Source organism: Pigmentiphaga sp. NML080357 (assembly GCF_002188465.1).
In the GTDB taxonomy this organism is placed as follows: Bacteria; Pseudomonadota; Gammaproteobacteria; order Burkholderiales; family Burkholderiaceae_B; genus Pigmentiphaga.
In genome coordinates this window covers 55,440-112,967 of record NZ_NINW01000029.1, presented here as the reverse complement: position 1 = coordinate 112,967, position 57,528 = coordinate 55,440, and the positions used below count along the sequence as shown (strand labels likewise).

Below are 57,528 nucleotides of genomic sequence, written 5' to 3'. Positions count from 1 at the left end.
AGGCGGATGTGCAGCTCGCGCAGCTGCTTCTCGTCCACCTCCGACGGCGCCCCCGTCAGCAGGCACTGCGCGCGCTGCGTCTTGGGGAAGGCAATCACGTCGCGGATCGATTCCGCCCCGGCCATCATCGTCACGATCCGATCCAGGCCGAAGGCGATCCCGCCATGCGGCGGCGCGCCGTATTGCAGCGCGTCCAGCAGGAAGCCGAACTTGGCCTGCGCCTCCTCGGCACCGATCTTCAGCGCCCGGAACACCTTGCTCTGTACTTCCTCGCGATGGATACGAACCGAGCCGCCGCCGATCTCCCAGCCATTCAGCACCATGTCATAGGCCTTAGCGAGGCAGGCGCCGGGATCCGACTCCAGCAGGTCCTCGTGGCCATCCTTGGGCGAAGTGAACGGATGGTGGGCCGCGGTGTAGCGCTGCTCCTCCTCGTCGTACTCGAACATCGGGAAGTCCACCACCCACAGCGGCTTCCAATCCCCCTCGACCAGGCCCTGCTTGCGGCCGAACTCGCTATGGCCGATCTTCACCCGCAGCGCGCCGATCGAATCGTTGACGATGCGCGCCTTGTCCGCGCCGAAGAACAGGATGTCGCCGTCCTGCGCACCGCTGCGGCGCAGCAGCTCCTGCAATGCGGCATCGTGGATGTTCTTGACGATGGGCGATTGCAACCCGTCGCGTCCCTTGGCCAGCTCGTTGACCTTGATCCACGCCAGGCCCCGCGCGCCATAGATGCCGACGAACTGGGTGAAGGCGTCGATCTCGCTGCGGCTGAGCTCGGCGCCGCCGGGCACGCGCAGCGCCACCACACGGCCGCCCGCGCTGTTGGCCGCGCTCGCGAACACCTTGAAGTCCACGTCTTTCATGACGTCGGTCAGCTCGGTGAACTCGAGCTTGACACGCAGGTCCGGCTTGTCGGAGCCGAAGCGGCCCATGGCCTCGCTCCACGGCATCACGGGGAACGGGTCGGCCAGTTCCACTCCCTTCACCGCCTTGAAGACGTGGCGGATCATGTTCTCGAAGATATCGCGGATCTCGTGCTCATTCAGGAACGAAGTCTCGCAATCGATCTGCGTGAATTCGGGCTGGCGATCGGCGCGCAGGTCTTCGTCGCGGAAGCACTTGACGATCTGGTAGTAGCGGTCGAAACCCGAGACCATCAGCAGCTGCTTGAACAGCTGCGGCGACTGCGGCAGCGCGAAGAAGTGCCCCGGGTTGACGCGCGAAGGCACGAGATAGTCGCGCGCGCCTTCCGGCGTGCTCTTGGTGAGCATGGGAGTCTCGATATCGATGAAGCCGAGCTCGTCGAGATACTTGCGCGCCTCGATGGCCACGCGGTAGCGCAGCATCAGGTTCTGCTGCATCTGCGGACGGCGCAGGTCCAGCACCCGGTGCGTGAGCCGCGTGGTTTCCGACAGGTTCTCGTCGTCGAGCTGGAACGGCGGCGTGACGGAAGCATTCAGGATCTCGATCTCGTGCGCCAGCACTTCGATCTCGCCCGACTTCAGCGCCGGGTTGGTGGTGCCTTCGGGACGCTTGCGCACCAGGCCCGTCACGCGCACGCAGAACTCGTTGCGCAGGCGCTCGGCAATCTGGAAAGTATCCGCGCGGTCGGGATCGCAGACGACCTGCGCCAGGCCCTCGCGGTCGCGCAGGTCGATGAATATGACGCCGCCGTGGTCGCGGCGACGGTGCACCCAGCCAAACAGGGTCACGATTTGTCCCAGGTACTCGGTCGAGACCTGGCCGGTATAGCAGGTACGCATGGAATCTCCGTCTAAATTGGTGTGTATCGATGCGAGGCCGGGCCGCGCACGCGCGCGCCGGACGTCGTCGGCGACGTCAATTGCCCCGCGCCGGGGAACCCGGCGCCACCACCCCCATCGACACGATGTACTTCAAGGCCGCGTCCACAGTCATGCCGAGCTCGACGATATCGGCGCGCGGCACCATCAAAAAGAAACCCGACGTCGGATTCGGCGTCGTCGGCACGTATACGCTTACGCAATCGGCCGGCAGATGCGCGGCCACTTCGCCGCTCGGCGTGCCAGTCAGGAACGCCAGCGTCCAGGCACCCTGGCGGGGGTACTGGACCAGCACCGCCTTGCGGAAGGCCTGGCCGTTGGGCGCCAGCACAGTGTCGCTGACCTGCTTGACCGAGTTGTAGATGGACCGCACCAGCGGAATGCGCTGGAGCAGTCCCTCCCAAATTTCGAGCAGCTTGCGGCCCAGCAGGTTGGCGGCGCCCATGCCTGTGAGCAGCACCACCACGATCACCACCGCCAGGCCGAATCCGGGAATGTGCCTGCCGAACAACGACTCGGAGGTCAATACCGACGGCACGACCGCTTCGAGCGTGGAAACGACCAGGCTCAGGACCCACACGGTGATGACCAGCGGGACCCAGATCAGCAATCCGGTGACGAAGTAGCGTTTGAACACGAAGGTTCCAGTCAAAAACCGGCGGCGCCACATGGGCGCCGCGCGAAGATCAGGCCGCGGCCGTCGCGCCCGGTGAGGACGAGGCGGCGGTCGACGAGGACGTCGACGACGCGGCGTCGGATCCGGAGCTCGACGATCCGGCGCCCTCGGACGAGCCGGACGACGACGCCGGTGCCCCGGCGGACCTGGATCCGCCGTTGTTGCGGAAGTCCGTTACATACCAACCCGATCCCTTCAACTGGAATCCGGCGGCGGTCAGCTGCTTGGAAAAAGCCGCCTGCCCGCATTGGGGACAGTCGGTCAGGGGGGCATCGGACAGCTTTTGCAACACGTCCTGCTCGTGTCCGCAGGCACTGCATTTATAGGCGTAGATAGGCATCGCCAAGACTCCTCAGGCATACCTCGGCACAAAAATCCTTCCGCACGCCGCGCAAGGCGCCTGGCGGCCGGACTTCTGGAAATTGATCAAAGCCTTGAATTTTAGCGACTTTTTGGGTATTTAGCGCGTTTACCCAGAAAAACCGCTGCGGCCGGCAGGACCGCGCGTGGCCGCCCCGGCGCGGGGCGCGGGCGGCCCCCCCTAGGCCGGCAACAGGAAAAAGACCGCCGCCACGGCGGTCGGCAGCGCCGCGCCCAGCAGCAGGGCCAGCGGCGTGATGGTTCCGCCCGGGAAAGTACCTTTCAGCACGGCGAAGCCGGCGGGATTGGGCGCATTGGCGATCACCGTCAGCCCGCCGCCGGTCACGGCCCCCGCCACGAGCATATAGCGCCAGGTCTCGGACGTTCCGTCCACCAGCGATCCGAGATAGGTCAGCGCGGCATTGTCGGTGACCGCCGTCAGCGCGGTCGCGCCCCAATACAGCACCAGCGGGGACATGTCGGCCAACAGGTCCTGCAGCCACCATTTCTGCAATCCGCCCAGGACCACCAGCCCGGCCAGGAAGAATCCCACCATCAGGCCCTCCTTGATCATGAGCGGCCGCTGGTACTTCTTGTAGGCCTCGGTATAGCCGATGAACAGCAGGAACAAGCCCATGAACACGGCGGGATGGTGGGCGAAGAGCACGACGGCCGCCAGGAACGCCACGTGCACCGCGGTAACGCTGACGGGCACCTCGCGCCTCGTGCCCTCCATGCCCGCAACCGGCCCCGGCCCGGCCAGCAGCCGGCGGAAGCACAGAGTCGCGATCAAGGCGTTCAAGGCCACGGCGCCGGCCGCGCGCCAGCCGAAGTGGGCCAGCATGTAAGAGGTATCCCAGCCGAAGGTGGAAGCCACCATCAGCACCGGAGGCGCCGCGTACGAGGTCAGCACGCCGCCGATCGAGACGTTGACGAACAGCACGCCCAGAGTGAAGTACTTGAAACGGGTGTCCTCGATGCGGTGGAAGCAGGTATCGCGCAGCATGACCGCCGCCAGCGTCATCGCTGCCGGCTCGGTAATGAGCGATCCGAGCAACGGCACCAGCGACAAGGTCAGGAAATAGACCGCGACCTGCCGGTTGACCGGCACCACGGCGGCGATCACGGCCACGAGATGGGTGACGAGATTCAGGATGGGCCGGCTTGCGGCGATCACCATGATGGCGAACACGAACAGCGGCTCGGTGAAGTTGCGCGTGTCCATGTACTCGACGGCCGCTCCGGCGCCGGCCAGGGCGGCCATGGCCAGCAGCAGCACGAAGGCCCAGAACCCGAATACGGCCTCGACCTCCGATAGCATGTGCCACAACCCCGCATGCCTGCCCCCCTTGTGCGCCAGCCTGGCGAACACCGGGACGGAAAAAGTGTGGAGGATGGCGATCGCGAACAGGAGGGTGGCGATCAGTTCGATCGCGCTGACGGAGAAGGCGGTCATCGTGGGCGGGAATCCTGGCGGTGGCAAGGAGGCGGGAGCAGTTTACCCGCCCACGGGCGCCGTGGCAGCCCTGGCGCCGGAGATCGGCCGCCCGGCGCGCCCTGCGGCGGCGCGCCGGCTCCCATGCAATCAGGTGCGCAAGGTCCGGATGGTTTCGTCCAGCACCTGGGCCTGGTTCTGCAGGGATTCGGCCGAAGCGACCGATTGCTGCACCGCCGCCGCGGACTCTTCGGAGTACTGGGCGATCTGCTCGACGCGGCTGGCGATCTGCTCGGACGCCGACTTCTGCTCCATCGCGGCGTTCGAGATATCGGCAATGACCTCGGCCGTGCGGCCGGCGGCTTCGCGGATGCGGACCAGCACTTCGCCGGCCTGGCGCGCCCCCTCGGCCGAACGCTGCATGTCGGCGTTGACCTGGCGCATGGCGTCGGCCGCCAGCGCGGTCTGTTTCTGCACCGCGGCGATGACCTCGGCGATCTGCGAGGTGGACGACTTGGTGCGTTCGGCCAGGCCCCGCACTTCGTCGGCCACCACGGAAAAACCGCGGCCCTCCTCGCCGGCACGGGCCGCCTCGATGGCGGCGTTGAGGGCGAGCAGGTTGGTCTGCTCGGCGATCTCCTGGATGGTCTTGACCACCGCCGAGATCTGGCGCGAGGACGCTTCGAGCTCCTGGACGACCTCGGCCGAGCTGGCGACCTGGGTGGCCATCTTCTCGATTTCAGAGACCGTCTGGGTCACGACCACCGAGCCTTCTTCGGCCGCCGAGCTCGAGGTCCTGGAGAAATTATTGGCTTCGCGCGTATTGTCGGCGATCTGCGAGATGGAGACCGTCAGCTGTTCCACCGCCGCCGCCACGCCGCTGGCGGCCTCGGACTGCACTTCGGTGCCCTTGCCGATCTGGTTCAGGGCCTGGAGCGTCTGCGTGGTGGCCGCGGCGACCTGGGAACCGGTGGAATTCATCTGTTGGGCAAGGTGGGCGATGCGCGCACGCGTGGCGTTGATGCGATCGGCCATGATGTGGATCTCGTTGCGCGAGCCACGGGGGCCGGCGGGGACGTCGCGCGTCAGGTCGCCGTCGCCCAGCCGCGCAATGCCCTCGACCACGTCGCGCACCGGCCGCAGCGCGTTGGACATCTGGTAGTAGGTAAGCAGGCCGGTCAGCACGCCGCCGGCGACCAGCAGGGCCACCATCAGCAGGATCTGCCGGTACTGCGCCGCCATGAACTGGGACTTCGGTCCCGTGGCCACCAGCGTCCACCCCCAGTTCGGCACGGTCTGGAAAGCGACCAGCATCGTCGAATCGTCGGTGGAACGCGTGGCCTCGGCAAAGCCATGGTCCTCGTCGACCAGCTTGTAGTAGAAGGAACGGTCCGCCTCGGGCGTGTCCTCCACCGTCTTGCCCTTGTAGAGCGGATGCACCAGGAACTCGGACGAGCCGTTCACGCGCGGCGTCATCGCGAACATGTTGCCGTAGCCGGCCACCTTGGTCTTCTCGATGAAGTCGAGGACGCCGCCCACGTCGTCGGACAGGTCGACCTGCAGGGTAAGGCCGCCGAATATCTTGCCGTTGTCGTCCTTGAGGGGACGGACGTGGATCGCGTACCAGCGGCTATTGCGGTAGACGATGTCGGTGGCCGCCTGCTGCGTGTCCATGGTGGTGGCGACGAAATCCCCGGCCGGGATGGGCTGGCCGGTGAGCGGCGAGCCGTCCGAACCGCGCAGCAGCGTCGCGGCGCGTATCCAGCGGTCGTTGTGGCGCACGACCAGCTCCGGCTCGGCGCCGGTGTAGCTGCGCATGCGCTGCAGGATCGCGGTGTTGCCGTTCAGGATGGTCTCGCCGGCGCGCACGGTCATGATTTCTCCGGCGACGCCGGTTTCGGTGACGGTGCCGTCGGGCGAAGGCAGCTCGCCCAGCATGCGCTGGAACACAAGCAGCTGGCGCTCGACCCGCCCGCGCGAGGACTCGAACGTGGAGACCAGGCTGGCGTTGATCGACCCGAGCGCGTCCATCATTTCGCGCTCGACCGCGTCCTGGCCGGCGCGCAAGCCCTGCCAGGCCACGACGACGGCGGTCACCAGCGACACGACGGCGCTGACGGAGAGCGCCAGCACCAAGACCTGCTTGGCCAGAGATCGCTGGCCCAAGCCGAGAGACACACCCATTTCTTACCCCAAACCGTTATTGCCGGCTCGTGCCGGTCGTTTCGAGCGCACACATCCCTTCACAGGCAGGCGTGTATGTGTTTACGGCAAGGGTGAACAGGAGTTGAGCGGTTTTTGGAGCGGGTATTTCCGGGGGCAAGGCCCGCCGGCACTAGGGAAATCCCGGTGGCGGGACGCCCTTCGCCGGCGCGGGCATGCTTCCTGCGGCACCGACGCCTCGTTCGTCAAGGAGATCTCCATGTTCGCGCACAACAAACGACTGCAATACACGGTCAGGGTATCGGAATGCAATCCCGGCCTGGCCAACCTGATGCTGGAACAGTTCGGCGGGCCCCAGGGGGAACTGGCGGCCGCTTGTCGCTACTTCACCCAGGGCCTGGCCGAGGACGATCCGGGCCGCAAGGACATGCTGATGGACATCGCCACGGAAGAGCTGAGCCATCTCGAGGTGATCGGTACCATCGTCGCGATGCTCAACAAAGGCGCCAAAGGCAAGCTGGCCGAAGCCACCGAGGAAACGGCGGAGCTCTACCGTTCGATCACCGGCGCCGGCAACGATTCCCACTTGACGCAGGTGCTCTACGGCGGCGGTCCGGCGCTGGTCAATTCGGGCGGCGCGCCGTGGCACGCCGGCTACATCGACTCCATCGGCGACCCGTCGGCGGACCTGCGCTCGAACATTGCCGCCGAGGCCCGGGCCAAGATCATCTATGAACGACTGATCAACCTGACGGACGACCCGGGCGTCAAGAGCGCGCTGCAATTCCTGATGACCAGGGAGGTCGCGCATCAGCAATCGTTCGAGAAGGCGCTATACGCAATGACGCCCAACTTCCCCCCCGGCAAGCTCCCGGGCGACCCCCACTTCACCAATGTGTACTTCAACATGTCGCAGGGCCCCGGGGACATGCGCGGCTCATGGAACAGCGATGCCCATTTCACCTACGTCTCGGACCGCGAAGAGCAGTGCGCGGTGGATGGTGGCGACGGCCTGCCCCAGGTCACCCTGAATCCCGAGGAACAGACCGCGGTGGAAGATCTCTCGATCCGCACCATGTCGGACCCCGAGGTCGACCCCACCACGGGGGCCGAGCTGGGCGCGGGCGAGACGCGCTGAGCCTGTCCCGGCGGCTACCGGACCGCCGCCGGGACGGCCGCCGGACGGCGCACCGAGGAAGACCCGGTGCGCCCGACGCCTTCGTAGCGCAATCCGCATGCCTCCACGTATCCGGGATCGTAGATATTGCGCGCGTCGAACACGGCGCGCGCCCGCAGGGCCTGCGCCAGGCCGCGGAAATCCGGCGACTTGAATTCCCGCCACTCGGTCATGACGACCAGCGCGTCGGCGCCTTCGCAGGCGGAATAGGCATCATCCGCGATCGAAAAGCCATCGTGGCGCAGCGCGCGCAGCGCATTGGCGGCGGCCACGGGATCGTAGCCCCGCACGAGCGCCCCGGCCCGAAGCAGGCGGCCGATCAAGTCGATGGCGGGCGCCTCTCGTATGTCGTCGGTGGCGGGCTTGAAGGCCAGCCCCCAGACCGCGATGGTGCGCCCCGCCAGCCGCCCGTGGAAAAAACGCTCGAGCTTCTCGTAGAGCACGGCCCGCTGCCTCATGTTGACCGCCTGCACGCTGTTCAGTATGTCGGCCGGCGCGCCGTACTCCTCGGCCAGCCGGACCAGTGCGCGCACGTCCTTGGGCAGGCACGAGCCGCCATAGCCCGCGCCGGCGTACAGGAAGTCGTAGCCGATGCGGGGATCCGCGCCCGTTCCGCGCCGCACCGCCTCGATGTCGGCGTCGACACGTTCGGCCAGGCCCGCCAGTTCGTTCATGAGCGATATCCGGGCGGCCAGCATCGCATTGGACGCATATTTGGTGAACTCCGCCGAGCGAACGTCCATGCAGATGAGCCGGTCGCGATTGCGGTTGTAGGGAGCGTACAGCGCGCGCAGCAGCGCGCAGGCGTGTTCGTCTGAGGTGCCGATGACGATGCGGTCCGGCCGCTGGAAGTCGTCGATGGCGTGTCCTTCCTTCAGGAACTCGGGATTGGAGGCGACCAGCAGTTCGTAGGGCGCCCCACGGCGAGCCAGCTCGGCGTCCATCACCTCGCGGACGCGATCGCAGGTGCCCACCGGCACGGTGGACTTGATTACCACCAGCATGTCGCGCGCAGCGACGCGGGCCACCTCCAGGGCCGCCTGCAGCACATGGCCCAAGTCCGCGGCGCCGTCTTCGCGCGGCGGCGTGCCGACCGCGACGAAGGCCGCGTCGGCGTCGGCCACGGCAAGCGCCAGGTCGTCGGTGAACACGAGGCGGCCGGCCGACGTGTTGCGCGCGACCAGCGTGTCGAGACCCGGCTCATAGATAGGCAGGTGGCCGCCGCGCAGCAGGTGCAGCTTGGCAGGGTCGCTGTCTACGCAATACACCTTGTTGCCCACGTCGGCCAGGCAGGCCGCGGTGACCAGGCCTACATAGCCCGCGCCGATGACGGCTAGATTCATGGTCTTGCTCCCGAGAGAAACGCCATGCGCACAGCAAGATCCATTCCCCGGTCGCCGCGCAACATCGTTACACCTGTGCCAGGCGAACAGTGGCAAGGTAAGGGCCCATCGTCCCCATGACCATGTCCGATGAAATCGCTCGATGCCGTAGACCTGCTGACCGTCGTGTCGCCTCACCTGGACGATGGCGTCTTCAGCTGCGGCGCCCTGCTCGACCTTGCGGACCGCGGCCAGGTGGTCACGCTGTTCGCCGGCTGCCCCGACGACATCCCGCTCACCGACTGGGACCGGCGCTGCGGTTTCCTGAGCGCCGACGAAGCCGTGCGCACGCGGCGGGAAGAGGATGCCCGCGCACTGGCCGAACTGGGCGCGGAGCCGATATGGCTGGATCTGATGGATGCCCAGTACGGCGGCAACTACCTGCCGGAAGACGTGGCCGCTCATCTGGCTCCGGTCTTCGGCCGGCTGCGGGGAGGCACGGTCGCGGTCCCACTGGGGTTGTTCCACTCCGACCATCTCCTCGCCCACGCGGCCTGCATGCAGCTGTATCGGGATCATGGCTCGCTCGCCTGGCTGTTCTACGAAGACGCGCTGTACCGGCGCCACGCGGGACTCGTGCAGAAGCGGCTGGCCGCGCTGTTGCAGGCGGGCTTGCTGTTGACTCCGGTCGCCGGGCCGGCCTCGCGCTCGCCGGCCAAGGAACGCGCCGTCCGCTGGTACGCGAGCCAATTGCGTGCCTTCGGCGAGGGAGGCTACGAGGATACCGGGCTGCCCGAGCGATACTGGAAGCTGGAAGCGTATGAACCCCGCTGACGCACGCGTCACCATCGTGGTCCTGACTCACCACAGGTGCGAGGAAGTCCTGCGCACGGTGCGGCAGCTGCGCGAACTGCCCGATCGAGTCCGGCTTTGCGTCGTGGACAACGGCAGTGCGGACGGCACGCCGCATGCCCTGCGCACAGCGTGGCCGGACATTCACGTGATCGCCGCGGGCCGCAACCTCGGCGCCGCCGGCCGCAACCTGGGCGTGAGGTGGGCGCGCACGCCCTACGTCGCGTTCTGCGACGACGATACCTGCTGGCAGCCCCATGCGCTGGATCGCGCGGCCGACATCCTGGACCGCCATCCCGATCTGGCCGCCATTTGCGCGCAGGTCCGGGTGGGCGAGGAAGCGCGGCGCGATCCTGCGTGCGAACGCATGGCCAGCAGCCCTCTTCCCTCGCAGGGCTTGCCGGGCAAGGTGCTGCTCGGATTCCTCGCCGGCGCCACGATCATGCGCGTCTGCGCCTTCCTGGAGACGGGCGGCTATCACCCGGCGTTCTTCATCGGCGCCGAAGAAGCCTTGATGGCGCTGGACCTGGTGACGGCGGGATGGCGCATCGCCTACTGTCCGGAAATCGTGACGCGGCACTATCCGTCGCCCCGGCGCGATGCGCCGGGGCGACGGAGGCTGCTGGCCCGCAACGAGATCTGGACCGCCTGGCTGCGCCTGCCGCTGGCCGAGGCCTGCCGCGAGACCGCGCGCGTCATGCGCGAGGTTCGCGGCAAGGAAAACCCGGGCGCACTGGCGCTCGCGGTACTGCGCGGCCTGCCCTGGATCCTGCTCCAGCGGCGAGTGGTTCCGCCCGACGTGGCGGCCATGCGCCGAATGCTGCGAGAAGGCGCTGCGCCGGGGGCCGGGCCGGCCCCGCTGCCGCGTCACCGGTCCGCGCCCTCCTCGCCCGAACGCTAGGCTCTCGGGACCGGCAACGATCGCCTCCCGGGTACGCATATTGCTGTGGGCCGCGCACCGGCGCCTTCCCCGCGCGCCGAGGAGCTTGCGGCCTATGGCCAGAGACCAGGGCGCCATGCCCATCAGCCGACAACTCGCACGCACGCTGGGCCCGCCCATATGGGAGGCCCGTCGGCGCGTGTTCACGGCCCTGGGGCTGCTCATTCTCGCCAAGCTGGTCATGGTGGCCGTGCCGATGGTGCTGAAGGTCATCGTGGACGAACTGGGCGAGCCAACGAGCGCGCTGGTGGTCCCCGTGTTCCTGCTCCTCGCCTACGCCTTGCTGCGCTTTCTCGGGACGCTGTTCAACGAGCTGCGCGACGTGGTGTTCTCCCCGGTCCTGCACAAGGTCGTGGCGGACTTCAACGAGCGGACGTTCGCGCACCTGCATAAGCTCGGTCCACGCTTCCACGTCACGCGGCAGACCGGTTCGCTGGCGCGCGACGTGGAACGCGGCGCCGCTGGCTTGACTTTCCTGCTCGGCACCACGCTGTTCACCGTGGTTCCCACGATATTCGAGATCGCGGTCGTGGCCGGCGTGCTGGCGGTCGGCTATGACATCTGGTTCACCGTCATCGTCGTGCTGGCGCTGCTCGGCTATGGCATTTTCACCTTCGCCCTGACGGAGCGGCGGGCGGCGCTGCAGCGAGCGATGAACGCCGCCGACTCGGCCACCAGCGGCCGGCTCGTCGACACCCTGCTCAACTACGAAACCGTGAAGTTCTACACCAACGAGCACTACGAGCTGGTGCGGTTCCGCAAGCTGCTGCAGCGATGGCGCGAGGCCGGCGTGGCCAACCAGCAGGCGTTGTCCGTCCTGCACGTGGGGCAAAGCGCCATCATCGCCATGGGCGTCGCGGCGGTCATGCTGCTGGCGGGACGCGAAGTGGTGCTGGGCCAGATGACGGTGGGCAGCCTGGTTCTGGTCAATGCCTACATCATCCAGATCAGCCTGCCGCTCAACACGCTGGGGATGATCTTCCGCCAGTCCAAGGACGCGGTCATCAACGCCGAACGGCTGTTCTCGCTGCTCGACACGCCGCCGGAGATAGACGAAAGGCACACGATGGCGCCGCTGGACCTGTCGCGCGGCGAGGTCCGGTTCGAATCGGTCGATTTCAGCTACGAGCCGGGCCGGCAGATCCTGTGGGACGTGGATTTCCGCATCGCTCCGGGCGCGACGGTCGCCGTCGTCGGCGGCAGCGGCTCGGGCAAATCCACGCTGGCTCGCCTGCTGTTCCGCTTCTACGACCCCGACGACGGCCGCATCACCATCGACGGACAGGCCCTGAGCGCCGTCGACCAGAAAAGCCTGCGGGCGAACATCGGCATGGTGCCCCAGGACACCGCGCTGTTCAACGAAACCGTCGCCTACAACATCGCCTACGGCCGTCCGGGCGCCCCGATGGCGGAGATCATCGAGGCGGCCCGCGCCGCGCGCATCCATGAGTTCATCAACGCCTTGCCCGCCCAATACGAGACGATGGTGGGCGAGCGCGGAGTCAAGCTCTCGGGAGGCGAACGCCAGCGCATCGCCATCGCGCGGGCGATCCTGAAGAACCCGCCCATTCTCATCTTCGACGAAGCCACCTCCGCACTCGACACGCTGGCCGAACGCGCGATCCAGGCCGAGCTGGCGCAACTGTCGCGCGACCGGACCACCCTCATCATTGCGCACCGGCTTTCCACCGTCGTGGACGCCGACGAGATCCTGGTGCTTGACCAGGGCCGCATCGTCGAACGCGGCACCCACGAATCGCTGCTTGCCAGCCAGGGCATGTACGCCCAGATGTGGAACCTGCAGCTCAAGCAGAGCGAGCTGGAGCGCACCAGCCGCAAGCTCAGCAAGCAACCGGTCAACATGGTGGCGCTGGTAGCCGGCGTGCTCGATGGCCTGCGGCCGCTCATCGAAGAGCGCTCCATCGAGCTCTACACCTTCATGGGCTCGCAGGCATACCGGGTCACCGGCGATCCCAGTACCCTGCAACAGGTGGTATCCGAGCTCTGCATGAACGCCATCGCGGTCAGCCCGCCAGGCGGGCGCATGGAACTCCGGCTGGACGCGGTCGAGGGCAACGCGCTGCTGTCCATTACCGACGGACGCGACGACGAAGCCATTGTGGCGATGGAGTACGGCGCCACGCCGGCTCCTCTCTTGGGCGACGGCTCGACGGTCTTCGATCCCATGCACATCAGGGCGCTGGTCGAAGGACAGGGCGGCAAGCTGCTCACCCGCGTGCCGTCCACGGGCAGGGGCGAAACCCGCGTCCTGAGCCTGCCGCTGCGCGCCGTCGCCTCGGAAGTCCCGGCGGGACATGACCGCGCGGGCGGTTCCGCGGTGTCGCTGGCCGGCATACGGGTCATGGTGATCGACGACCAGGCCGATGTTCTGGAGCAGATCGGCGCGGTACTGGAGACCTACCAGGCGCAAGTGCTGCCGATGAACTCGGGCAAGGCCGCCCTCGAATACCTGGACCGCACCCCTTCGGAGCAATGGCCCGACGTGCTGCTGTGCGACCTTTCGCTGGGCGAGGAGGACGGCCACCAGGTGCTGCAGGAAATACGCAGCATGGAATCGCGCCGGTCGACGGCGCTTCCGGATCTCATGCCGGCCGTGGCCCTGACCGGACGGACCCAGCCCATGGACCGCATGCGCGCGCTGCTGGCCGGCTTCCAGGTCCACCTTGGCAAGCCGGTGGAACCCGCCGAGCTGGCCGCCACCGTGGCGACGCTGGCCCGCGATGCCCGCCGGCCCCGGTCCTCCGACCAGCCGCCTACCGCCGGTCCGGCCGCATGATCCCGCGTCATCGATTTTCGAACAGGAGCGCCTATGAACACCAATCCCTTCCTCGCCTCGTCACCGACGATATCCGCGCCGAGCTTCTATGCCGACAGGCAGGCCGCCGCCCAGGCTGTCCGCATGGCCTTGCCACTGATCGAAGCCGCGATGCAGGACAAGGAGCGGGTGGGCGAAAGCGGGTTTCTCTACCTCGTGATCATGGATCCCGCCAGTTCTCCCGCCCGCGACCAGTTCGAAGAAGCCATCCTCTACGAGTACGCCGTGGGCGACCCGCAGCACTGGGATGCCGACTATGCGGCGTTCGCGCGCGGCAAGGCCTACTTGAGCTGGCGCACGGGCCTGGACAGCCACCTCGTCCAGACCGCATACCCGCAACTTCTGCAGAAAAACGACTCGACCCTATGGGGGACGGCGTGCCTCGACGGTTACGTCGTGGCGTCCAGCGGCGCACATCCTTGGTACGACGAGGCTTTCGCGATGACCGTGGCGGCCTGCCTCAAGGCCATCGTCAAAGGACGAGCCCAAACCGAGACCCGCGGCCTGACGCTGTAATGGGGTGGCAAGAAGTTCACGGTTGTGTAAGCGTTACTGGCCAATAGGATGCGCTGCACAACCGAGAAACGGTTCTCGAACCGGGAACAGAAGATGCGGATCGGATCCCAGTTGTTGTGCTGATCAACAAAAGGGATCTCACCATGCGCACCATCGCCCTCGTCAGTGAACACGCGTCTCCGCTCGCCCCGCCTGGCAGCGTGGACAGCGGAGGACAGAACATCTACGTCGCCAACCTGGCGCGGGAACTCGCCGCCCAGGGCCACCGGGTCGACGTCTTCACGCGCCAGGACGACCCTTCGCAACCCAGGACCCTTGCCTGGCAGCCGGGCATACGCGTCATCCACGTGCCGGCCGGTCCCGCACGGCCCATTCCCAAGGAATCGCTGCTGCCCTACATGGGGCAGTTCGGCGAGTTCCTGCTGAACTACTTCCGCAACAACTGGCCGATCTACGACATCGTCCACGCCAATTTCTTCATGTCGGGGCTGGCCTGCCTGCCCGCGACGCGCGAGTTCGGCGTGCCGCTGGTCATGACCTTCCACGCGCTCGACCGCGTGCGGCGCCAGCACCAGGGCAGCGCCGACCGCTTTCCGGCCGAACGCTACGCCATCGAGCTCGAACTGGTGCGCCGTGCCGAGAAACTGATCGCCGAATGCCCCCAGGACCTGGAGGACCTGGTCGAGCACTACGGCGCCGACCCCGCCAAGATCGACATCATTCCGTGCGGCTTCGAAGCGCAGGAATTCACGCCCATGGACAAGACCGCGGCGCGGCTGGCGCTTGGATGGGATCCCGAACGCTTCTCCGTGCTGCAACTGGGCCGCATGGTACCGCGCAAGGGCGTGGACAACGTGATCCAGGCACTCGGCGTCTTGCGCCGCCGCCACGGCGTGGATGCCAAGCTCTACGTCGTGGGCGGCGACGCATCCAAGCCCGACGACCTCTCCACGCCGGAGCTGGGCAGGCTCCGCGATATCGCCGCGCAGGCCGGGGTAGCCGACACGGTCGAATTCTGCGGACGGCGCGACCGCGAGCAGCTCTCGCTGTTCTATGGAGCCTGCGACGTATTCGTGACGACGCCCTGGTACGAGCCGTTCGGCATTACGCCCGTGGAGGCCATGGCCTGCGCGCGTCCCGTCATAGGCGCGGCGGTGGGGGGCATACGCTCGACGGTGGTGGACGGCAAGACCGGCTATCTGGTGCCGCCGCGCGATCCCGAAGCCCTGGCCGACCGCCTGGCCTATCTCGCCACGCACGCACAGACCGCGCAGCGCCTGGGCCGCAATGGCCTGCGCCGCGCGCAGAAGATGTTCACCTGGAGCGGCGTCGCCCGCGACATGTTGCGGGCCTATGCGGGCCTGGCCCAACCGGCGATGGCTTCCCGGCGCAGCCACTACGAGCGCACGGCCGAAGAAGCGCTCGCCGCCAAGTAGCACACAAAGGAGAACCGCATGACATCCAGAGCACCCGCCAGCATGGCAGGCAAGACGATATTGGTTACGGGAGGAGGCCGCGGCCTGGGCGCTGCCATCTGCCAGGAGCTGGCAGCCGATGGCGCGCACGTGCTGGTCGGCGACATCGACGAACAGGCGGCCCATGCCACGGCGCGCCGCATCGGCGCGCACACCGACGCCATAGGCTTTGACGTCGGCAACGAAAGCGACGTGCGGGCCGCGGTGGACCGGGCAATCTCCCGCTTCGGCCATCTCGATGCCGTGGTCAACAACGCGGCCATCGACCTGACCGTCCCCATCGAGGAACTGGGGCTGGCGGACTGGGACCGCATCCTGCGGACCAACCTGACCGGACCGTTCCTGGTCTCCAAGTACGCATGCGCCTACATGAAGGAGCGGGGTCACGGACACATCGTCAACATCGCCTCGACGGCTTCCAAGCGCGCATGGCCCAACGCCGCGGTCTACCACGCCACCAAGTGGGGCCTGCTGGGGCTCTCGCATGCGCTGCATGCCGAACTGAGGCCCCACGGGATCAAGGTCTCCGCGGTCGTCGCAGGCGGCATGCGCACGCCGTTCCTGCTCGATCGCTTCGCCGACATCGACGTAAACACCCTGCAGGACCCCGGCAATGTCGCCCGCACCGTGCGCTTCGTGCTGATGCAGCCCGAAGAGACCGTGATTCCGGAGGTCATGGTGCTGCCGATGCGAGAAACATCATGGCCCTGAAACCTGCCATTTTCCTGGACAAGGACGGCACCCTGCTGGTGAACGAAGCCTATAACGTGGACCCGAAACGCATGCGCTTCGAGGCCGGCGTGGAGGCTGGATTGCGGCGCCTTGCCGGCACCAGGGCGCCGATGTTCGTCATCACCAACCAGCCGGGCGTCGCCCTGGGCCTGTTCGAGGAAGATGCGCTGATCGGCGTGCACCTCCAGCTCGCCCGCATGTTCGAGACAGCCCATGCGCACCTGAACGGCTTCTACTACTGTCCGCACCTGGCCAGGGGCGTACGCCGCGCCTACGCCTTGCCGTGCACCTGCCGCAAGCCGCAGCCGGGACTGTTGCGCCAGGCCGCCCGCGAGCACGACCTGGACCTGGAACGCTCGTGGTTCATCGGCGACATCCTCGACGACGTGGAAGCGGGCAGCCGCGCAGGCTGCCGCACCGTCTTGCTGAACAACGGCCACGAGACCGAATGGGTGCGCGGCCCGCACCGCGAGCCGGACTACATCGTCGACGGCTTCGAGCAGGCCGCCACGCTCGTGGCGGTGGCGCTGCGCGCCAGGGAGGTCGCATGAACGCGCCCGCTCGGCCGCCCGAAGGGCGCGTTCCCTCCCTCGGGGAGAATGCGCAGCGACAGGAGGCAACAGCAGCGAGCGCTCTCGATTGGTCCGGCGCGTCCAATGTTCTTTGCGTGCGGCTGGACAACCTGGGCGACGTGTTGATGACGACTCCCGCCCTGCGTGCGCTGAAGCTGTCGCGGCCAGGGCGGCGCATCACCCTGCTGTGCTCGGGCGCGGGCGCGCTGCTTGCCCCGCATCTGCCCAGCGTGGATGAGGTCATCGCCTACGAGGCGCCCTGGGTGAAGAATCATCGCGGGCCCGACCCGGGTCCCGATCTGGCGATGATCGAACGGCTGCGAGCAGGCCGCTACGACGCGGCAGCCATTTTCACGGTCTACAGCCAGAGCGCGCTGCCCGCCGCCCTGATGTGCATGCTGGCGGGCATCCCGCGCATTCTGGCCCACTCCCGCGAGAACCCCTATCGCCTCCTTACCCACTGGATCAAGGACGACGCGCCCATGGACGGCGGCCGCCACGAGGCCCGGCGCCAGCTGGACCTGGTGGCCTCGGTCGGTGCGCGTGCGCCGACCGAGACGCTGGAGTTCGCGGTGCAGCCGCGGGATCGCCGGGCCGTGCAAGAGAAACTGGCTCGGCGGGGCGTCAGGGACCTCGGTTCCTGCATCGTTGTGCATGCCGGCGCCAGCGCGCCATCCCGGCGCTACCCCCCCGAACTGTTCGCGCAGGTCGTCCGGCAGCTGGCCGCCACCGCCCCCGTCGTGCTTACCGGCGGCAGCGGCGAGCGGGCGCTGGTCGAACATGTGGACACACTGTCGGGACACCGGGCGATCAATACCGCGGGCGAACTCTCGCTGGGCGAGCTGGGCGCACTGCTTGCCGAAGCGGCGGTCCTGGTCTCGAACAACAGCGGACCGGTCCACATCGCCGCCGCGGTCGGCACGCCGGTGGCCGATCTCTATGCGCTGACCAATCCCCAGCACGCGCCCTGGGGGATCGAACACCGCCTGCTCAGCCATGACGTGCCGTGCAAGTACTGCTATCGCAGCGTGTGCCCGGAAGGCCACCATGCCTGCCTGGCCGGAGTCGAGCCGGAAAGGGCCGTGCGGGCCGCACAGGAGCTGCTGGACATGCGCCGCCGCATGCCGCTGCCCGCATCCCCCACGAGCCGGCGGGCCGCCGCCTGAGCCCCACATCGAGGAGCTGTCCATGTACACATTGGGAATCAATGCCGTTTACCACGACTGTTCCGCCACCCTCGTACGCGATGGCGTGGTGCTGGCGGCAGCGGAAGAAGAGCGCTTCACCCACGTCAAGCACGGCAAGCGCCCGCTGCCGTTCACGACCTGGCAGTTGCCGTTCCATGCGATCGACTACTGTCTTGCCCATGCGGGAATCGACATCGGCCAGGTCGATCATTTCGCCTATTCCTACGACCCGAGCCTGCTGTTGCAGGAACAAGCTCCGGAAGGCCACATCGTGCTGCCGCTGGAGCCCTCGCGCAGCAGCAGCCCTACCGCCACGTCCTCGCCCTGGGATCCGCTGTTCCTCTCGTATGTGGTGAACGCGCCGCGGCAACTTGCCGACGGCGCGCCCCACCACCTCCAGGAGCGGCTGCGCGGCGCCACCGCGGCCGACATCATCCGGCGCTGGCACTTCGTCGAGCATCACCTCGCCCACGAGGCCAGCGCCTTCCTGGCAGCGCCGTTCGACGAGGCGGCGGTATTGACCATGGACGGACGCGGCGAGAGCGCCACCACCAGCTACGGCCATTACGCGCAGGGGCGATACCGGCGCATCAAGCAGGTCAACCTGCCGCATTCGCTGGGCCTGCTGTACGAGGAGGTCACGCGTTACCTGGGTTTCCTGCATTCCTCTGACGAATACAAGGTCATGGCGCTGGCGTCGTTCGGCCAACCACGCTACGTCGACTTCTTCGAAGAAATCATGCGCGTGGGCGACGACGGCGACTACACGGTTTCCCCGCTTGCGCTCGCCGAACGGTTCGGTCCGCCACGGCGGCGCGGCGGACCGCTCGAGGAACGCCACTACGACCTCGCCCGTTCGCTGCAATTCGCCCTCGAGCAGACAGTCGAGCGCATGGCGCGCTGGCTGCACCGGGAAACCGGATCGCCCAACCTGTGCATGGCCGGCGGCGTGGCGCTCAATTGCGTCATGAACGCGCGGCTGCGCGAAAACGGGCCGTTCAGCCAGGTGTGGGTGCAACCCGCGGCCGGGGACTCCGGCACCTCGCTGGGCGCCGCGCTCTGGGTGGACAGCCAGCAGCGAGCCGGCGAGGGCCGGCGATGGGCCATGGACCACGCTTTCCTTGGTCCGGAATTCGATGACGAGGAGATCGAGGCTTTCCTGCAACGCTCCAAGCTCTCCTATCGCAAGCCGGACGACATTGCCGAGGCCACCGCGGAATTGCTTGCCCAGGACAAGATCGTCGGATGGTTCCAGGGACGCATGGAATTCGGTCCGCGGGCGCTCGGCGCGCGTTCCATCCTGGCCTCTCCCATCGACCCCGGCATGCAGGCCCGCCTCAACGAAATCAAGGACCGGGAAGATTTCCGCCCGGTCGCACCGGTGGTCATGGAGGAACGCGCGCGCGACTGGTTCGCCACCGGCCGGCCCGGCCCCATCGTCGCGCCGTTCATGCTGTTCGTCTTCGACGTGCTGGAGGACAAGGCCGCGCGCATACCTGCCGTCCGCCATACGGACGGCACCGCCCGCGTGCAGACCGTGCGGCGCGCCCAGCATCCGCTCTACTACGACCTGCTGGCGGCGTTCGAACGTCGCACCGGCGTGCCGGTACTGGTGAACACGTCGTTCAACACGCGCGGCGAACCTGTCGTATGCACGCCTCGCGATGCGATCGAATGCTTCTGGACGTCGCCGCTGGACGCGCTCGCCATCGGCTCGTTCCTGCTGGAGAAGTCGGCGTGAGCGCCGCCGGCCTCCTGCGGGTGTCGGTGGTGGTTCCCACTTACCGCCGGCCACGGATGCTGCAGCGCTGCCTGCAGGCGATCGCCTCGCAGGATCTCGACCCGGCGAGCTTCGAGCTGCTGGTGGTGGACGACGGCCCCGATGCGGATACGCGCCGGGTGGTGGAGGCGCTCGCCAAGGAACAGGAGCGGCGCGGACTGGCGGTGCGCTATCTGGAAGCGGTGGGCACCCAGGGGCCTTCGGGCGCGCGCAACCGCGGATGGGAAAGCGCGCGCGCGCCCGTTATTGCCTTTACCGACGACGATACCGTGCCGACGCCCTCCTGGCTGTCGCGAGGACTGGCCGCCATGGCCGACGACGTTGCCGCCGTCGTCGGCCGGATACGCGTGCCGCTGCCCGACAGGCCGCGTGATCACGAACGGGATACCGGCGGCCTGGAACAAGCCGAATTCGCCACCGCCAACTGCCTGGTCCGCAAGAGCGCGCTTCTTGCCGTCGGCGGTTTCGACGAACGCTTCACGCTGGCGTGGCGAGAAGATTCGGACCTGCAGTTCATGCTTCTGGCGCGGGGCTATCGCATCGCCCGGGCGGAAGACGCGGTCGTCCTGCATCCAGTGCGCCCCGCGCCGCCGGGGATCAGCGTCAGGCAGCAGCGCAAGGTCTTCTTCGACGCATTGCTCTACAAGAAGCATCCTTCGCTGTATCGCCAGCGGATACGGCGCCGGCCGCCATGGAACTACTTCGCCATCGTCGCCGGCGCCGCGGTCGCCGTCGCCGGGGCCGTCGCGGGCGTGCCATGGCTGGCCTGGACGGGGCTTGCCGTCTGGGCGGCGCTGACGCTGCAGTTCTGCGCCGCGCGGTTGCGGGGCGCGTCGCACGCCCCTTCGCATGTCGCCGAAATGCTGGTGACTTCCATCCTGATCCCCCCCTTGTCCCTGTTCTGGCGCCTGCGAGGCGCCTGGCACTTCAAGGCGAGGTTCCTATGACCGCCCCCTCCGCGCTCCACCCGCTCTGGCACCCGGAGCCTGCCCGCATCGCCGTGTTCAGGGCGTTGCAACTAGGCGACCTTCTGTGTTCGGTTCCCGCCCTGCGCGCATTGCGCGCACGCTTCCCGCGCGCCCACATCACCTTGATCGGGCTGCCCGGCGCCGCGTCGTTCCAGCAGCGCTTCAGCCGGTACCTCGACGCACTGGCGCCGTTTCCGGGTACGACAGGCATGCCCGAACAGGCCGCTCGCGAGGAAGCGCTGCCGGCGTTCTACGACTGGGCGCGATCCCAGCGCTTCGACGTCGCGCTGCAACTGCATGGCAGCGGCGCCATCACGAACGACATCGTGCGCAGGCTGGGGGCGGCACGCGTCGCCGGTTTCCAGCCAGGACCGGTCACGGGGGCCGAGGCCGACGCCTGGTGGCTGCCATGGCCGGACCATCTGCCCGAAGTCGAACGCTATCTGGCGCTCATGCGATTCCTGGACGTGCCGTGCGGCGACGCCCGGCTCGAATTTCCGCTCGCCGACGGCGACCGCGAGGCCGCATCCGCCCTCGCACGGGAAGCAGGATTGCGCCCCGGCCGCACGGTCCTCGTGCATCCCGGCGCGCGGCTCGCCTCGCGCCGGTGGCCAGCGGAGCGCTATGCCGCGGTGGCGTCCGTCCTCGTCCACGCCGGCTTCGACGTGGCCTTGACCGGCAGCGACGAAGAACGTCCGCTGACGCGCAAGGTGGCCGACCTGGCAAGCGAGCCGCTGTGCGACCTGGCCGGACGCACCGGCCTGGGCGTCCTGGCCGCGCTGCTCGAGCGCAGCCGCCTGCTGGTCTGCAACGACACCGGCGTCTCGCACGTGGCGGCGGCAATGCGCACTCCCAGCGTGGTGATCGCCAGCGGCAGCGACGTGCATCGATGGGCGCCCGCCGACCGCTCGAAGCACGTGGTCCTCTGGCACGACGTCGCCTGCCGGCCTTGCGCCCACCCGGCGTGCCCGATCGGTCATCCCTGCGCGCTGGGAGTCAAGACCTCGGACGTTATCCGCCAAGCCGAACGCATGCTTTGCAAGGAGCCCAGCTATGCCTGAAACCCCCGGACGCCGGTTGCGCATTCTGACCTGGCACGTACACGGCAACTATCTCTACTACCTGACTCACGTTCCGCATGACTTCTACGTCGTCGTGCGGCCGGGCGGCGGTCCCGGCTATGCGCCCCTGGGTCCCGGCCTGCCCTGGGGGCGCAACGTCCGCGAAATTCCCGCCGATCGCGTGCGCGACCAGCGCTTCGACTGCGTGCTGTACCAGTCCAAGCAGGCCTACCTGGAAGACCGCACCGAGCTGCTGTCGGCGGCGCAACGCCAGTTGCCGCAAATCTATCTCGAACACGATCCTCCGCAGCAGCATCCCACCAACACCGTCCACTGGTTCCAGGAGCCGCGAGGCACCCTGGTCCATGTCACGCCGTTCAATGCCCTCATGTGGGACAGCGGCTGCACGCCCACGCGCGTCGTCGAGCATGGCGTGCGGCTGCCGCCCGACGTGGAGTACCAGGGCACGATTCCGCGCGGCATCGTCGTGGTCAACCACCTGCGGCGACGCGGCCGGCGTCTCGGCGCCGATGTTTTCGACGCCCTGCGCACGCGCGTGCCGCTCGATCTGGCCGGGATGGACGCCGAATCGCTGGGCGGCATCGGCGAGGTACCGAATCTGGAGCTGCCCGCGCTCATGGCGCGCTACCGATTCTTCTTCAATCCCATCCGCTACACCAGCCTTGGGTTGGCCGTGATCGAGGCCATGATGGCCGGCGTGCCGGTGGTGGGCCTCGCGACCACGGAAATGAGCACGGTGATCGAAAGCGGCGCGAACGGCTATGTCGACACGCGGATCGACCATCTGGCCGACGTCATGCACGAGCTGCTGGCCGATCCCGAGCTGGCTCGCGCCTGGGGACAGGAAGCCCGCCTGCGCGCCTTGCAGCGCTTCGGCATCGACCGGTTCGTGCGCGACTGGACCGCCGTCCTGGACGAGGCCGTCGGCGCCGCCAGCCCGGCTGCGGCAGAACCCGCGGAGGTGCAATCATGAGTATCCGTCTGCCACGACGCATCGTCGTCACCGGGGGCGCCGGCTTCCTGGGGTCGCACCTGTGCACCCGCTTGATCGAGGCCGGCCACGAGGTGCTGTGCGTCGACAATTTCTACACGGGAACCAAGGCCAACATCGCGCACCTGATCGGTCATCCGGCCTTCGAACTGCTGCGTCACGACATCACCTTTCCCCTCTACGTGGAAGCCGACGAGATCTACAATCTCGCCTGCCCCGCCTCGCCGGTGCATTACCAGCACGATCCGGTGCAGACCACCAAGACCTGCGTGCACGGGTCGATCAACATGCTGGGCCTGGCCAAGCGGCTGGACGCGCGGATCCTGCAGGCGTCCACGAGCGAGGTATACGGCGATCCCGACATGCATCCCCAGCGCGAGGATTACTGGGGCCACGTCAATCCCAATGGCGTGCGGGCATGCTACGACGAGGGCAAGCGCTGCGCCGAAACCCTGTTCGCGGACTATCACCGGCAATACGGGCTGAAGGTGAAGATCGCGCGGATCTTCAACACCTATGGCCCTCACATGCGGCCCGACGATGGCCGGGTGGTTTCCAATCTCGCCATGCAAGCCCTCGCGGGCGAACCGCTGACGGTGTATGGGGATGGCAGCCAGACACGCTCTTTCTGCTATGTCGACGACCTGGTGGACGGACTGATCCGGCTGATGAACAGCCCCGACGATTTCACGGGACCGGTGAACCTGGGCAATACGCACGAGACCACCATGCTCGAGATCGCCGAGAAGATCCGGAGTCTGGCCGGCACGGCGCCGGAGATCGTTCATCGCCCCCTGCCCCAGGACGATCCGGTGCGCCGGTGCCCGGACATCGGACTGGCGCAGCGCATGTTGGGCTGGCAGCCGGCCACCTCGCTGGAGGAGGGCCTGGCCCGCACACTCGCCTATTTCAGGCAACGCTACTTCGGGCCGGCCGATCGGCCGGCCTCGCATGTTGTAACCGGTCTTTCTCATCCGGTCGCGAGCCAGGCGTAGGGACTACAATGCGGCGGCGGATCGCGCCAGCGCGAACAGCCTGGCGCATCCCGCCGTCCCGCCTCGCCGGCACGGCTCGTGGCCGATGTCCCGCGAAGCGTCCGCATGGCCGCATACGCCGGAGGGGCTATGAGATTGGCCGATTTCATCGACGCGAATCTGGACTTGCTCATGAGCGACTGGACGAACTTCGCCCGCCAGCTCGATCTCCGGCGCACGGCGGTATCCGAGCAGGCACTGCAGACGTCGGCCCGATCGCTGTTGCGGCAATTGGCCGCCGATCTGCGCGCCGAGGTCGACAACCTGGGTGGCCCGGACGCCTGCACTTCCAACGCGACCGGCGGCACCGCGCGCCAGGCGCGGGTCCATGCCCGCAATCGCCTGCGCGCCGGATTCACCCTGACCGAAATGGTTTCCGAATATTGCGCCCTGCGCGCCAACGTGGTGAGCCGGTGGGGGCGCGAAGTGGATGTCATGGAGGGGGACGCCTGCCAGGACCTGGTGCGGTTCAACGAGGCGCTGGACCAGGCGCTGAAGGAATCCATCGCCCGCTATTCGGCCGGCCTGGAGCGGGCGCGCGACCTTTTCGTCGGCATACTGGCCCATGACCTGCGGACCCCGCTGGGAGCCATCGCCATGTCGGCGCAGTTGCTCCTGCATTCCAAGGAACTTCCGGAGAAATGCCTGAAGGCCGCGGCCCGCATCGAGCACAGCGGCGCGCGGATGCAGCGCATGATCGACGACCTGCTGGACTTCGCCCGCACACGGCTCGGAAGCACTCTGCCCCTGACCGTTGCCCGCACCGATCTGGAAGACGTATGCAATCGGGCGGTGGATGAGATCCGGACGGTTAATCCGAACCAGGAATTCGTGCTCGACTGCGCGGGCGACCTGACCGGCCGCTGGGATGCCAACCGCCTCGCGCAATTGCTGGTGAACTTGCTGAGCAACGCCGTCCAGCACGGCTATCCCGACCGGCCCGTCTCGCTCCGTGTGCGCTGCGTCGAGCAGGGAGTAGTGGCCGAGGTCCACAATGACGGCCCGCCCATCCCGGCCCACATGCGGCACCAGATCTTCGATCCTCTCATGCGCGGCCCCCGGTACGGCGCCGAAAAACGCCGCACCGGCCTCGGGCTGGGGCTGTACATCGCCCGCCAGATCGCGGCCGCCCACCGGGGGACGCTCAGCGTCACCTCATCGGAGTCGGGCACGACGTTCAAGCTGTGGCTGCCGACCGATCCGGCGCCGGGCTGATCAACTGCGATTGTCGGTCTTGGGCGCGTCCGGCGTCTGCCTGCCCGGGTCGGCGGCCGTCTCGCGATCCACCCCCACTGGCAGGCCGATCCGGGCCGGCATGCTGTTGGGATCGACCGGATGATTACCGATCGTGCGTTCGCGCTTGGGCGTCTCCGGCTTGCCGGTGGCTGGCTTGTCGCCAGACGAGGGTTTGGGGGAAGTCTGCTCGCGTGTCATGCGGATCTCCAAAAAGCGTACGGATCATGTGTCGCAAGCTTCGTGCCTCCCGGGTCCGGCTCGTCACCTCCGCGGGCGCCCGCCCGGGCGGTCCGCCGGCTGTCCGCCGGGGCCGCTTCCCCGAGGAGTGCTGGCCGGCGGTTCGGGCGACTGCAATTCGGTGAGCTCGCTGCCCGGATCCTCGTTTCCCGTCTGCTCGACCGAGGCTTCGGGAAGCCCGGCCGGCGCGGGACGCTCCGGCGCCGTACCCGGAGCCGGTTCGTTTCGGTCACGTCTGGAATGGGACGGCATGTCTATCTCCTCTGGGCCGGTGAACGACGCCAGCAATCCCCGTGCCTACCGTGCCGCTTGACTATACTGCGCGCTGGCCCCACGGATTCCACGCAGCATGACAGATCGCCCCGCGCCGTCAACGGACACGACAACCACCATCAAGGTGGGCATCTCGTCCACCAAGGCCGAACCTGCGCTGCGGCCCCACAGGGACGGTATCGGGACGTATACGGCGGCGTTGATCGGCGGCCTTCCCCGCTACGGCTGCATGCCGGTGGGATACGCCTGGCCGGATGCCGGGCGCGCGCGGGCGCCGCTGCGGCATGGCCGGTACCTGCCGCATTCCTACGGAATCACGACTGCGGGCCAGATGTTGGGCATACTGGCCCCGCTCTCCATGCCGGTGGACGTTTTCCACTGCACGGATCACATGGCGCTACGCACGAGTTGCCCCAGCGTCATCACGCTGCACGATGCCGCGCCGCTGAGCCATCCGGAGTGGGCCTCCCCGCGCCTGCGCTGGCTGCGCAACCGGCTGCTGCGGCGCGCGGGCGCGCTGGGCGACGCCTATATCGCCATCTCGCATGCCGCAGTTGAGGAGCTGGTGCGCTACTTCGGCGTGGATGAAAGGAAGATCCACGTCGTGCCGAACGGCATCGAGGCGACCTGGTTTGACGAAGGCGACGCCGGGATACGCTTCCGACGCCTGGCTGAGCGGCTGCACTTGCGCGCCGGCTATTTCCTGTTCGTGGGCACGCTGCAGCCGCGCAAGAACGTGGACCGCCTGCTGGATGCCTACCGGCAATTGCCTTCCCCGCTCCGGCGGGAACATCGGTTGTTGATCGTCGGCCGGCCGGGGTGGCGCAGCGCCGGCACGATCGCCCGCATGCGCGCCATGCGCGACGACGGCGTCCTGTGGCTCGATGACATCGACGACGATGGCGACGTGCGTGCTCTTTACCGGCACGCCGCCGCGCTGGTGTTCCCTTCCCTGCACGAGGGTTTCGGCCTGCCTGTGCTGGAGGCCTTCGCGAGCGGCACGCCGGTGGTCACATCGAACCTGGCTTCGCTGCCGGAGGTTGCGGGCGATGCCGCGTTGCTGGTGGATCCGCTGGATGCGGGGGAAATCGCCGCCGCCATGCGAGACCTGGTCCGCTCACCCGATATCCGGCGCCAGTGCATAGCCAGGGGGGTCGCGCAGGCACGCCTGTTCTCTCTCGAACGAACCGCGGCGGCCACGGCGGCGGTGTACCGAAGCCTGCTCTAAGGCGCCTCTCGAGGCGGAGGTCCTATCCGAGGACGTCCCCGTAGCACCTGACGTAGCCGCGCACCATGGCGTCTTCGGTAAAAAGCTCGAGATAGCGGCGGCGGGCATTCGCGCCCCATTGCCTGGCCTGTTCGGGATCGTTCCAGAATCGGTCCAGGGCCAGCCCCAATGCCTGCGGGTCGCGCGGCGGCACGACAAGGCCGGTTTCTTCATGCAGGTTGACGAAACTCGTGCCGGTGCCGATTTCGCACGAGATCATGGGCAAGCCCTGCTGCGCCGCCTCAGCCAGCGCCAATCCGAATGCCTCGGTGCGGACGTGGGAAGGAAAGACGAAACCACTTGCGGCCGCCAGCACGTCGGTCTTCTCCTCGTCGTCGAGCACGCCGAGGAAATGCACGTTCTTCAGCCCGAGCCGGCGCGCCTGCGCCTCCAGCGCGGCCCGCTCCTCGCCGTCGCCGATCAATGCGAGCGGATAGTCGCGCCCGACCTGTGCCTGCAGCAGGAAGTCGAGCCCCTTGTAGTACCTGGGCACGCCGAGAAAGGCAAAGAAACGCTCGCCCAGGCGCTGGCGCCAGCGCCACAGGGACTCCGGGTCCCTTGGCCCCCTGGCCGCAATGCCGCAGGGAATGACATCGACCTTGTCGCGCCAGCGCTGCAGCACCTCGCTGCTTTTCACGTAGTTGGGCGAGGTGGCGACGATCCGTTTCATCCGCGCCAGATGGCGGTCTCGCAAGGGCTTGTAGAGCTTAAGGAGCTGGTCTTGCTTGATGATGTCCGAATGGTAGGTCAGGACCGCCGGCGTGGCCACGCCCGACAGCAAATACGCCAGGTCGCCGAATGGCCACGGAAAATGGAAATGCAGGAGGTCGGCCCACTCGGCCTCCCTCCGGAAATGCGTGAGAAACTGCAACGACATGCCGGTAGAGGCGACATTCAGATTTCTCGGATAGCGGTGGATGGCATAGCCCGTGGCATCCGTGTCGACTCTCCGGCCCCGGGGCGACAGCGTCAGGACGCGGCTTTCGATGCCATGCGCGGCACCGCCGGCGGCGATACTGTGGATGGCCTGTTCGATCCCCCCGTAGGCATCGGGGAAATAGATCTTGAATATGTGAAGGACGCGCATGGAAAAGCGAATGGGCACGAAGCGGTATGGATTCTACCCCCGGCGAGATACGCCGCTGGTCGTAAAAGGAATGGCGATCCCCGCCAAATCCGGTTATTGAACGGCGCCTTCAGGTCTTGCGCCAATACAGCAAGGTCACCAACCCCACGCAGGCGGCCAGCACCGCCGCCATGGTACCGAAGGCGCCGGTCACGGCGAAGGCCTCGGAAAATGACCCCACCAGCAGGTAGCCGAAGGGCATCGTCCCGTTGTAGGCCATGCCATAGAGGCCGACCAGCGCGCCCCGCACGGATTCCGGGCAGCGGCGCTGGATCGTGGCGTTGGTGGAGGTGGCCGCAAAGGTCAGGCTGAAGCCCAGCAGCACGAAGGCAGCCGCGCTCACGATGCCGCTCCAGGTGGTCGACAGCAGGGCCAGGGCGACGCAGGCAGACCACGGCGCCACCCGAAGCAGGTCGGCGGTGCGCGCGGCGATGGAGGAAGACAGCACCACGGCGGCTGTGAGCGACCCCATGCCGGCGCAGGCGAAGAATATGCCCGTGTACTTGGCCGCGTCGTGGTAGACGTGGTCCGCCAGCAGCGGCACCAGAGTCTGGTAGCTGCCGGCCAGCAGCCCCATGCAGGCCAGGATGGAGAGGTACTTCGCGGTAAAGCGGTCGTCCAGCACGTACACCAGGGCATTGCGCAGCCCGGACCGCTCCGGCATGGAGGCCTGGGCCGGGCCGGCGCGCCGCGGCATGGAGCGCACGCACCACGCCATGAAGAGCAGCGCGCCGGCATAGGTCAGGAAGGCCGCGGACTGCCCGAACAGGGGATAGATGATGGCGGCCAGGCTGGGGCCCACCATTCGGCCGACGTTGTAGACCATGGTGTTCATGGCGATGGCGTTGGGCAGCAGGGCCGGATCCTCCAGCCCCGTGAGCAGCAGCACCTGCCGGGCCGGCGACTCGATCGCGTTCAGGATGCCGGCGCACAGCGCCAGCGCAAGAATGATGGGCAGGACGAGAATGTGCAGCAACGACAGCAGCGCGAGCGAACAGGCGACCGCCATCGACGTGTAGAGGACCGCGAGCGTCGCGCGGCGCGCATTGGCCGAGTTGATCCGAGCGCCGGCCAGGGGCGCCACGACCAGTTGCGGGCCATAGAGGAGGAAGTTGAGCAGGGCCAGCACGGCGGCGGACCCCGACAGATGGTAGACGACGAGGTTGAGCGTGATGTTCTGTGTCCAGCTGCCCAGCACCGACACGCCCTGCCCCATGAGGTAGCGCCGCATCGTGGGCTCGGACAAGGCGGGAAAGACGCGCTGGAGCAGGGACATGCTGGAACGGAAAAGAACCGGGGGATGGGAGATCTTAGCTCACCGCCCATTCCACCCGTGGCCGCGGAGCGGTCAGGAGCCAGCCTCAGGCTCCCATACCGGCCAGCCGGCCCCCCCGAAGCAAGGCATCCCGGCACTGCTTCATCAGCGCCTGCAGCGTCTGCGCGAACGGTTCGATCGATTGGGAAAAACCGGCGGCCGGTCCCAGCGAAAGCATGCCTTCCTCGTGCAGGCCGCGGGCATAGGCGTAGTCGCGCGCGCGATGGCCGCGGATGAGCTCGCCAAAGGCCTCGTAGGTGCGCGCGCCTTCGCTTTCCAACTGCGCCACCCGGCGCGCATTCTCGTTGTCGAGCACGCGCCAGGTATCGCCCAGGCTCGACAGCACCGCGCGCGAACAATGCTCGTCCGCCTCGACCACGCGTTGCTTGTAGGCGGGATGCGCCGGGGTCTCGGCAGCGGTGGTGAAGCGGCTTCCCATGACCACGGCGTCTGCACCCATCGCCAATGCCGCCGCGATCTGCCGGCCATGGCCGATGCCGCCGCCCAGCGCCAGCGGAATGGAGAGCCTGTCGAGCGCGAACGCGCCGTTGACGAAAGTCGGCAACTGGTTTGCGCCGGGGTGTCCGCCTTCCTCCATGCCGACCAGCGCGACGGCATCCACGCCCATGCGTTCGGCCGAGACTGCGTGGCGGATGTGGGCGCATTTGTGGATAACGACCGCTCCGGCCTCGCGCAACGCGGGCAACAGCGGAGCAGGCGGCAGACCGGCGGTTTCGAAATGACGGACGCCTTCGTCCAGGGCGACGCGCAGCATGTCGATCACCCCATCGTTGGCGCCCTGGCGGCGCGACAGCGTCAGGTTGACGCCGTAAGGCCTGCCGCCCGTGAGCGCCCGGCATTTCTGCAATTGATCGCGAAATGCCGCGGCATCGGCCGATGAGCGCGCGGTGATGAATCCCATGGCCCCGGCATTGACGGCCGCGGCAACGAGCGAGGCATCGGACAGCCACATCATGCCGCCGAGCAGCACCGGATAGCGGATGCCGAACAGACGCGTGATGGGCGTATCCAGGGCCGGAGCCGGAGAAGCAAACGAGGAATTCATGCGTAGCGCCTGCCAAGCAAGAAGATGGGCTGGAGCTCGGCGGCGAGCTTGACCAGCTCGGGACCGACCTCATCCAGGATGAACTCTACGGGCAAGGCCGACGCCGGGCCTCCGCAACTGATGACGTAGCGGTCGTTGCCCTGCACGACGATGGCCGTGGCGACCGTGTTGACGTGGTGCTGGGGCCGGCAATGGATGACGAAGCCGCGTTCGTCGTAAAGCTCCATCGCGTCGCGAAACGCCTGCAAGGCCTCGGGGCCGGGCGCCCCCGCCTCCTGCTGCGCTTGGTCGCGGTCGCCGGCCGCGGCCGAGGCCAGGTACGCCCAGCCGATGGCGCTGCGATACAGCGGGATGCGCGAGCCTACCCGCAAATTCATCAATAGCGGCGAATCGCCCTGGCAGCGCAGCAAGTAGACGATGCTGTCGCCGTCGCGGCGGCCCAGCGCAACGGCCGAATGATAGCGATCGGCAAGCTCCTGCATGCGCGGCCGGACGAGGTCGAGCGACTCTTGTCCCGCCAGCGCGGCACCGCCCAGGGCCACCGCCGCCGGCCCGAGCCGCAGTTTCTCGGCACCCGGCACCATGACCAGATAGCCCAGCTTCTGCAGCGTGTGGGACAGCCTCCAGACGGTCGGCTGGGGCAGGCCGGTGCGCGCCGCGATCTCGGTCGTGCCGAGCAGGCGGTGCTCCGCATCGAAGCAGCGCAGGATTTCCAGCCCGCGCGCCAACGCCACGACGAACTGGCGATCTTCGGGTTCAGGACGATCGGGGACCTCTGCCATGCGTTCTCCAGGCATTGACGGCGGCCAGTGCTTGCCGCTAAGCTGAATCCGTTTAGCGAATTATTAATTCGCAGTGCAAATTATAAAGGAGACGCACGTTGAGCGCAAGCGCGCCGCCATCACTTTCCCCGGCTGCACACGGATCGACCATCCTGTGGCCCGGCCATTGCGGGCACGGTCCTGGCGTGTGGTCTTTCGTCGCGCACGTGCTGCGCGGGACGCGGCGCGTCGCGGTCGTCGCCGACCCGTGCGTCTGGCCGCTGGCCGCCGCGCAGCTGGAGCAGGCGGCGGCGCGCGCCGGATGCCGGATCGCCGCGGTCCATGACGGCGTGCGTCCCAACCCCGGTCTGGCCGACGTCCGCGCCGCGGCGGGGGCCATTCGGGCCGGCGCATGCGATGCGCTGGTCGCGGTGGGCGGCGGCAGCGCGATCGACACGGCCAAGGTTGCCTACGCCACCGTGTTCGGCGGCCATGGCGATCCTGTCGAACTGCTCGCACCCGACAATGCCTGGATGGCCGGCCTGCCGTGCCCCACGGATCCCCGCTTCCTGGCTATTCCGACGACTGCCGGTACCGGCAGCGAAAGCAGCACCGCGGCCCTCGTCAAGGACGAACAAGGCCGCAAGCTGATGTTCCGCAGCGCGCGCAGCCGCCCGAGTGCGGTGGCGCTGGTGCCCGAACTCACGCTCGGCCTTCCCCGCCACGCCACGGCGGCAGGCGGTTTCGACGCGGTGCTGCACGCCATGGGTGCGCTGGTCAATACCTGCGAGGCCCCCGTGGGCGAGGCGCTGGCCGCGGCCGCGCTCGCACGCGCCCTGCATGCCTATCCGCGAGTGCTGGCGGCGCCGGACGACCTGGAGGCGCGCGCCGCCATGCTGATGGCCAGCTACCTCGCGGGCATCGCCATAGGGATGAAACGGGTGGACGCGGTCCATGGCCTGTGCACGCCGCTGGAGGATCGGGTGGACCTGGCCCACGCCGAAGTGCTGGCCGCCATCCTGGACCCGATCGCCGAATACACGATGGAAACCGCCCAGGGCCACTATGCGCGGGCCGCGCGCCTGGGCGGACTGGCCGGCCCTGCCGATGGCGATGCCGAGGCCGCTCGCCGGTTGCTCGAAGCGGTCCGCGGCATGCGCTCGCTGGGTGGGCTGCCGGAGCGCCTGCCTCCGGTCGCGCTGGAAGACGCCGACGCGCTCGCCCTGGCCGATCGCGCGCTGCAAAGTCCATCGACGCGGCTCAACCCGCGCCCGCTCGACCGCGACGCGACAGCGCGCCTCTACCTGGCAATCGCCGCGCGCAGCCGCGGTCTTCATGCCCCGACACTTCCCTGAGCTCCTGAGTCATTCATGGAATACATCGACGACCAACCCTATCGCATGCTGATCGACGGCCGCTGGCAGACCGGCGGCGAGGGCGCCCTCTTCCCCACCTACGATCCGGCCACCGGCGAAGTGCTCGCGCAGGTCCACGCCGCCACCGTCCACGATGTCGACGCGGCGGTCCGGGCCGCGCGACGCGCCTATGAAGCGCACTGGCGCGACACGACGCCGCGCGAACGGGCGCGTCTGCTCCGGCGGCTGGCGACGCTGTTCGAGCGCGAGGTCGAGAAGCTGGCCTGGATAGAAACGCGCAACGTCGGCAAGCCCATCACGCACTCGCGCGAATCGCTGTCTGCCATGCCGGCGTCGCTCGAATACTTCGCCGGCATCATCCCCGCGGTGCGCGGCGACACCATTCCGCTGCTCAACAGCGCCAGCGTATTGAATTTCACGCTGCGCGAGCCGCTGGGCGTCTGCGCCCTGGTCATGCCGTGGAACTATCCCATGACCCTGACGCTGCACAAGCTGGCGCCCGCGCTGGCCGCCGGCAACACGGTGGTGATCAAGCCGTCCGAAGTCACGCCGCTGTCCACCTTGGCGCTGGCGGCGCTGTTCGCCGAAGCGGGATTCCCCGAAGGCGTGGTCAACGTCGTCAACGGTCCGGGCGCCACCGTGGGCGAGACGCTGGTCCGCCATCCGGGCGTGGCCCGCGTCTCGTTCACGGGCGGCACGGCCACGGGAGCCGCCATCCAGGCGGCCGCGGCGGCCGACGTCAAGCGCGTCACGCTCGAGCTGGGCGGCAAGTCGCCGCTCATCGTGTTCGACGATGCCGCCGTGGACGCGGCCGTCGGCGTGGCGGCCGCCGACATCGTCAAGAATTCGGGCCAGGTCTGCATCGCCTGCACCCGCCTGCTGGTGCAGGACACTCTACGCGACGCGTTCCAGGAGAAACTCGAGGCCCGCCTGGCCGCGATACGCGTAGGCGATCCGGCCAACCCCGAAACCCAGATGGGCCCGCTGGTCAGCCGCGCCCAGGCCGACCGGGTACGCCGTTACCTGGACATCGCGCACAGCGAAGGCGCAACGCCGCGCGCATGCGTCGATCTCTCGTCCCGTCCGGAAACGGCGCGCGGCTTCTATGTGGCGCCCACCCTGCTGGTCACCGCCGACAACGGCATGCAGACCTCGCAGGAAGAGATCTTCGGCCCGGTCCAGTCGCTGATCGGCTTCAAGGACGAGGACGAGGCGCTGCGCATCGCCAACGATACGCGCTACGGGCTGGCCGCCATCGTGTTCACCCGCGACGGCGGGCGGGCGCTGCGCATGGCGAGGCGCCTCGAATCGGGCAGCGTGGCGATCAATACCGGCGTGAGGACCTCGGTCGATGCGCCGTTCGGCGGCTACAAGCATTCCGGCATCGGCAAGGAGCGCGGACTGGAAGCCATCCTCGAGAACACGCAGCTCAAGAACGTCAAGTACGACACCTCGCTCTGACGGCCGCCCTGGGCGGTCTTCAACCCATTCCTATAAGGAGACAGGCATGACACGCTTTCATCGGACCCTCTTGCTCGGCGCCGCCATGGCGGTGGCCGCCCCGGCCGTGGCCGACTATCCGGCCAAGCCCATACGGGTAGTGATCGGCTTCGCGCCGGGCGGAGCGTCCGACATCGCGTTCCGGATGGTCCAGGACGAATTGTCGAAACGGCTGGGCCAGCCCGTGGTGCCCGAATACAAGCCGGGCGCGAACGGCAACATCGCCAACGACACGGTGGCCGCGGCCGCGCCGGACGGCTACACCATACTGTGGGCCAACGTCGGTCCGCTGGCCGTCAATCAATACCTGTATGCGGGCAACAAGCTCGATCCGGCCAAGGCCTTCACTCCCGTCACGCAATTGACTGACTCGCCGCTGGTCGTGGTGGTGCCCAAGGACTCGCCCTACAAGACCATGGGCGACCTGATCGCCGCCGCCAAACGCGGCACGCCGCTGAACTACGGCTCGGCGGGCAACGGCAGCTCCATGCACATTGCCGGAGCCTCGCTGTCCATCGCGCTGGGCGCGTCGATGACGCACGTGCCTTACAAGGGCAGCGGGCCGGCGATCCAGGACCTGCTGGCCGGCAGGCTGGATTTCATGGCCGATAGCCGCTCGACCACCAATCCTCACATCAAGAGCGGCACCTTGCGCGCGCTGGCCCTGACCGGCCCCAAGCGGGTGGAAGACCTGCCCAACGTGCCGACCGTGGCCGAAGCGGGAGTACCCGGCTTCTCGGTCACCACGTGGCAGGCCGTGGTCGCGCCGGCGGGGACGCCGCGCCCCATCATCGACAAGCTGGCCGCCGCCTTCCGCGACACGCTCAAGGACCCGGTCGTGCAGGAGCGCTTCGCCTCCATCAACACGCCGCTGGTCGGCAGCTCGCCCGACGACTTCGCCGTCTTCCTCGAGAAGGAACGCAAGGCCGCCAAGGAATTGATCGAGCGGGCGAAGATCCGCATCGACTGACCATCGCCCCCGCCTGGGACACTCTTCATCTACTCACACCACGAATCATGGATCTCGGAATCAAGGACCGCACTGCCTTCATCACCGGCGGTGCCGGCACGCTGGGGCTGGCCATAGCCCAGCGCCTGGCCCAGGAACAGGCCAACATCGTCATCTGCGACGCCAACGAGGAAGCCATCTCCCAGGCGGTGGCACTGCTCGAGGGAGCGGGCGCCCGCGTGCAGGGCTGCCGCGCCGACGTCACGTCGCGCGAGGAAGTCGGCGCCGCGGTAGGCGAGGCGCAGGCCCGGTTCGGCCGCATCGACATCCTGGTCAACAACGCCGGCTTCGCGCGTGACGCCTACCTGACCAAAATGAAGGAAGAAGACTGGCATGCCGTCCTCGACGTTACGTTGCAGGGTGCGTTCCACTGCTCGCGCGCGGTGCTGCCCGGCATGATGCAAGGCAGATTCGGCCGCATCATCAACATCGCCTCGCGGGCGCATCGCGGCAACCCCGGCCAGACCAACTACTCGGCGGCCAAGGCCGGCCTGATCGGGTTCACCCGGTCGCTGGCGCTGGAATCGGGCAAATTCGGCATTACCGCCAATGCCGTGGCGCCGGGCGTGATCTCGACGCCGCGCATGCGGCAACGCGCCGACTACGACACGCTGACCGAACGCGCCAGACAGAATACGCCGGTGGCCCGCCTGGGCGATCCGGAAGACGTGGCGGCCGCCGTCGCCTTCCTGGCTTCGTCCCTGGCCGGCTTCATCACCGGCGAGACGCTCCACGTCACCGGTGGCCGTTCCTGAGGAACCATCCATGGACATCGAACAATACCTGCAAGCCGCGCTCTATTACGAAGACCTGGAGCCGGGCGCGCAATGGCTCAGCCCGCGCCGTACCGTCACCGAGGCCGACGTGGTCAATTTCGCCGGGCTCTCGGGCGACTACAACGCCCTGCACACCGACGCCGTCCATGCCGCGCAGCATCCTTTCGGCCAACGCGCCGCGCACGGCCTGCTGACGCTGGCCATCGCCTCCGGCCTGACGACGCGCATGCCGGTGTACCGGCTGATGGACAAGTCCCGCCTGGCGCTGACCGAACTGTCGTGCCGCTGGCGCAAGCCGGTGCTGATCGGCGACACCATCCACGTGGCCCTGTCCGTGGGCGACAAACGATTGTCGCGGAGCCGTCCCGGCACCGGAAGGGTGACCCTCGACCGCACGGTGCTGAACCAGCGCGGGGAGACCGTCATGGAAAGCGCCTGGGTCACGCTGATGAAGCTGCGCGAGGGCCAGGCATGACAATGGCCGCCTCCCCTTCCTTCCTCCGATTCGCCGATCTCGACCGCCTGATGGCGCCACGCTCCATCATGATCGTCGGCGCGTCCGCCACGCCGGGCTCCCTGGGTCATACGACCGTGGAGAACGTCCTCGAGCATTCCGATTTCCAAGGCACCGTTTACCTGGTGAATCCGCGCGGCGGGGAGCTCAAGGGCCATCCGCTCTACCTCGACATCGACAGCGTGCCCGCGAACGCCATCGACGTCGCCCTGCTGCTGGTGCCCGCCGATGGCACCATGGAGGCGCTGCAACGCTGCGCGGCGCGCGGCGTCGGCACGGCGGTGGTCTTCACCGGGGGGTTCGCCGAGGCCGGCGAGCAAGGCAAGGCGACGGAGCAGGCGATGCGCGAACTCGCCCGCGCCTCGGGCATGCGCATCTACGGCCCCAACTGCGCGGGGCTGACTTCTCTCGCCCCGCGCCTGGGCCTGACCTTCTCGACGGAGTTCCGCAACGACGGCCGGGGCGGCCCCCTGGCGCTGGTGACGCAAGGCGGCGGCCTGGGCCGCTCGCTCATGCAGGGCAGCGACCGCGGCGTGCATTTCGGCCGATGGTTTTCCACGGGCAACGAGGTCGATCTCGACAGCGCCGACTTCATTGCCTGGCTGGCCGGCCAGGAGGACGTGCGCGCGATCTGCGTGGTCATGGAAGGCATCAAGGACGGCACGCGCTTCATCGCCGCGGTCCAGGCGGCGCACCGGGCCGGCAAGCCGGTGGCGGTGCTCAAGGTCGGCCGCTCCGCCTTCGGCGCGCAAGCGGCGCAATCCCATACGGCATCGCTGGCCGGCGAAGACGCCGTCAACGAGGCCGTCTTCAGGCAATACGGCGTAATCCGCGTCAACGACCTGGATGAAATGCTGGATGTCGCCGGCCTGCTCGCGCGCGCCGGCGGCAAACCGTTCCGGCGCATCTGCGTCTATTCGTCGTCCGGCGGCGCCGGCGTGCTGGCGGCCGACATGATCGGCGCCGCCGGCCTGGAAATGGCCGAGCTGTCCGCCGCCACCATCGAGACCATGGCCCGGCATGCGCCGTCGTACGCGGCACTGACCAACCCCGTGGACCTGACCACCAAGGCCCTGACCGACACCGCGCTGGCGCGCCGCTGCCTGGAACCGCTGTTCGCCGACCCGGGCATCGACGCGGTCGTCTATCCGATCACGTCCAACTACGCGGCCACCACCGAAATCTCGGTCCGCAACCTGATGGATATCGCGCGCCACGCGCCCATTCCGTTCGTGCCGGTCTGGATGAGCAGTCGCCGCGGCCCGGCTCACGATCTGCTGATCGAGCAAGGGTTCCCGCCGATCTACAGCCTGCGCAACGCCATGCAAGCCATGGCCCGCTGCGACGCGTACCTGCGCGCGCCGCACGCGGAACTCGCTCGCCTGCCCGTGGCGGCGCCGTCCGTGCCGCCGGTATCCGGCCCCTGGAACGAGGCACAGGCCAAGGCGCTGTTCGCGCGGCACGGCCTGCGCATCCCGCGGGAGGCCGTCGCAGCCACCGCGCGTGAAGCCGCGATCGCCGCGCGCGAAATAGGCTTTCCGGTCGCGCTGAAGCTGATCGCCGACGGGGTGCAGCACAAGAGCGACGTCGGCGGCGTGGTACTGGACCTTGCCGACGAGACAGCTGTCGAGCGGGCCTTCGAGGCCATCATGACGGCCGCCGTCGCGCACGGCGTCGGCGCCTCCGTGCTGCGCGGCGTGCTCGTCGCCGAGATGGTGCGCGGCGGTATCGAAACCCTGGTGGGCGTGCACCGCGATGCCGTGTTCGGTCCCATGCTGTCCTTCGGCGCGGGGGGCGTGGCGGTAGAGATCATGGCCGACGTCGCGCGATGCCGTCTGCCGGCCGACCGCCGCGCCATCGAGGCCATGGTGGACGAGACCCGGGTAGCCAGGCTGCTCGCCGCGCACCGCGGCCGACCGGCCTTGGACCGGGCGGCACTGATCGATGCGATCGAGAAGACGGCCGCACTATTCCTGTCGCTCGGCGACGGCGCCCAGGCGCTGGAAATCAATCCCTTGCTGGTGCTCGAGCAAGGCCAAGGCGCCGTCGCGCTCGACGGCGTCATCCATTGAGGAAAGAATCCGACATGACACGCAGCGAAATCGGCGGCGGCGACGCCCACCGCATTACCGTCCGGGGCTACGACCTCGTGCACGACCTGTTCGACCAGCGCGACTTCATCGATGTGATGGCGCTGGAGCTGCTGGGCAAATTTCCCGACGCCCGGCTCAAGCGCATGCTCAACCTGTTCCTGGTCAGCGCCACCGACCACGGACTCACGCCCAGTGCGCTGTCCGCACGGCTGACGCTGCACGGCGCGCCAGAGGCCATGCAGGGCGCGCTGGCCGCCGGCCTGCTGGGCGCGGGCAGCCGCTTCCTCGGCGTCATCGAGTACAGCGCGCGCTTTCTGCGCGACGCGCTGCCGGCGCAGGAGCACTGGACCGACGCGCAACTGCGGGAAGCCGCCGAACGCTGCGTGCACGAGACCCGTGCGGCCAAGCGCAAGATTCCCGGCGTCGGCCACCCCGTCCACGTGGACGGCGACCCCCGGTGCGAAAAAATGTTCGAGATCGCGCGCGACTGCGGCTACTACGGCACCTATTGCCGCTTCGCGGTGGAACTGGCGGCCGCGGCCAGCCGTGCCACGGGTCGCAAGATCCCACTCAACGCCACGGGCGCCAAAGGCGCGATCACGCTGGACATGGGCCTGACGCCCGAGCAAGGCAAGGCGCTGACCCTGATCGGCCGCACCGCGGGACTGATGGCGCACATCATCGAGGAACAGCGCCATCCCCTCGGCCAGCAGGTCTGGGACATGGCGGCGGAGAAGCTGCAGGCCTGACCGCCAGGCGCCTGCGCCCGTGACGGCCTCAGGCCACGGCCGGCACGCTATCCGTGGCGGCCCCCCCGGCGGGCAGGCGGCCGCGATGCTCGCGCACCCATGCCTGGAGCTGCTCGATGGGCATGGGCTTGGCATACAGGAAGCCCTGCGCGTAGTGCACGCCCTTGGCGGCAAGATAGTCGAGCTGCTCGCGCGTCTCCACGCCTTCCGCGGTCAGTTCCACGTCCAGCCGCGCAGCCAGCCCGATGATCATTTCGAGGACCGAGGCATTGACCGCGTCCGTGCCGATGGCGGATACGAAGCCGCGGTCTATCTTCAGGTAATCGACGGGAAACTTCTCGAGATAGGCAAGCGAGCTGTGGCCGGTGCCGAAGTCGTCGATCGCCAGCTTGACGCCGCTGGCATTGAGCACGCCCATGTTCTCGTAGACCTGGTCGATGGGAGGCAAGGGCTCCCGCTCGGTAATCTCGAGCACGAAATCGGCGGCGCCCGACCCGACGACCTGCCGCAGGCGGGCCACGTCGTCGACGATGTCGGGACGCGCAAAATGGCCCGCGGTAATGTTCAGGCCCAGGCGGAACTGCGGTCCCATCGGACAATGGCGCAGATCGCGCCCCACCAGCTTGAACAGATGCCGCGTCAAGGGAATGGAAAGCCCGTTGGCCTCGGCCACGGCGAAGAAGATGTCGGGCCGCACTGGCCCCTGGCCCGGCCGGAACCACCGCATCAGCGCCTCGGCGCCCGCGCACGATCCATCGCGCAGGTCGATGACCGGCTGGTAGTGGACCTGGAACTCGCCCCGGCGCATGCCGCGCCGGATACCTGCCGCCAGCGAAAACTGGTACTTCAGGAAATGGCGGCACAGATAACCGAACAAGAGGGCAAGCAGGACGACGAAGGGCGCGTAGCTGCCCGCCAGGCGCTTCCTGTACTCGGCGAGCAAGGCGGCGTCCGCCTGGGACCGCACCCGGAACGGATAGTCGGCCGAAACCACTTCCTGCACGAAGGACGCCCGGGGGACGGGACGCCCGTCTTCCGGCCTGCGAGGCCGTGCCTGCCGTCGATCGACTCGATCCCGATCCGGTAGCGGCCGCTGCCGCCTACCGAATCCAGCAGATCCCTCAGGTAGCGGCCGTCCACGGTGACGATGGCGCCGTTGCCGGCCTCGTCCAGGCGTATCGCCATCACGGCGGGACGCCTGGGCACCATGGGCGTGCCCGCGGCGAAACGAAAGGACCGTCCCGCCGGGACCGGGTCCCCCGGCAGCAATTGTTCGAGCGGCAACGCGAATGCGCCCGTGACGGAGGAACAGTAGAGGACTTTGTCGCGCACCAGCACGACGGCCCGGAAATACGGCTGGAAAGCCGCTTCGTGCAGCACGGCGCCGGCGTCGGCGCAGGACTTGCCGGCCTGGGAGGCCATTTCGGCGGCCAGCCGGTCGGCCTCGGCGAACATGGCATCGGCCTGGCGCATTACTACCTCGGCGGCCCCACGGGCGTCGTGGCGCGCCAGGCTCTTCGCCTGCATATAGACGAAAGGCACCGCCACCAATACCGGCAACGCCGCGGCCGCCAATACCGGCAGCCGCCTCAACCACCGCCTCGTATCGTGACGCCGCCCCCGGTTAGCCACGCGCTGCCTCTCCACCAATGGCCGATGGTGCGCATGCTACCGCGAGGCAGGCGGCAAGGCTACTGGAACGCGGTCTCCAGGAAGCTGCGCAGCTTCCTGGAATGCAGCCGCTCGGGCGGCATCTTGCTGAGTATCTCGAGCGCCCGCAGCCCGATGTCCAGGTGCTGCCCGACCTGCCGGCGATAGAACGCGCTGGCCATGCCGGGCAGTTTCAGCTCGCCGTGCAGCGGTTTGTCGGACACGCACAAGAGGGTCCCGTATGGCACCCGGAACCGGAAACCGTTGGCGGCAATGGTGGCCGATTCCATGTCGAGGGCGATGGCGCGCGACTGCGAGAACCGCTGCACCGGCTCCAGGTGTTCGCGCAGCTCCCAGTTGCGGTTATCGATGGTGGCCACCGTGCCGGTGCGCATGATGCGCTTGAGGTCCCAGCCGGACAGCCCCGCCACTTCCTCGACCGCATGCTCCAGCGCGACCTGCACTTCGGCCAGCGGCGGGATGGGCACCCAGGTCGGCAGGTCGCCGTCGAGCACGTGGTCTTCGCGCACGTAGCCATGCGCCAGCACGTAGTCGCCCAGCCGCTGCGAGGCGCGCAGGCCAGCGCAGTGGCCCAGCATGAGCCAGGCATGCGGGCGCAGCACGGCGATATGGTCGGTAATGGTCTTGGCGTTGGACGGGCCGACGCCGATGTTGACCAGCGTGATGCCCGAATGCCCCTCGCGGATCAGGTGATAGGCGGGCATCTGCGGCAGCCGCGATACCGGCGCGGCGGGCGTCGGCCCGGCTTCCCCGGCCCGCGTCACGCGATTGCCGGGTTCGACCAGCGCGTCGTAGAGGCCTTTGGCCACCAGCGAGCGTGCCCGCAGGCAGAACTCGTCCACGTAGAACTGGTAATTGGTGAAAAGCACGAAATTCTGGAAGTACGCCGGGGCGGTGGCGGTGTAGTGCTGCAGGCGATGGAGCGAATAGTCGATGCGCGGAGCGGTGAAGGGAGCCAGCGGCTGCGGCTCGCCGGGCTGGTGCGGCCGCGTGCCGTTGACGATGGCGTCATCGGTGACCGCCAGGTCCGGCGTGTCGAACAAATCGCGCAATGGCCGTTTCAGCGCTTCGATGTCCTGGCCCTCGACATAGGTGCCATCGGGGAACGCGAAGTGCAGCGCGATGGGCACGTCGGATTCGCCGATCTCGACGGCGACGCCGTGGTTCTTGAGCAGCTGGCCGATCTGTTCGGTCAGGTACGAGCGGAACAGCTCCGGCTGGGTCACGGTGGTCTGATATACGCCCGGCTCGGCCACGTGGCCGTACGACAGGCGGGTATCGACCTCGTCGTAGGTATCCACGCGTATGCGTATGAACGGATAGCAGGCGCGGATGCGGCCCGGAGCCGTGGCCTGCGTCGCGACCACTTCCCGGAAGCTGTCGCAAAGGAAAGCCGTGTTGCGCGCATAGATGTCGACCAGCCGCTGGACGGCGGCCTGCGGGTCGCGAAAGGATTCGGCGGGCCACGGCGGTGGCTGGCGGAGATGGGCGCGGGCGGGGGCGTTCATGTCGGGATGTCGATGAGAGGCGTCGGCAAACGGTAGGAGGAAAGATGCGCTGGCGCGCCGTCGCGCAAGACCGGCGTACGATGCGCGCCAGACATAGCTTAGCGCCGAATGGCGCGCTCCATGGCGGGCTTTGCCTGCGCGATGCCATCGTATAAACTTTTCGCCGGAGATGGCATTCCTCCCCGAACCGCCGCGCTCGCGGCTGATGATGCCTACGGATCCCGGCCGCGGGGGCTGTAGGCACGCGCCCTCCACCTTGCCGACCGGGCCACTTTCCTGAAACAAGACCGCCGCCGTCCGGCAAGGAGTGCCGCATGCTGCTCGTGATCATCGCCATTGCCGTGGGGGCCGCCATCGGCGCGCTCTGCCGCTGGGGCTTGGCGATCGCGTTCAACGCCGTTTTTCCAGCGCTGCCGCCCGGCACCCTCGCCGCGAACCTCATCGGCGCCTACGTGATCGGCCTCGCGCTTGCCTACTTCTCCGGCAATCCCGCCCTCCCGCCGCACTGGCGGCTGCTGATCATCACCGGCTTCTGCGGCGGACTGACCACGTTCTCGACGTTCTCGGCGGAATTGGTCGCCCTGATCCAGCAGCAGCGGCTGGGCTGGCTGGCGGCTTCCATACTCGCCCACGTCGGCGGTTCGGTCGCAATGACGCTGCTCGGCATCGTGACCTACACCGGCCTGCGGCAATCCTGACGATCAGCGCCAGCCTTCCAGCACCACTTTCCCCCGCGCCGTGCCCGACTCGATCAGCGCATGCGCGCGCCTGAGATTGGCGGCGTCGATGGCGCCGAAGCGCTCGTTCAGCGTCGTTCGTATCAATCCGGCATCGACCAGGTCCGCCACTTCATTGAGCAGCCGGTGCTGGCCGATCATGTCGCCGGTGCCATAGAGCGAGCGCGTGAACATCGACTCCCAATGCACCGACACCGCCTTGCGCTTGAACCGCGTCGCGTCGAGCGAGGCGGGATCGTCGATCAGGCCGAAACGGCCTTGCGGAGCAACGACGTCGACGATCTGGTCCAGGTGCGCGTCGGTATGGGTCAGGCTCGCGACGTAGTCGACGTGGGCGAACCCGATGCGCTTCATCTCTTCGCCCAGGGGCTTGCCATGGTCGATGACATGATGCGCTCCCAGCCCGCGCACCCAGGCCTGGGTCTCGGCACGCGAGGCCGTGCCGATGACGGTGAGCGGCGTCAGGCGGGCAGCCAGCTGGGTCATGATCGACCCCACGCCGCCCGCCGCCCCGATGATGAGCAGCGACCGCTCCGTCGGCGCCTTGCCCGGGACGATGCCCAGGCGATCGAACAGCATCTCCCAGGCCGTGATGGTGGTCAGCGGCAGCGCGGCGGCCTGCGCAAAATCGAGCGATTGCGGCGCGCGGCCGACAATGCGTTCATCCACGAGATGCAGCTCGCTGTTGGTCCCGGCGCGGGCGATCGAACCGGCATACCAGACGCGATCGCCCGGCTTGAACAGCGTGACATCGGGGCCAACGGCCCGGACCACGCCGCTCGCATCCCAGCCGAGCACCTTGTAACGCTCGCCGTCCGCGGGCGCGGCGCTCTTGCGCACTTTCGTGTCGACCGGATTGACGGAGACCGCCTTGACCTCCACCAGCAGGTCGCGGCCGGTGGCCGTCGGCTCGGGCAGGGTGATGTCGAGCAGCGCTTCGGCATGGTCGATGGGCAAGGGGCGTTCGTAGCCAACGGCTTTCATGATGATCGTTTCCTGGGTTGAAGAAGGGGACGCTACCGGACCGCTCATCGTGGCGAACCCGCCGACGGTGGCGGAACCGGCGAAACGGAAGCTATCTTCCCCTCGCACGGGAATTTGATAAACACCCTGGCCTTTGAACTGACTTTCAAAAAATATTTGATAATGGCGCAGTAACGGCAAAGGGACAACCGGGATGAAATCCCTCCAGGACCTCGACATCTTCGTACGCACGGCGGACAGCGGCAGCCTATCGGCGACGGCGCGGGCGCTGGACCTGACCCCCGCCGCGGCCAGCGCCGCGCTCAAGCGCCTCGAAACGGAACTCGGGGCCCAGTTGTTCGTGCGGTCCACCCGCAGCCTGCGGCTGACGCCCGACGGCGAAGCGTTCCTCGCCCAATGCCGGCCGGCACTGGCCGCGCTGCAGCAGGCCAGCCAGCAACTGGCGACGGGCCGGCCGGCATCGCGCGGCACGCTGAAGCTGGCCGCGCCCTCGGATTTCGGGCGCAACGTGCTGTTGCCCTGGCTGGACGATTTCCAGGAACGCCACCCCCAGGTCCACGTCAGGCTGCACCTGTCGGACCGCGTCGCGAACGTCTACAGCGAGCCCGTCGACGCGGCATTCCGCTTCGGCAAGCCGCCGGACTCCGACCTGGTCGCCCTGCCCCTGGCGGCATCCAATCACCGGGTGCTGTGCGCCGCGCCCGACTACCTGGAAAGACGCGGCATGCCGGAAACGCCGCGCGATCTCGTGCGGCACGATTGCCTGTGCTTCATGCTCGGCGACGACGTGCACGACCACTGGCGCTTCTGGCGCAAGGGCGGGCAAGCGATCAGCGTACGGGTGCGCGCCAGCAACGTCTCGAACGACGGCGACGTGGTGCGGCGCTGGGCCCTCTCCGGCCGGGGCATTGCCTACAAGGCCGGTTTCGACGTGATGGCCGATCTGCGCGCCGGCAGGCTACGCGCGCTCTGCACCGACTGGACAACCCAGAACTCGCCGCTGTACCTGGTCGTGCCGGGCCGGCGGCAGATCACGCCGCTGCTGCGCGATCTGCGGGATTTCGTCGCGGAGCGCGTGCGGCAACTGAATGCGTGAAGGCGAGCGACGCGACACGGACGCTAATGCGTGGCGTGAGGCTGCAAGGCCTGCATGCGCGGCCACACCTGGGACGCCGAATCCATGAAAGCCTGGATGAGCGGATCGTTCCGCCGGCTCTCCCTGTGCGCGATGAGCAGCTGCAGCTCGCAATGCACCAGCGGAGACACGGCAAGCGTCCCGTCCTGCAGGCCATGGGAGACGTGCTCCTCGCGCATCAGCATCAGGCCCACGCCCGCCTGCAGCATGGCCCGCCCCAGCGTGGCATTGTCGAACCGGGCGACGGTATTGAGCTCCAGCCCCCGCTCTCCGAACACCCGCTCCAGGACCGGCGAATAGGCCATCGCGGCGTCCGCCGGGGAAATCCACGGCATGCCCGCCAGTTCCGCCCATCCGGCCCGTTCGATCTGGGCCTGCCAGGCCACGGGCCCGGCCACCCTGAAAGCGATGCGGGCAATCTCGTAATAGCAGAAGCCGGGGTCCAATGGACGCCCGAGCAGCAGTCCGACGTCGAGCTCCCCGGTCTTGAGCCCCTGCCGCGCGCCGGAAGAAGGCCGCGCATACAGGTCGACGCTGATCAGCGGATGGCGCTGGCGCAATACGCCGACGATCTCGCCGATGCGGCTGGACGCCGATTCGCTGCCCGCGCCGACGATCAGGTGCCCTTCGGTCTTGCCGTGAATCTCGCGAGCGAACGATGCGAAGAGGACGGCTTCGTTGAGCAGGGCCTTGGCCTTCTCCAGCAGCAGCTGGCCCGCGCGCGTCAGCTCCAGGCTGCGATTGGTGCGCACGAAAAGCTGGGTGCCCAGGACTTCCTCGACGGTGCGGACGTGGGCGCTGGCCGCGGACTGGCTGATGTGCAGCCGCTCGGCGGCGCGGGTGAGGTGCTGCTCCTCGGCAACCGCGACGAACGTCCGCAGCTGGACTAGATCGATCAACATGGTCCCGGCTTTCCTCCTGCGTCGGCGAGGATGGGGCGGATCGTTCGGAAAACGAGCACACCGTGTCCCGAAAAAACCCATGGACCGGGCGTCGGGCCGCTTCCTACACTGCATCCACAACGATGAACGAGCGGTAACGACGCGCCGGAGACAAGCATGGAGCATTCCAACGACAGGGCCGCGGACGGCAGTCGGAACACCGCGGGCGGGCGGGCATCGTGCTCTGCCGAAATTATAGGATGGCCCCGCATCGCGCGGACGCGCATCCCTCTTCCCCATCGGGTCTAGGAACGGCCATGGGCTTGGCAACCGGACCGGCAACCGCGGCGCGCCCCATGGACGAGGACTATTCCGCCGTCCTCGCCCGCTTCGCCTGCACGCTGTCCGCCTCCCGTCTTCCCGCCGAAGCCGTCGCGGCGGTCCAAGCCAATATCTTCGACACCCTGGCCTGCGCCGCCGCCGGCTCGAGCGCGCAAGGCGTGGCCGAAGTGCGCGCCCTCGCCACGGAATGGGGCGGCGCGCCGCAGGCGGCCATCCTCGTTTTCGGCGACCGCGTTCCCGCCCACCAGGCGGCATGGGTCAACGGCATGATGGCCCATGCCCGCGACTACGACGACACGCACGACGCCGCCGTGCTGCATGCCGGCGTGTCGGTCGTCCCCGCCGCGCTGGCCGCCGCCGCATTGCGCGGCACGACCCCCGGCGAGGACTTCCTCGCCGCCGTCGCGGCGGGCCTGGAGACGATATGCCGGCTGGGCGTGGCCACCCAGGCCAGCATCATCGAGACCGGCTTCATCTACACCCCGTTGTTCGGCTACTTCGCCGCCACCGTCGCGGCCTCGCGGATACTGGGGCTCGACCCGGAACAGACGGCGAACGCCCTGGGCATTGCCTATTCGCAAGTCGCGGGCAACCACCAGGTCACGCGCGACGGCGCGCTCACCAAACGCATGCAGCCGGGATTCGCGGCCCAGGCCGCGCTGGTGTCGGTCCAGCTGGCGCGGCGCGGCATACGGGGCGCGCGCAGGACCTTCGAGGGCGAGGATGGCTTCCTGCGCGTCTATCTGCGCGACCGCTGCGACCGGGAGGCCTTGCGCAGCGGCCTCGGGAAGGACTACGAGTTCGTCCGGTTGAGCTACAAGCCCTATCCCTGCTGCCGCCTGAATCACAGCGCGATCGACGCGGCGCTGGCGCTGCGGCGAGAGGGACTGGCCCCGCACCGCATCCGGCGCCTGCGCGTGGGGGTGAACCGGCAGGCCTACGAGGCGGTGTGTACGCCGGTGGACGTCCGCAAGGCGCCGCAGAGCGTGGTGCAGAGCCAGTTCAGCCTGCCCTATACCGTGGCGGCGGCGCTCGTCGATGGCCACGTCGGTCTCGGGCATTTCGAGACGAGTGCCCTCGCCCGCCCCGATATCCTCGCGCTGGCCCGGCTCGTCGATGCCTATGTCGACGACGACATCGAGCGCCGGCAGGGCCGCAACGTAACGCCGGCGGTGATGCGCGCCGAACTGGTCGACGGGACCGTCCGCGATGCCAGGATCGACGTCCCGCTGGGACATCCCTCCCGGCCCATGCCACCCGTCGCCGCCGACGCCAAGGCGCACGACTGCTTCGCCCACGCCGCCCTTGCGCTTTCCCGGGACGCCGTCCCGCGCTTGCGCGGGATGGTCGACCGGCTGGAGGACATGGGCGATGCCCGCGTCCTGGCCGACGTCCTTGCCCCCCCTTCCTGACGGAAACGCCTCTCGCAGTGATCATGCAAGCAAACCCGCCCCCAGGGCCGCCGATACGTCCCGGGGACACAAGGAGGAGACAAGCCATGCGTTCTCTTACCCGTATCGCGGCAGGGGCCGTCTGGGCAGCCGGCGCGCTGCTGTGCCTGCATTCCCTTCCAGCGGCCGCGGACTGGCCGGACCGGCCCATCAAGCTCATCGTCCCGTTCGCGCCCGGTGGCAGCAACGACAATCTCTCCCGCATCATCGCCAGCAAGCTCGGCGCGCGCCTGGGCCAGGCCGTCGTGGTGGACAACCGCGGCGGCGCCGGCGGAACGATAGGCACCGACATGGTCGCCAAGGCGCCCCCCGACGGATACACGCTGCTGTTCGCCTCCACCTCCATCATCACGAACAGCGTCATCGGCAAGTCGCTCCCCTATGACGTGACGAAGGACCTCGCTCCGGTCGGCGAAATCGGCGCGGGCCCCTTCGTCGTGGTCGTGGCCAACAGCGTGAAGGCCGCTACTCTGCACGAACTGATCGACCTTGCCCGTGCGGCACCGAAGAAGATCTTCTACGGTTCGGCCGGAGTCGGCGGCATCAATCACCTGGGCACGGAGCTGTTGGCGTCAGCCGCCGGCATACAGCTGGTGCACGTCCCCTACAAGGGGATCTCCCTCGCCTTCACGGACCTGATGGCGAACAACCTGCAGATGCTGCTGCCCAGCCTGTCCTCGGCCGTGCCTTACATCCGCGAGGGCAGGATGCGCGCGCTCGCCATCACCAGCGACCAGCGGTCGCCGCTCGCGCCCGAGATTCCCACCGCGTCGGAGGCGGGATTGCCGGGATTCCGGCTCGACGTGTGGTGGGGTCTGATGGCGCCTGCGCGCACGCCGCCGGCCGTGGTCAAGAGGCTGAACGAGGAGCTGAATGCCATCATCGGCCTGCCCGAGGTCCGCGACATTCTTGCCCGGGAAGGCGCGGCGGCGCGGCCCGGCACGCCCGACCAGTTCGGCGGCCTGATCAAGGCGGAGCTCGAGCGCTGGGCGGCGCTGGTCAAGAGCAGGCAGTTCCAGACCGAGTAGGCCCGGCATGAACCGCATCAGCCTGCACGACCTCCGCTTCGCGGAGCACCTGCGCCCGAACGAGGTGATCGCCTGGCCGCAAGGTCCCGGCGAACCGCTCGCGCTGACTGAAAGGCTGGTGGCGCAACGCGGCGAGCTCCCGCCTGCAAGCTTGCTGTTCGGCCTGTCGTCGTCGGACACCTTGCGCCCCGAGCTGGCCAAGCACTTCACGCTGCAGGCCCTGAACGGAGCGGGCAACAGCCGCCGCGTCACCGCGCTGGCCGACATCCTGCCCTGCCACGTCGGCTCGATTCCCTCCCTGCTGGAACTCGGGCTGCTGCGCGCCGACGTGGCGCTGATCCAGGTGGCGCCCCTGGGCCGCGATGCCTATAGCCTGGGCGTGATCGCGGATTTCACGCATGCGCTGATCCGGCGGGCGCGGTTCGTCGTCGCGCTGCTCAATCCCGCCCTGCCCGCGCTCGGCGGCGATGCCGTCGTCGATGCGGCGGACATCGACCTGCTCGTGGAGAGCGACGATCGCATCGCCGAGATGCCGGACCCGCAACCCTCGGAAGCCGATGCGGCGGTGGCGCGCGAAGTGGCGGCGCTGATTCCCGATCGGGCAACGATACAGCTGGGCGTCGGCACCTTGCCGGTGGCGGTCGCCCATGCGCTGCGCGGCCACCGGCAATTGGGCGTCCACAGCGGCGTCGTGTCCGATGCGCTGGTCGATCTGGTCGAGGCCGGAGCGGTCACCAACGAACACAAGGGGCGCGATCGCGGGCTGACCGTGACCGGCGGTCTGTTCGGCACGCGCCGCCTGCGCGATTTCGCCCTGGATAGCGGACAGATCGAACTGCGCAACGTCGACTACACGCACCACCTCGCCATCACCTCCACCCTGCCGGCCTTCCACACGGTCAATTCGGCCATCGAGATCGACCTGTCCGGCCAGGTCAACGCCGAGGTCGCGGGAGAGCGCTACCTCGGCGCGGTGGGCGGCCAGGTCGATTTCGTGCGAGCCGGAATCGCCTCCCCCGGCGGGCGCTCCATCATTGCCTTGCCGTCCGCCACGCCGGACGGCAGGCATTCGCGCATCGTCCCCTCGCTGGACGGGCGCCCGGTCACCACGGCCCGCAGCGATATCGACGTCGTCGTCACCGAATACGGCGCGGCGCAATTGCGCGGCTGCTCCTTGCGGGAACGGGCGCGACGGCTGACCGCCATCGCCCACCCACGACATCGTGAACATCTGGAGCGCGCCCTGCGCCAACGAGAAAAGCCATGATCCAAGACGTGCATTGCGACGAGCCGGACGAGGGCATCCACCGGATCCGGCTGGACCGACCCGAACGAATGAACGCGCTCGGCGTCGGCACGGTCGCGGCCCTGAAGGCGGCGGTGGACGCGGCGTGCGCCCGCCGCGCGCGGGTCCTTCTGATATGCGGCAGCGGACGCGCCTTCTGCGCCGGCGCCGATCTCAAGGAACGGCAGGGCATGGATACGGCCGCCCGCATGGCCCACAACGCCGGCATCAACGCGGCCATCGACACGATCGCCGCCGCACGCTGCGTCACCGTGGCGGTCCTGAACGGCCTGGCCTTCGGGGGCGGGCTGGAGCTGGCGCTGGCCTGCGACCTGCGCATCGCCGCGGCCGGCATCCGGCTCGGCCTGACGGAAAGCCGCATCGGCGCCTTTCCCGGCGCGGGCGGCACGCAGCGCCTGCCGCGCACGATAGGCGCCAGCCGCGCATTGCAGATGATGCTGACCGCCGAGCCGGTCACGAGCGAATACGCACTGGGCATCGGCCTCGTCAACGAAGTCGTGCCCGCCGAGGACCTACCGGATCGCGCACAAGCCCTGGCCAGGCTGCTCGCCAGCCGGTCCGCCCCCGCGCTATCGGCCATCAAGCGCCTGGTGCGCGACGGCATGGACCGCTCCCTGGCCGAGGGCCTGGCGCTGGAGCGGGCCGCCCTGCCGGCGATCCTCGGCTCGGCCGACTACGCCGAGGGCCTGGCGGCCTTCTCCGAAGGCCGTCCGCCGCGCTTTACCCAATTGTCGAACTGATTTCGCACATCGTCCTGGAGGACACCCGGCATGAGCAATATGAGCGTCCATCTCACTCCCGAACAGCGCGCGCTGGTCGGTACCGTCCGCGAACTGGCGCGCGAGAAATTCCGCGACCGCGCGCTGAAGTACATGGACGGCACCTTTCCCTGGGAGAACGTGCGCGACCTGGCGGCGATCGGCGTGCTGGGCATGGCGGTCCCCGAGGAGTACGGCGGATCGGGACTCCCCGTCTTCGATACCGCGCTGGTGGTCGAGGAGGTTTCCAAGGTCTGCTATACGACCGCCATGGCCCTGATGGGCGAGGTCGGCGTGCAGACCCGCATCATCTCCACCTATGCGCCCGAGCACATGAAGCGGGACATCCTGCCCAAGGTCTGCACGGGCGATTCCATGCTGGCGGTCTGCATGACCGAGCCGCACGCGGGAACGGACGTCGCCAACTACCGCACCAATGCCACGGTGGCCGGCGACCGGGTCCGGCTGAACGGCGTGAAGACCCTGATCAGCCGCGTCGACGAAGCGCAGTGGTTCGTGGTCTTCAGCCGCATCGACGGACGGCCGGGCCGCGAAGGCATAGGATGCGTACTGGTCAACCGGGACGCGCCGGGCTTCATGGTCACCAGCCGCTATCACACCATGGGCGGCGAGAATCTTGCCGAGATCCGCTTCGAGAACTGCGAACTGCCTCTGGAGCACGTCATCATCCGCGAAGACGGCTTCCGCAAGCTGCTCTCGGCATTCAACACCCAGCGCTGTCTCAACCCCAGCGTCTCCCTCGGCCTGGCGGAGGGCGCCTTCGAGGAGGCCATCAAGTATGCGCGGGACCGGACCGCCTTCGGCCGCGCCATCGGAGATTTCCAGGGCATGCGCTGGAAACTGGCGGAGATGTACCGCGACATCGAGGCGGGGCGCAGCCTGCTCTACCGCGCCTGCCTGACGGCCAGTCCTTTTCCCGATCCCCACGAGGCCGCCATCGCCAAGATGTTCGTCAACGAAATGGCCATACGCGTCACCAGCGAAGCCATCCAGGTCCACGGCGGGTACGGCTTCACCGACGAATATCCGGTTTCGCGCTTCTACCGCGGAGCGCGCTACGGCACGCTGGGCGGCGGCACCACCGAGACCCTGAAGGACCTGGTCGGCAAGAAACTGCTCGGCGATTTCGACGCGGTGGACGGGTTCCTTTCGATGGGGACTTTCTAGGATGGAGCCATATCCGCTTTCCGGCGTTACCGTGATCGACCTCTCCCACGTGTACAACGGCCCCTATGCCACCTTCCTGATGGCCATGGCCGGCGCCCAGGTCGTCAAGGTCGAGCCGTTCCAGGGCGAACACCTGCGCAGCCGCGGCGACATGGGCGGCGCCGCCCTGCCCTTCGCCATGCTGAACTCCAACAAGAAGCCGGTCACCTTGAACCTCAAATCGGAAAAGGGCCGCGAGCTGCTGCTCGAGATGGCCACGCGCGCCGATGTCCTGGTCGAGAACTTCGCCCCGGGGGTCATGGATCGCCTGGGCGTGGGCGCCGAGGAACTCCTTGCCCGCAACCCGCGGCTGATATACGGCTCCAGTTCGGGCTACGGCAAGACCGGCCCCTACCGCGACTATCCGGCCATGGACCTGGTGATGCAGGCCATGTGCGGGGTCATCAATTCGACGGGATTCCCCGACCAGCCCCCGGTCAAGGCCGGCGCCGCGATCTGCGATTTCATGGCCGGCATCCACCTCTACGGTGCCATCGTGACCGCCCTCTACGGACGCGAGAGAACCGGCAAGGGGCGCGTGGTGGAAGTCTCCATGCAGGATGCAACCTATGCCTCGCTGGCGTCCAACCTGGGCATGTTGCACGCGCGGGGGGCCGCCGCGCCGGCGCGCACGGGCAACCGCCATGGCGGGCTGGGCATCTCGCCGTACAACGTCTATCCGGCGCGGGACGGATACCTGGTGCTCAATGCGCCGGGCGACCACCACTTCCGGGCCATTCTGGAAGTCATGGGCCGTGAGGAGCTGAAGGACGACCCGCGCTTTGCAACGCGCTCCGCGCGCGTGGAGAACTTCGGCGCCGTAGACGAGCTGATCGAAGCCTGGACCCGGACCCAGGGCAAGGACGAAGCGGCAAGGCGCATGCTGGCGGCGAAAGTGCCGTGCGCGCCGGTGAGGGACCTGTCGGAAGTCATGCACGACGCCAACATGCACGCGCGCGGCAGCCTGCAATGGGTCGAGCATCCCGAACTGGGCAAGGTCGTGCTACCGCATTCCCCGCTCGTGTTCGAGGACACGCCGCGGCGGCCCATCGAACCGAGCCTGCCGCTCGGGGCGTGCAACGAGGAGATTTTCGGCAAATGGCTCGGCCATTCCAGCGAAGAACTCGATGCCTGGGCATCGGAAGGCGTGATCGGGACACGATGAACGGCCGCCGCGCAGCGGCATGGCTGTGCGGCCGAGCCTTCTCATTGCGCCCCGAGCGCGGGCCGGTCCGCTGGTTGCGACACGGCCGCGGCCGATTTGCGGTCAGAACGGAATATCGTCGTCCATATCCGCGAAATTGGGCGCCGCGCCGCCCGACTGCGAAGCCGGGCGCTGCTGCCCGCCACCGGCCGGCCGGCTGGCCTGGCGCGGAGCCGGCGAATCGCCATAGCCGCCCTCGCCACCGCCGCCGCCGCCTTCGCGTCCGCCCAGCATCTGCATCTGGTCCGCCACGATCTCGGTGGTGAACTTATCGGCGCCGGTATCCTTGTCCTGCCATTTGCGGGTCTTCAGGCGGCCCTCCACGTACACGGAGCGGCCCTTCTTCAGGTATTCCCCGGCGATCTCGGCCAGGCGGTTGTAGAACACGACGCGGTGCCACTCGGTTTCCTCGCGCCGTTCGCCGGTGTTCTTGTCCTTCCATTGGGACGTGGTGGCGATGGACACGTTGCAGATCGCGGCGCCGTCGGGCGTGTAGCGAACTTCAGGGTCGCGCCCCAGGTTGCCGACCAGGATGACTTTGTTGACGGATGCCATTACCACACTCCTATTGACTGTATTCACCGGCCCGCAGCGAAGCGAGGGGATTGTAGCCACCCCCGCCCGGCGCAGCTACGGGCCATAAAAGAAAAAAACATCATTGGTTGAAAATGCGCCGACCGCAATACGGTGTCGTGCGTAGATGGGACAAGATGGGCTCAGGTCGCGGAGCGGGAGGCCTGGCCCGGCTGCCCGGCCTTGCGGACCGGCAGGGGCTTCATCCCCCAGGCCGCCAGCAGCCATATTACCGCCAGCATGGCCGCCGCCTGGAACACCGAGGCGGGCCCGAGGTGGGAAACCAGCCATCCGCCCAGCGCTCCGCCCGCGAAAAGCCCGATCGCCTGGCTCGTATTATAGAAACCGAGGGCCAGGCCTTTGAGCGCAGGCGGCGCCACCCGCGACACCAGCGAGGGCTGCATGGCTTCCAGGACGTTGAAAACCGAGAAAAAGGCGATCATGGCCCCCACCAGCCAGGCGAAATGGGCCTGCGCCCAGGGCAGGAACACGCACACCAGGATGAGTCCGGCGATCGCGCCCAGCAAGGTCCCGCGGTGGGTGGAAAAACGTTCGGTCACGCCGATCACGGGCACCATGACCACGAACGAAGCCAGCACCACCGGCAGGTAGACCTTCCAGAGCGTGGCGGCATCGAGGCCACCGGCATGGACCAGCGCCGCCGGCACCACGACGAACAGCGCGACCTGGATCAGGTGCAGCGTGAAGACGCCGAGGTTCAGGCGCAGCAGGTCGGGATGGGTCAGCACGCTCGACATCGACGCCGGCTGCGTGCGCGGCGCCGGCGGCGCCGCGGGCACCACCCAGGCCGCCACCCCGAGCGCGGCCAGGCCCAGCGCCGCGATGGTCCAGAACAGGCCGGTCAGCCCGCCCCAGCCTACCAGGACCGGCGCCAGCACCAGCGACAGGGCAAAGGTCAGGCCGATGGAGGCGCCGATCATCGCCATGGCCTTGGTGCGGACTTCGTCGCGCGTGGCGTCGGCCAGCCAGGCCGTCACCGCCGCGGAAATCGCCCCCGACCCCTGGATGGCCCGACCGACCGTGATCCAGAACAAATCGTCGCTGATGGCGCACACCACGCTGCCGGTCACGAACAGCACCAGCCCGAACACCACCACCGGGCGGCGCCCCCAGCGATCCGACGCCAGGCCGAACGGAATCTGCATGAACGCCTGGGTCAAGCCGTACATCCCCAGCGCCAGCCCCACCCGGGCCGGATCGTTCCCCCCCGGCAACCCCTTGGCCGCCACCGCAAACACCGGCAGCAGCAGGAACAGCCCGAGCATACGGCACATGAACAACGCCGCCAGCGAAAGACTGGCCCGGCGTTCGAACGAGGTCATGCTAAACATTTGCCCCCCCTACGCGCTTACGCGCGCCCGGCATGGGGAGCCCCCAGCCGCTACGCGGCGGCCCCCCGAGGGGGCCTGGGCCCGCCTTGGTGCGGCCCGGCGCCGGGCCCAGGGGGCGATGCAGGCGGACCGGAAGGAAAGCCCACCCCAAGCGGCCCGCTGGCCGCTCCCCTCAAGGGGCGGCACTGGCGGACCGGCAAAGCCGGATCCGCCGTGCCCTGGATCTAGTACGAGTCTTTTTGTCATGTCACCCATCGCTATCGCCGGCAGCCAGCGACAGCACCAGCGCCACACCCCAAGAATCCCGCACTAGACCCAGGGCGCCGCGGATCCGGCTCCGCCGGTCCGCCAGCGCCGCCCCCCTGGGGGGGGACGCGCGTAAGCGCGCACGGGGGGGTTATATTACCAAGTTGGCTTTCAGCCGGACCGGCTCGGGAAAGGTTTGATGGATGTAATTCGGATCAGGGGTGCGCGCACCCATAATCTCAAGAACGTATCGCTGGAATTGCCCCGCCACCAGCTCGTCGTGATCACGGGGTTGTCCGGCTCGGGCAAATCGTCGCTGGCGTTCGATACCCTCTATGCCGAGGGGCAGCGCCGCTATGTGGAAAGCCTGTCGGCCTATGCCCGGCAATTCCTGCAGTTGATGGACAAGCCCGAGGTGGACCTGATCGAGGGATTGTCGCCGGCGATTTCCATCGAGCAAAAGGCCGCCAGCCACAATCCGCGCTCGACCGTCGGGACGGTCACCGAGATCCACGACTACCTGCGGCTCCTGTTCGCCCGCGTGGGCACGCCCTACTGCCCGGATCACGACCTGCCGCTGCAGGCCCAGAGCGTGAGCCAGATGGTCGACATCACGCTGGGCCTGCCGGCCGAAAGCCGGCTGGCCATCCTCGCGCCGCTGGTGCGCGACCGCAAGGGCAGCTTCGAGGACGAGCTGGCCAACCTCCAGGCCCAGGGATTCGTGCGCGTGCGCGTGGACGGCGAGGTGCTGGACATCGACAGCGTGCCGCCGCTCAAGAAAAACGAGAAGCACAGCATCGACGTCGTGATCGATCGCCTGCGGGTGCGGCCCGACGCCCAGCAGCGGCTGGCCGAGAGCTTCGAGACCGCCATCGGCCTGGCCGAGGGCCGGGCCATCGTGCTGGAACTGGACGGCGACGCCGACGGGCACGGCCACGAGCACCTGTTCTCCAGCCGCTACGCCTGCCCGGTGTGCGGGCACAGCCTGCCCGAACTCGAGCCGCGGCTGTTCAGCTTCAACAATCCCATCGGCGCCTGCCCCAGCTGCGACGGCATCGGGCACGTTGGCTTCTTCGACCCCAAGCGGGTCGTGGCCTTCCCCGAACTGAGCCTGGCCGGCGGCGCGATCCGCGGCTGGGACCGCCGCAACCCGTTCTACCACCAGTTGCTGACCAGCCTGGCCGCCTTCTACGGGTTCGACGTCGAGACGCCGTTCGAGGAGCTGCCCGAGGAGATCCAGCAGCGCGTGCTGTACGGATCGGGCGAGCAGGAAATCGCCTTTACCTACGTCAACGAAAAGGGCCGCACCACCATCCGCTCCCATCCCTTCGAGGGAGTCATTCCCAATCTCGAACGGCGCTGGAAGGAAACCGAGTCCGCCACCGTGCGCGAGGAACTGGGCAAATACCGCAACGTCAAGACCTGTCCCGACTGCGGCGGCTCGCGCCTGCGCGCCGAGGCGCGCCACGTCAGGGTGGGCGAAGGGGAAGACGGGCGCGCCATCTATCAGCTGGAAGCCTTGCCGCTGGCCGACTGCCTGCGCTGGTTCGAGAACCTGGCGCTGACCGGCGCCAAGCGCGAGATCGCCGACCGCATCGTGCGCGAAATATCGGCACGGCTGACCTTCCTGAACAACGTGGGGCTGAGTTATCTCTCGCTGGACCGCAGCGCCGACACCATCTCGGGCGGCGAAGCCCAGCGCATTCGCCTGGCGAGCCAGATCGGCTCGGGCCTGACGGGGGTCATGTACGTGCTGGACGAGCCTTCCATCGGCCTGCACCAGCGCGACAACGACCGGCTGATCGACACGCTGCGGCACCTGCGCAACCTGGGCAACAGCGTGATCGTGGTCGAGCACGACGAGGACATGATCCGCGAGGCGGACTGGGTCGTGGACATGGGGCCGGGCGCCGGCGAGCAC

50 protein-coding genes and 1 riboswitch (2 of these 51 running past the window's edge) are annotated in these 57,528 nt (G+C 68.0%); of the genes, 32 read left to right on the top strand and 18 right to left on the bottom strand.

Annotation, left to right across the window (positions count from 1 at the left end):
- The 5 genes from aspS to CDO44_RS12240 all read right to left on the bottom strand — a co-directional run.
- Positions 1-1,769 carry the 5' portion of an aspartate--tRNA ligase gene (aspS, locus tag CDO44_RS12260; protein WP_087780491.1) on the bottom strand. The gene continues 31 nt to the left of window position 1, outside the view, so 1,769 of the gene's 1,800 nt are visible here — the first part of the coding sequence; its start codon is at positions 1,767-1,769; its stop codon lies beyond the left edge, outside the window.
- Positions 1,770-1,845: 76 nt separating this feature from the next.
- Positions 1,846-2,445 (bottom strand): DUF502 domain-containing protein, encoded by a 600-nt coding sequence (locus CDO44_RS12255; RefSeq protein WP_233146157.1) that lies wholly within the window; start codon positions 2,443-2,445, stop codon positions 1,846-1,848.
- 49 nt (positions 2,446-2,494) lie between these two features.
- On the bottom strand, positions 2,495-2,824 hold the full coding sequence (locus CDO44_RS12250) for an FmdB family zinc ribbon protein (RefSeq protein WP_087780489.1): 330 nt from the start codon (positions 2,822-2,824) through the stop codon (positions 2,495-2,497).
- 201 nt (positions 2,825-3,025) lie between these two features.
- A complete protein-coding gene (locus CDO44_RS12245; protein ID WP_087780488.1) occupies positions 3,026-4,300 on the bottom strand; it encodes a putative Na+/H+ antiporter in 1,275 nt (424 codons plus the stop codon).
- A 129-nt stretch (positions 4,301-4,429) separates the two neighbouring features.
- Positions 4,430-6,457, bottom strand: coding sequence for a methyl-accepting chemotaxis protein (locus tag CDO44_RS12240; RefSeq protein ID WP_158213272.1), 2,028 nt, complete (start codon positions 6,455-6,457; stop codon positions 4,430-4,432).
- 244 nt (positions 6,458-6,701) lie between these two features.
- On the opposite strand from CDO44_RS12240, the gene CDO44_RS12235 reads away from it, so the two are divergent.
- Positions 6,702-7,580, top strand: coding sequence for a manganese catalase family protein (locus tag CDO44_RS12235; protein WP_087780486.1), 879 nt, complete (start codon positions 6,702-6,704; stop codon positions 7,578-7,580).
- A 14-nt stretch (positions 7,581-7,594) separates the two neighbouring features.
- On the opposite strand, the gene CDO44_RS12230 is transcribed toward CDO44_RS12235, so the two are convergent.
- Positions 7,595-8,962 (bottom strand): UDP-glucose/GDP-mannose dehydrogenase family protein, encoded by a 1,368-nt coding sequence (locus tag CDO44_RS12230; RefSeq protein ID WP_087780485.1) that lies wholly within the window; start codon positions 8,960-8,962, stop codon positions 7,595-7,597.
- Between the two features lie 129 nt (positions 8,963-9,091).
- Here CDO44_RS12230 and CDO44_RS12225 point away from each other — a divergent pair, with 129 nt between their 5' ends.
- The 14 genes from CDO44_RS12225 (at position 9,092) to CDO44_RS12160 (ending at position 25,121) form a co-directional block, all read left to right on the top strand.
- The gene (locus CDO44_RS12225; protein WP_087780484.1) at positions 9,092-9,775 is read left to right on the top strand and encodes a PIG-L deacetylase family protein; all 684 of its coding nucleotides are present in this window, start codon (positions 9,092-9,094) and stop codon (positions 9,773-9,775) included.
- Positions 9,762-10,694 carry a glycosyltransferase gene (locus tag CDO44_RS12220; protein ID WP_087780483.1) on the top strand — a complete coding sequence of 311 codons (933 nt, stop codon included), beginning with the start codon at positions 9,762-9,764 and terminating at the stop codon, positions 10,692-10,694. Before CDO44_RS12225 ends, CDO44_RS12220 begins: the two co-directional genes overlap by 14 nt.
- 94 nt (positions 10,695-10,788) lie before the next feature.
- The gene (locus CDO44_RS12215) at positions 10,789-13,530 is read left to right on the top strand and encodes an ATP-binding cassette domain-containing protein (protein ID WP_087780482.1); all 2,742 of its coding nucleotides are present in this window, start codon (positions 10,789-10,791) and stop codon (positions 13,528-13,530) included.
- Positions 13,531-13,563: 33 nt separating this feature from the next.
- The gene (locus tag CDO44_RS12210) at positions 13,564-14,085 is read left to right on the top strand and encodes a hypothetical protein (RefSeq protein ID WP_087780481.1); all 522 of its coding nucleotides are present in this window, start codon (positions 13,564-13,566) and stop codon (positions 14,083-14,085) included.
- 143 nt (positions 14,086-14,228) lie between these two features.
- Positions 14,229-15,521: a glycosyltransferase family 1 protein gene (locus tag CDO44_RS12205; protein WP_087780632.1), complete on the top strand. Its 1,293-nt coding sequence runs from the start codon at positions 14,229-14,231 to the stop codon at positions 15,519-15,521.
- Between the two features lie 18 nt (positions 15,522-15,539).
- Entirely contained in the window at positions 15,540-16,271 is a 732-nt protein-coding gene (locus tag CDO44_RS12200) for an SDR family oxidoreductase (RefSeq protein ID WP_087780480.1), read from the top strand.
- Positions 16,262-16,843, top strand: a complete 582-nt coding sequence (locus CDO44_RS12195) for an HAD-IIIA family hydrolase (protein WP_087780479.1) — start codon at positions 16,262-16,264, stop codon at positions 16,841-16,843. Before CDO44_RS12200 ends, CDO44_RS12195 begins: the two co-directional genes overlap by 10 nt.
- Positions 16,840-18,030 (top strand): glycosyltransferase family 9 protein, encoded by a 1,191-nt coding sequence (locus tag CDO44_RS12190; protein ID WP_087780478.1) that lies wholly within the window; start codon positions 16,840-16,842, stop codon positions 18,028-18,030. Before CDO44_RS12195 ends, CDO44_RS12190 begins: the two co-directional genes overlap by 4 nt.
- A gap of 22 nt (positions 18,031-18,052) precedes the next feature.
- A complete protein-coding gene (locus tag CDO44_RS12185) occupies positions 18,053-19,792 on the top strand; it encodes a carbamoyltransferase C-terminal domain-containing protein (RefSeq protein ID WP_087780477.1) in 1,740 nt (579 codons plus the stop codon).
- The gene (locus tag CDO44_RS12180) at positions 19,789-20,778 is read left to right on the top strand and encodes a glycosyltransferase family 2 protein (protein WP_233146156.1); all 990 of its coding nucleotides are present in this window, start codon (positions 19,789-19,791) and stop codon (positions 20,776-20,778) included. The genes CDO44_RS12185 and CDO44_RS12180 overlap by 4 nt, the downstream gene beginning before the upstream one ends.
- On the top strand, positions 20,775-21,860 hold the full coding sequence (locus CDO44_RS12175; protein ID WP_087780475.1) for a glycosyltransferase family 9 protein: 1,086 nt from the start codon (positions 20,775-20,777) through the stop codon (positions 21,858-21,860). Before CDO44_RS12180 ends, CDO44_RS12175 begins: the two co-directional genes overlap by 4 nt.
- Positions 21,853-22,854 carry a glycosyltransferase gene (locus CDO44_RS12170; protein WP_087780474.1) on the top strand — a complete coding sequence of 334 codons (1,002 nt, stop codon included), beginning with the start codon at positions 21,853-21,855 and terminating at the stop codon, positions 22,852-22,854. The genes CDO44_RS12175 and CDO44_RS12170 overlap by 8 nt, the downstream gene beginning before the upstream one ends.
- Positions 22,851-23,867: a UDP-glucuronic acid decarboxylase family protein gene (locus CDO44_RS12165; RefSeq protein ID WP_087780473.1), complete on the top strand. Its 1,017-nt coding sequence runs from the start codon at positions 22,851-22,853 to the stop codon at positions 23,865-23,867. The genes CDO44_RS12170 and CDO44_RS12165 overlap by 4 nt, the downstream gene beginning before the upstream one ends.
- 129 nt (positions 23,868-23,996) lie before the next feature.
- Entirely contained in the window at positions 23,997-25,121 is a 1,125-nt protein-coding gene (locus CDO44_RS12160) for a sensor histidine kinase (RefSeq protein ID WP_158213271.1), read from the top strand.
- Here the strand turns inward: CDO44_RS12160 and CDO44_RS12155 are convergent, their stop codons facing one another.
- Positions 25,122-25,340, bottom strand: coding sequence for a hypothetical protein (locus CDO44_RS12155; RefSeq protein ID WP_087780471.1), 219 nt, complete (start codon positions 25,338-25,340; stop codon positions 25,122-25,124).
- Positions 25,341-25,728: 388 nt separating this feature from the next.
- On the opposite strand from CDO44_RS12155, the gene CDO44_RS12150 reads away from it, so the two are divergent.
- Positions 25,729-26,880, top strand: coding sequence for a glycosyltransferase family 1 protein (locus CDO44_RS12150; RefSeq protein ID WP_087780470.1), 1,152 nt, complete (start codon positions 25,729-25,731; stop codon positions 26,878-26,880).
- A gap of 22 nt (positions 26,881-26,902) precedes the next feature.
- Here the strand turns inward: CDO44_RS12150 and CDO44_RS12145 are convergent, their stop codons facing one another.
- From CDO44_RS12145 to CDO44_RS12130, 4 genes are all read right to left on the bottom strand, one after another.
- Positions 26,903-28,006, bottom strand: coding sequence for a glycosyltransferase (locus tag CDO44_RS12145; RefSeq protein WP_087780469.1), 1,104 nt, complete (start codon positions 28,004-28,006; stop codon positions 26,903-26,905).
- Positions 28,007-28,115: 109 nt separating this feature from the next.
- Complete coding sequence (locus CDO44_RS12140; protein ID WP_087780468.1) at positions 28,116-29,321, bottom strand: MFS transporter; 1,206 nt, start codon at positions 29,319-29,321, stop codon at positions 28,116-28,118.
- A gap of 85 nt (positions 29,322-29,406) precedes the next feature.
- Positions 29,407-30,426 carry a nitronate monooxygenase family protein gene (locus CDO44_RS12135; RefSeq protein ID WP_087780467.1) on the bottom strand — a complete coding sequence of 340 codons (1,020 nt, stop codon included), beginning with the start codon at positions 30,424-30,426 and terminating at the stop codon, positions 29,407-29,409.
- Positions 30,423-31,208 (bottom strand): IclR family transcriptional regulator, encoded by a 786-nt coding sequence (locus CDO44_RS12130; RefSeq protein ID WP_233146155.1) that lies wholly within the window; start codon positions 31,206-31,208, stop codon positions 30,423-30,425. The genes CDO44_RS12135 and CDO44_RS12130 overlap by 4 nt, the downstream gene beginning before the upstream one ends.
- Before the next feature lie 98 nt (positions 31,209-31,306).
- On the opposite strand from CDO44_RS12130, the gene CDO44_RS12125 reads away from it, so the two are divergent.
- From CDO44_RS12125 to CDO44_RS12095, 7 genes are read left to right on the top strand one after another with little or no spacing between them, the layout of a single operon-like run.
- Positions 31,307-32,542 (top strand): iron-containing alcohol dehydrogenase, encoded by a 1,236-nt coding sequence (locus tag CDO44_RS12125; protein WP_087780465.1) that lies wholly within the window; start codon positions 31,307-31,309, stop codon positions 32,540-32,542.
- 15 nt (positions 32,543-32,557) lie between these two features.
- A complete protein-coding gene (locus CDO44_RS12120) occupies positions 32,558-34,024 on the top strand; it encodes an aldehyde dehydrogenase (protein WP_087780464.1) in 1,467 nt (488 codons plus the stop codon).
- 46 nt (positions 34,025-34,070) lie between these two features.
- Entirely contained in the window at positions 34,071-35,033 is a 963-nt protein-coding gene (locus tag CDO44_RS12115) for a tripartite tricarboxylate transporter substrate binding protein (RefSeq protein WP_087780463.1), read from the top strand.
- Positions 35,034-35,080: 47 nt separating this feature from the next.
- Entirely contained in the window at positions 35,081-35,827 is a 747-nt protein-coding gene (gene fabG / locus CDO44_RS12110; protein ID WP_087780462.1) for a 3-oxoacyl-ACP reductase FabG, read from the top strand.
- Between the two features lie 10 nt (positions 35,828-35,837).
- Positions 35,838-36,323 (top strand): MaoC/PaaZ C-terminal domain-containing protein, encoded by a 486-nt coding sequence (locus CDO44_RS12105; RefSeq protein ID WP_087780461.1) that lies wholly within the window; start codon positions 35,838-35,840, stop codon positions 36,321-36,323.
- Between the two features lie 2 nt (positions 36,324-36,325).
- Positions 36,326-38,434 (top strand): acetate--CoA ligase family protein, encoded by a 2,109-nt coding sequence (locus CDO44_RS12100; RefSeq protein WP_087780460.1) that lies wholly within the window; start codon positions 36,326-36,328, stop codon positions 38,432-38,434.
- 14 nt (positions 38,435-38,448) lie between these two features.
- Positions 38,449-39,204 carry a citryl-CoA lyase gene (locus tag CDO44_RS12095; protein ID WP_087780459.1) on the top strand — a complete coding sequence of 252 codons (756 nt, stop codon included), beginning with the start codon at positions 38,449-38,451 and terminating at the stop codon, positions 39,202-39,204.
- A gap of 28 nt (positions 39,205-39,232) precedes the next feature.
- On the opposite strand, the gene CDO44_RS12090 is transcribed toward CDO44_RS12095, so the two are convergent.
- From CDO44_RS12090 to CDO44_RS12080, 3 genes are all read right to left on the bottom strand, one after another.
- Positions 39,233-40,147: an EAL domain-containing protein gene (locus tag CDO44_RS12090; protein WP_144389508.1), complete on the bottom strand. Its 915-nt coding sequence runs from the start codon at positions 40,145-40,147 to the stop codon at positions 39,233-39,235.
- A complete protein-coding gene (locus CDO44_RS12085) occupies positions 40,051-40,797 on the bottom strand; it encodes a CSS-motif domain-containing protein (protein ID WP_087780457.1) in 747 nt (248 codons plus the stop codon). Before CDO44_RS12085 ends, CDO44_RS12090 begins: the two co-directional genes overlap by 97 nt.
- 98 nt (positions 40,798-40,895) lie before the next feature.
- The gene (locus CDO44_RS12080) at positions 40,896-42,383 is read right to left on the bottom strand and encodes an AMP nucleosidase (RefSeq protein ID WP_087780456.1); all 1,488 of its coding nucleotides are present in this window, start codon (positions 42,381-42,383) and stop codon (positions 40,896-40,898) included.
- Positions 42,384-42,539: 156 nt separating this feature from the next.
- Positions 42,540-42,605, top strand: a riboswitch (Fluoride riboswitch).
- A gap of 92 nt (positions 42,606-42,697) precedes the next feature.
- Between CDO44_RS12080 and crcB the strand changes: the two genes are divergently transcribed.
- Complete coding sequence (crcB, locus tag CDO44_RS12075) at positions 42,698-43,081, top strand: fluoride efflux transporter CrcB (protein WP_087780455.1); 384 nt, start codon at positions 42,698-42,700, stop codon at positions 43,079-43,081.
- Between the two features lie 3 nt (positions 43,082-43,084).
- Here the strand turns inward: crcB and CDO44_RS12070 are convergent, their stop codons facing one another.
- The gene (locus tag CDO44_RS12070; protein WP_087780454.1) at positions 43,085-44,104 is read right to left on the bottom strand and encodes a zinc-binding alcohol dehydrogenase family protein; all 1,020 of its coding nucleotides are present in this window, start codon (positions 44,102-44,104) and stop codon (positions 43,085-43,087) included.
- Positions 44,105-44,297: 193 nt separating this feature from the next.
- Here CDO44_RS12070 and CDO44_RS12065 point away from each other — a divergent pair, with 193 nt between their 5' ends.
- On the top strand, positions 44,298-45,200 hold the full coding sequence (locus tag CDO44_RS12065) for a LysR family transcriptional regulator (protein WP_087780453.1): 903 nt from the start codon (positions 44,298-44,300) through the stop codon (positions 45,198-45,200).
- Positions 45,201-45,223: 23 nt separating this feature from the next.
- Here CDO44_RS12065 and CDO44_RS12060 read toward each other — a convergent pair whose 3' ends face one another.
- Entirely contained in the window at positions 45,224-46,141 is a 918-nt protein-coding gene (locus CDO44_RS12060) for a LysR family transcriptional regulator (protein ID WP_087780452.1), read from the bottom strand.
- A gap of 296 nt (positions 46,142-46,437) precedes the next feature.
- On the opposite strand from CDO44_RS12060, the gene CDO44_RS12055 reads away from it, so the two are divergent.
- The 6 genes from CDO44_RS12055 (at position 46,438) to CDO44_RS12030 (ending at position 53,397) form a co-directional block, all read left to right on the top strand.
- Positions 46,438-47,874, top strand: a complete 1,437-nt coding sequence (locus CDO44_RS12055) for an MmgE/PrpD family protein (RefSeq protein WP_158213270.1) — start codon at positions 46,438-46,440, stop codon at positions 47,872-47,874.
- Positions 47,875-47,960: 86 nt separating this feature from the next.
- Positions 47,961-48,941 (top strand): tripartite tricarboxylate transporter substrate binding protein, encoded by a 981-nt coding sequence (locus tag CDO44_RS12050; protein ID WP_158213269.1) that lies wholly within the window; start codon positions 47,961-47,963, stop codon positions 48,939-48,941.
- 7 nt (positions 48,942-48,948) lie between these two features.
- Complete coding sequence (locus CDO44_RS12045) at positions 48,949-50,208, top strand: acetyl-CoA hydrolase/transferase family protein (protein ID WP_087780449.1); 1,260 nt, start codon at positions 48,949-48,951, stop codon at positions 50,206-50,208.
- Positions 50,205-50,987, top strand: coding sequence for an enoyl-CoA hydratase/isomerase family protein (locus CDO44_RS12040; RefSeq protein WP_087780448.1), 783 nt, complete (start codon positions 50,205-50,207; stop codon positions 50,985-50,987). Before CDO44_RS12045 ends, CDO44_RS12040 begins: the two co-directional genes overlap by 4 nt.
- Positions 50,988-51,017: 30 nt before the next feature.
- A complete protein-coding gene (locus tag CDO44_RS12035; RefSeq protein ID WP_233146154.1) occupies positions 51,018-52,193 on the top strand; it encodes an acyl-CoA dehydrogenase family protein in 1,176 nt (391 codons plus the stop codon).
- A 1-nt stretch (position 52,194) separates the two neighbouring features.
- Positions 52,195-53,397 (top strand): CaiB/BaiF CoA-transferase family protein, encoded by a 1,203-nt coding sequence (locus tag CDO44_RS12030; RefSeq protein WP_087780447.1) that lies wholly within the window; start codon positions 52,195-52,197, stop codon positions 53,395-53,397.
- 102 nt (positions 53,398-53,499) lie between these two features.
- On the opposite strand, the gene ssb is transcribed toward CDO44_RS12030, so the two are convergent.
- Complete coding sequence (ssb, locus tag CDO44_RS12025; RefSeq protein WP_087780446.1) at positions 53,500-53,991, bottom strand: single-stranded DNA-binding protein; 492 nt, start codon at positions 53,989-53,991, stop codon at positions 53,500-53,502.
- Positions 53,992-54,152: 161 nt separating this feature from the next.
- Positions 54,153-55,352: an MFS transporter gene (locus CDO44_RS12020; protein WP_087780445.1), complete on the bottom strand. Its 1,200-nt coding sequence runs from the start codon at positions 55,350-55,352 to the stop codon at positions 54,153-54,155.
- A gap of 454 nt (positions 55,353-55,806) precedes the next feature.
- On the opposite strand from CDO44_RS12020, the gene uvrA reads away from it, so the two are divergent.
- On the top strand, positions 55,807-57,528 hold the 5' portion of the coding sequence (gene uvrA / locus CDO44_RS12015; RefSeq protein WP_087780444.1) for an excinuclease ABC subunit UvrA. The gene runs 1,185 nt beyond the window's last position; only the first 1,722 of its 2,907 coding nucleotides appear in the window; it begins with the start codon at positions 55,807-55,809; the stop codon falls past the right edge of the window.

Bases quoted from the DNA above. Each gene is read 5' to 3' on its own strand.
- CDO44_RS12100 (WP_087780460.1), top strand. From the start codon at position 36,326: ATGGCCGCCTCCCCTTCCTTCCTCCGATTCGCCGATCTCGACCGCCTG.
- CDO44_RS12170 (WP_087780474.1), top strand. From the start codon at position 21,853: ATGCCTGAAACCCCCGGACGCCGGTTGCGCATTCTGACCTGGCACGTA.
- CDO44_RS12250 (WP_087780489.1), bottom strand. From the start codon at position 2,824: ATGCCTATCTACGCCTATAAATGCAGTGCCTGCGGACACGAGCAGGAC.
- CDO44_RS12195 (WP_087780479.1), top strand. From the start codon at position 16,262: ATGGCCCTGAAACCTGCCATTTTCCTGGACAAGGACGGCACCCTGCTG.
- CDO44_RS12080 (WP_087780456.1), bottom strand. From the start codon at position 42,383: ATGAACGCCCCCGCCCGCGCCCATCTCCGCCAGCCACCGCCGTGGCCC.
- CDO44_RS12210 (WP_087780481.1), top strand. From the start codon at position 13,564: ATGAACACCAATCCCTTCCTCGCCTCGTCACCGACGATATCCGCGCCG.
- CDO44_RS12120 (WP_087780464.1), top strand. From the start codon at position 32,558: ATGGAATACATCGACGACCAACCCTATCGCATGCTGATCGACGGCCGC.
- CDO44_RS12160 (WP_158213271.1), top strand. From the start codon at position 23,997: ATGAGATTGGCCGATTTCATCGACGCGAATCTGGACTTGCTCATGAGC.
- CDO44_RS12030 (WP_087780447.1), top strand. From the start codon at position 52,195: ATGGAGCCATATCCGCTTTCCGGCGTTACCGTGATCGACCTCTCCCAC.
- CDO44_RS12165 (WP_087780473.1), top strand. From the start codon at position 22,851: ATGAGTATCCGTCTGCCACGACGCATCGTCGTCACCGGGGGCGCCGGC.
- CDO44_RS12225 (WP_087780484.1), top strand. From the start codon at position 9,092: ATGAAATCGCTCGATGCCGTAGACCTGCTGACCGTCGTGTCGCCTCAC.
- CDO44_RS12035 (WP_233146154.1), top strand. From the start codon at position 51,018: ATGAGCAATATGAGCGTCCATCTCACTCCCGAACAGCGCGCGCTGGTC.
- CDO44_RS12175 (WP_087780475.1), top strand. From the start codon at position 20,775: ATGACCGCCCCCTCCGCGCTCCACCCGCTCTGGCACCCGGAGCCTGCC.
- CDO44_RS12055 (WP_158213270.1), top strand. From the start codon at position 46,438: ATGGGCTTGGCAACCGGACCGGCAACCGCGGCGCGCCCCATGGACGAG.
- CDO44_RS12045 (WP_087780449.1), top strand. From the start codon at position 48,949: ATGAACCGCATCAGCCTGCACGACCTCCGCTTCGCGGAGCACCTGCGC.
- CDO44_RS12245 (WP_087780488.1), bottom strand. From the start codon at position 4,300: ATGACCGCCTTCTCCGTCAGCGCGATCGAACTGATCGCCACCCTCCTG.
- CDO44_RS12115 (WP_087780463.1), top strand. From the start codon at position 34,071: ATGACACGCTTTCATCGGACCCTCTTGCTCGGCGCCGCCATGGCGGTG.
- CDO44_RS12155 (WP_087780471.1), bottom strand. From the start codon at position 25,340: ATGACACGCGAGCAGACTTCCCCCAAACCCTCGTCTGGCGACAAGCCA.
- CDO44_RS12095 (WP_087780459.1), top strand. From the start codon at position 38,449: ATGACACGCAGCGAAATCGGCGGCGGCGACGCCCACCGCATTACCGTC.
- CDO44_RS12145 (WP_087780469.1), bottom strand. From the start codon at position 28,006: ATGCGCGTCCTTCACATATTCAAGATCTATTTCCCCGATGCCTACGGG.
- CDO44_RS12135 (WP_087780467.1), bottom strand. From the start codon at position 30,426: ATGAATTCCTCGTTTGCTTCTCCGGCTCCGGCCCTGGATACGCCCATC.
- CDO44_RS12185 (WP_087780477.1), top strand. From the start codon at position 18,053: ATGTACACATTGGGAATCAATGCCGTTTACCACGACTGTTCCGCCACC.
- CDO44_RS12200 (WP_087780480.1), top strand. From the start codon at position 15,540: ATGACATCCAGAGCACCCGCCAGCATGGCAGGCAAGACGATATTGGTT.
- CDO44_RS12220 (WP_087780483.1), top strand. From the start codon at position 9,762: ATGAACCCCGCTGACGCACGCGTCACCATCGTGGTCCTGACTCACCAC.
- CDO44_RS12040 (WP_087780448.1), top strand. From the start codon at position 50,205: ATGATCCAAGACGTGCATTGCGACGAGCCGGACGAGGGCATCCACCGG.
- CDO44_RS12020 (WP_087780445.1), bottom strand. From the start codon at position 55,352: ATGACCTCGTTCGAACGCCGGGCCAGTCTTTCGCTGGCGGCGTTGTTC.
- CDO44_RS12215 (WP_087780482.1), top strand. From the start codon at position 10,789: ATGGCCAGAGACCAGGGCGCCATGCCCATCAGCCGACAACTCGCACGC.
- ssb (WP_087780446.1), bottom strand. From the start codon at position 53,991: ATGGCATCCGTCAACAAAGTCATCCTGGTCGGCAACCTGGGGCGCGAC.
- CDO44_RS12205 (WP_087780632.1), top strand. From the start codon at position 14,229: ATGCGCACCATCGCCCTCGTCAGTGAACACGCGTCTCCGCTCGCCCCG.
- CDO44_RS12105 (WP_087780461.1), top strand. From the start codon at position 35,838: ATGGACATCGAACAATACCTGCAAGCCGCGCTCTATTACGAAGACCTG.
- CDO44_RS12070 (WP_087780454.1), bottom strand. From the start codon at position 44,104: ATGAAAGCCGTTGGCTACGAACGCCCCTTGCCCATCGACCATGCCGAA.
- CDO44_RS12050 (WP_158213269.1), top strand. From the start codon at position 47,961: ATGCGTTCTCTTACCCGTATCGCGGCAGGGGCCGTCTGGGCAGCCGGC.
- CDO44_RS12130 (WP_233146155.1), bottom strand. From the start codon at position 31,208: ATGGCAGAGGTCCCCGATCGTCCTGAACCCGAAGATCGCCAGTTCGTC.
- CDO44_RS12140 (WP_087780468.1), bottom strand. From the start codon at position 29,321: ATGTCCCTGCTCCAGCGCGTCTTTCCCGCCTTGTCCGAGCCCACGATG.
- CDO44_RS12150 (WP_087780470.1), top strand. From the start codon at position 25,729: ATGACAGATCGCCCCGCGCCGTCAACGGACACGACAACCACCATCAAG.
- fabG (WP_087780462.1), top strand. From the start codon at position 35,081: ATGGATCTCGGAATCAAGGACCGCACTGCCTTCATCACCGGCGGTGCC.
- CDO44_RS12230 (WP_087780485.1), bottom strand. From the start codon at position 8,962: ATGAATCTAGCCGTCATCGGCGCGGGCTATGTAGGCCTGGTCACCGCG.
- crcB (WP_087780455.1), top strand. From the start codon at position 42,698: ATGCTGCTCGTGATCATCGCCATTGCCGTGGGGGCCGCCATCGGCGCG.
- CDO44_RS12235 (WP_087780486.1), top strand. From the start codon at position 6,702: ATGTTCGCGCACAACAAACGACTGCAATACACGGTCAGGGTATCGGAA.
- CDO44_RS12060 (WP_087780452.1), bottom strand. From the start codon at position 46,141: ATGTTGATCGATCTAGTCCAGCTGCGGACGTTCGTCGCGGTTGCCGAG.
- CDO44_RS12065 (WP_087780453.1), top strand. From the start codon at position 44,298: ATGAAATCCCTCCAGGACCTCGACATCTTCGTACGCACGGCGGACAGC.
- CDO44_RS12190 (WP_087780478.1), top strand. From the start codon at position 16,840: ATGAACGCGCCCGCTCGGCCGCCCGAAGGGCGCGTTCCCTCCCTCGGG.